The following is a 57,671-nucleotide window of genomic DNA, read 5'->3' as shown; positions in this document are numbered from 1 at the left end:
GCCTGCGCAGTCGAGAAACTGGCTCTCACTTTCGGTTTCAATGCCTTCGGCAATGACCCGAAATTGCAATGTTTTGGCGATAGTCACGATAACCTGTACCAAGGCTTGTGTTTTGGGTTGCTGAACCACGCCGTGTACAAAGCTCTTATCCAGCTTGATGGCATCTAGAGGGAGTCGTATCAATTGGGAGAGAGACGAGTAACCTGTACCGAAGTCGTCCAGATGTATCCGTGCACCAAGTGCTCGCAGTTGTGTAATCACTTCGCAAGCGTGCTCTTCATTTTCGAGCATATAGCTTTCTGTCAGTTCAAAATCCAGTGGGCAATGTGTGAGCTGATTTTCTTCCAGTACTTCGAGAAGGTCGCTAATAACGCAATTATCCACCAACTGCTGGCCAGAGAGATTCACCGCGACACGCAGGTCAATTCCACGGCGTTGCCAGTGAGCTACCTGTCTGGCAACCGTTTGTAGTACCCAACGTCCTAACGGGATAATCAGTCCAGACTCTTCAGCATAAGGAATAAATTGCAATGGCGAGATCAGGCCACGCTCAGGTGAGTTCCAACGTACCAGTGATTCTACGCTGTATACATTGCCAGTTTGACTACAGACCTTAGGTTGGTAGTAAATCACCAGTTGATTCTGGGCCAGCCCTTTGCGCAGGTTGGTGTCCAGCCACATATCTTCAGCAACACTTTGGTTCATTGTCGGTGAAAAAATGCTGAATCTGTGTTTCCCGTGCTTTTTAGCGCTATACATGGCGGTATCTGCATGACGCATCAGGCTGTCGAGATCACCGCTTTGTTCTGAACACAGGGAAATACCGATAGAACAACTGATGTAAATTTCAATCTGGTTGATCTTAAAGGGGGAGGCCAAGCGGTTAATAATCCTCTGTGCGATTTTTTGCAACAGGGGGGGCGTAGCTTGGTAGACCAAAATCAGAAATTCATCGCCTCCGGGGCGAGCCAGCATTTCACCATTGTTGAGGCAATTGCGGAGAGTGTGTGAGACCTCCGCCAATAGGCGATCGCCGAATAGGTGCCCGTAGGCACAGTTCACTTTTTTGAAGTTATCAAGGTTGATATACAAGAGTCCAATATCGCTGTCATGGTACTTCAAGATAGCCTCACTAATCGACTTCTGAATCGTGTGGCGATTTGGTTGGTCTGTGATGAGATCCTGATTAATCAGTGTGGATGGGGTTTCCTGAGCAAGCCTGTCTTTAATAATGAGAGATCCGACAGCAGTCATTGGCTTCTTGTTGCTCCATTCTTTGCCGTTGGGCACGATTTTATGATTCTTAACCTGTTGAAAAACATATTTATCCGCCACGTTCAATTCCCTCAACCTTGAGTGTTTTTCGCTAAGGTGATTAAAATTCGGTGTACCTACATGCTTAGTAGATGTCGTAATCAAGCATTATTTGGATACAACATTTTCAGTTAGTGATCTGCTCTAGAATGGCTTGTGTATTACTATTCGAGTATACAAATTATCTAAGGCATTGTTACTGGCTACTATTATTCAATAAGTGTCTCGGATACCCGTGTGAGCGTTATATGAAACAACTCACAACATGATATCTTTCCCCTATTCAGGGTTTTATAAAGTAATGTACGAAATGGAGTGTAGCAGTCTTTTTTTTATGTGCCAGTAAACCTGTGCAGGATTTTTAATATCTTTCCTCCATTTTTTTCTCATCGCACCCTTTCTTTTTCGTATTTTTCACCTGGTGATTAGTACTGGTCCTAGCGAAATTTCCAATTGAGAGGTGCTATATTCCTGCATCGTTGCTCTTTATTGTCTTAAAGGTGCTTACTACGGCATGAATCACCTATTTTACTTAATGCTTCACTTCCAGATGCTCATGATTTTTAGATTTTCTAATGAATCTTGCTTCTGCGCGCCTTGCATTTTGTTGCGAAAGTTTTAAAAAAAAGATCGAAATATTTTTTTTACAGGGATTTTTCTTATGATTCGAAACCTTACACATACACTTTGTAAGGCTTTTATTTATTCTTATTTTTCAATCAATTAATTTAAATTAATTGATTTTTTTGTTTTTTTGTTTAAATAAAAAAATTTGTCAATACAGATTATTGGAAATGTTGATCGTTATTAGTGATCAAAAAATTAATTGTGATAGATAAAAGCTATCAAATAGTTATAAATCGATCGAAATAAACGTTTTAACTTTTTTTTGTCATTAGTCTATTATTGTGAAAGTAAGTTAATGCTTCTGTGGTTGTATAACAGCAAAAACACTAATCATTCACTATGGCAAATGAGGTGCTTTTGGTGTGCTTTTAATTTGCCTAATATTACTATCCTTACGGTTGTAATATGCGACTTATTACTGCGTTAACTAATGTTGGTTAAATTAACCTGCATAGCTACAGTTGTGGATAAAACATTATGTAATAAAGTAAATAGACCTCAATTTTTGAGGTCGGTTTACCTGTGTGGCTTATTTAGTCATGCCTCTGCTCCGGAAATCCGGAAATATCATACTATGTAACTTTATAAGGATGTACAATGCGCAAGTCTCTATTAACTCTGACCCCAGCAGCTCTGTTACTTTTGACAGCAGTAAATGGCGCCCAGGCGGCTTCCAACGCCCAGATCACCATTACCGGTACTGTCGTTGCTGCCACCTGTGATGTCAGTCTGTCCACCAACAATCTGGATCTGGGTAACTATACGCCGAGCCAGTTTACCGGTGTGGCCACGCCCGTTCCGGCTAGTCAGCATCCATTCACCGTGGGCCTGAGCAACTGTGAGTCTCCGGTAGCAGCGGGCGACACCGCCAGCCTGGTGGTGACCGGCCAGACCCTGGGTGGTAACCCGAACATGTTCAACAACACCGGCACCAACACCGGCGTGATGTTGCGTGAGGCTTCTGCACCTGCGGGGACCTATATCTCCAGCGGCGAAAAACTGACGGTAGCGACGGCAGGAGCCACGCCGTCAGCCGCTGATTTCAATGGTCGGACGCTGAGCCTGACGGCCGGCCTGGCATCTACAGCCTCTTCGGGGGCCGATATCGGCGCGGTCAATGCCCCGATCCTGTTCAGCTTTGCCTACAACTGATTGTCTGCTTTGTCAGGTGGGCTTCGGCCTACCTTTTTCCAAGAGTCATCCGATGTTCAGGAGCTGTGACATGCCCCGCATTCTCGTGCTGTTATCGATGTTGTCTTCCCTGGTCACGTTTTCTGTCGTTGCCCAGCCTGGTGGCTTTGGCATCAACGCCACCAGGCTGATTTACCTGCAGGGAGCCGACAGCATCAGCGTGACCGTGCGCAATACCCTCGCCAGTCAGCCCTATCTGGTACAGGCCCGTGTGAGTGCGTCGCAGGAGGGCTACAGCCCGGCGCCGTTCATGGTTCGTCCGTCTCTGTTTCGTCTGGAGCCGAACAGCGTCAACCAGGTGCGTATTGTCGCCCAGGGCGCGAGCCTGCCAGCCGACCGTGAGTCGGTCTTCTATTTTCATGCCAGTGCCATCCCGGCTAGTGCGACACCGCAGTCCGGCAGTCAGCGGGCGGGGGTGCATGGCACTGCTCAGTTTGGCGTCGGCAATATTATCAAGCTGTTTTATCGTCCGGCCTCGTTGCCTTCGTCGTCACGAGCGGCACAGCAGGGCCTACAGTTTACCCGTGTCAGTGGCGGGCTTCAGGTCAGCAACCCGTCGCCGTATTTTGTCAGCTTTGCCCGTGTTCAGGTCGGTGGGCAGGTGCTGAAGCTGGATACGCCGGCCGCCTTGATGCTGGCGCCTTTTGGTAGCCATACTTTCCCTATGTCGACAGTGGCTGGCCAGTTACGCTGGCAGACCATCAACGATGAAGGGGGCGTGAATGCGTTTACTCAATCCCTGCCGTAATACCGTTCTGTTGCTGGGCGCTCTGGTCCTAGGATGCAGTGTCACCCTGCCGGTATGGGCAGTGACGCTCAACTTCTCTGCCCTGTTAATGCCGGGTACCTGCACCTTTAGTCTCGACAGAAGTACGCTGGTGCTTGGGGCCATCATTCAACAGCAGCTTAAACCCGCGACGCTGGTCGCCGCCCAGCCCTTTACGCTGCGAGTACAGGACTGCAGTGGCACGAATGCGGCCTTGACGCCGGTGGTCAGCATCACCGGAGATGGGGTGACACAGGACGGCCGCTGGCTGTTCCGTACCGCGGACTCTGAGGCGACCGGTGTCGGGGTGATGCTGGTTAAAACGGACACCCAACCGTCCTACAGTGCGACTGAAATTAAGAATAATGATTATATCACCCTGGCGGCGCAGGGCGTCAATCCGGTTGACCAGAGCTTGGCATTTTATGCCGGAATGACCTGTGGTAGCACGGGGTGTGGCAGTGTGCAGGTCGGGGGGGTGACTGCCCGCGTCACGTTCAGTCTGGCCTATCGCTGAGGCAAAACCATGTGTACGTTTCTTTTCAGCCCGTGCGGTGTGTTCGCGGTGGTGGTCGGTGGCCTGCTGCTTGCTACCGAGGTCACACTGGCCGCACCGTTGCCCGGCAGTCCAGGTGGCATCAGCCTGAGCCAGACCCGGGTGGTGTTTGTGTCCACCGACAAGGCGCAGACCTTGGCGGTAAAAAATACCGACAGCCGGGCTTACCTTATACAGAGCCGGGTACAGGTGGCACCGGGCGAGACGACGGCGGCATCGTTTGTGGTGACGCCGCCACTGTTTACCCTGCAGCCGGACAGCCGTCAGTTGTTGCGTATCGTGGCACAGGGCGATGAACGTCCCGAAGACCGTGAGTCGGTGTATTACCTGTCGGTGCTGGCCATTCCTGCACGGGAAGGGAAAGACACCTCGCCCGTGCAGGTGTCGATGGGCATGCGGTTTGTCATCAAGCTGTTTTATCGCCCGGCAGGGTTGCAGGAGGGCGTGGAAACGACGGCCTGCCGGTTGCGGTTCATGCTGGCACCCGGTTGGCTCCGGGTGGAGAATCCGACGCCCTATTTTCAGACGCTGGGCCACCTGACGTTCAACGGCACGCCGGTCAATCTGGATGCGTTTCCGTCGATGCTGGCCCCTTTCGGGAGTGGGCACTATCCGATCAGGGGCGCGTCAGGGCAGGTCGACTGGCAGATTGTCACCGACTACGGCGGATTGTCTGCCAGTTGCCGACAGGCCGTTCCATCTACACAGGAAACATCATGACTCTGTTACCTCGTTTGTTCTCCCCCTTGCGCGCCTGTCTCCGGGGCGCGGTTCCGTTGCTGACCATGTTCCTGTTGACAGGTGTACAGGCCGCTCCTGTGGCAACCGAAAAGGCGACCACGTCCGGCAATACCCAACCGAAGGGGATTTCCTTTTATGTCCTGCGGGTGATTTATCCCGAAGGCGAGAAGAAGGGTGTCACCCTGACCGCCTATAACAAGACCGACCGGCCTTACCTGATGCAGTCGCGTATACGTCCTGTGGACTCGGTGACCGGCAACGTAGACATGAGCGATAAAGGAGAGGCTGCGCAGTCAATGCCTTTCATCGTCACGCCACCGCTGGCCCGTCTTGAAGCCAATGGGGAACTGACCCTGCGCATCCGGCGCAGTAGTGAAGCACTGCCCTTGGACCGGGAGTCGGTGTTCTTTGTTTCCATGAAGGCCATTCCACCACAGGCCCCGGAAGCGCACGGTGGGGATACGCAGCAGATGGTGCTGACGGTGGTCAGTAACCTCAAGGTGTTCTATCGCCCGGAAGGGCTGAACAAGCGCGCTCTGGTCGACACCGATGTAGCGTCGAAGCTGCGTTTTCGTCGCGAGGGAAACCGCCTTATTGCCGACAACCCGACACCCTACTGGCTGACGTTCTCCCGGCTGACGGTAGGGAGGACATCCCTGGACAAGGCGCAACTGCGCCTGATGGTACCCCCCTTCGGGAAGCAGACTTATTCCCTTCCGGCGGCAGCAACAGGGAGTGTGACGTGGCAACTGATTGATGAGGATGGCTGGGATACCCCCATCCAACAGCGTTCACTGTAGTTTTTCCCAGTGTGACAAACATATGTCGCAAGGGGAAGAAGAGGTGCTGCATTAAGACTTTCGTTAGGGATGCGATAACAATAATGAGAATGATGAAGACGGCAAAAACACGACAGCCGGAGAAGGTGCTGCTGCCTACGCTGACGGCCACGGCCCTGCTGGTCAGCGGTAGCCCAGTTCTGGCGCGGGACTACTTTGACCCGGGTTTGCTGTCACTGGGCGGAGTCCAGGAGACGGCGGTGGATCTGGGCAGTTTTGAAACGTCTGGGCAAATCCCGCCGGGAACCTATACCGTCAGCCTGTTTGTCAACCAGGTGGACCGCGGTCAGCATACGCTGGTGTTCAAGGCGGATGCGAACGGGAAGATACAGCCGGAACTGACGCCAGCATTCCTGCATGAACAGGGTGTTAATACTGAAGTCCTGCCCACCTTTGTTGGGCTGCCGAAGGGCGAACCGGTGAAGGACCTGTCGGTGCTTATTCCTGAGTCGCAGGTGAAGTTCGATTTTGCTCAGTTGCGCTTGGACCTCAGCATTCCACAGGTGGCGATGCAGTCCAATGCTCAGGGTTCGGTCGCCCCCGCGCTGTGGGACGAGGGGGTGCCTGCCCTGCTGTTCAACTACAACGTCAACGGTGGGCGTAACTGGCAAAGTGCCCAGTCAGGCATGGGGGGGAGCACCCAGACCAACCTGTTCGGCACGGTGCAGGGCGGGGCCAACCTGCAGGCATGGCGTCTGCGCAGCACCCTGACTACCACGCGCAATACCAGTGATTTGGAAGGCATGATGTCGCAGACCACCCGGCATACGAACTTCAGCAATACCTACCTGCAACGCGACATCCCTGCCTGGCGTTCGGAGGTGTTGGCGGGTGAGAACAGCACCGACAACGACGTGTTTGATAGCGTAATGTTTCGTGGGGTGCGGCTCAACTCCAGTGACGAGATGCTGCCCAACAGCCTGAGGGGTTTTGCGCCGGTCATCAGCGGTATCGCCCAGAGCAACGCCAGGGTGACGGTAAGTCAGAACGGCAACGTGGTTTACCAGACCTATGTGGCGCCCGGTCCGTTCCGTATCGAGGATTTGTTCCAGACAGGCGGTGGTGGCGACCTCACGGTGACCATCACCGAGAGCGACGGCACGGTGCTTACGCAGAGCGTGGCGTTCTCCTCACTACCAGTGATGCGTCGTCCTGGCAGCCTCAAGTATGAACTGACTGCAGGACGTTACAATGGGGGTATTACCGAAGGCTCTCGGGAGGCGACCTTTGTGCAGGGGACCGCAATTTATGGTCTGCCGCGCAACGTTACGCTCTATGGCGGCACCCTGATGGCGAAAGATTATGTCTCCGTGGCGGCGGGGAGTGGGATTTCGCTGGGGCACTTTGGTGCCCTGTCGGCGGACGTGACCACGTCGAGTGCCAAACTGCAGGGGCAGGATGAGCGGCAGTCGGGTACCTCTTACCGGGTACGTTATGCTAAGAGCCTGCTGGAAACCGGCACGTCGGTGGACCTGACGGCGTACCGGTATTCAACACGTCACTACTACAGTTTTGCGGATTTCAACAACCTGGGCTTTGCACTGCGTGATGGCCAGGTACCGTGGGCACTGGAGCGTCAGCGTTCTGCATTCCAGATGCGGGTCAGCCAGCAACTCGATAAATGGGGCTCCCTGTACCTGTCGGCGTCACGCAATGACTACTGGGGGAATGACAAGGTGATGAATATGGTGTCGGCGGGGTACAACAGCAGCTATCGCGGGGTGACCTATGGGCTGGCCTACAGCATTGACCGGCTGAAGGGCGATAACGGCGACTGGCCGGAGAACCGTCAGGTGTCGCTGAACGTGCAGGTGCCGTTCAGCCTGTTCAGTTCTGTGCCAACGCTGAGCCGGGCCTATGCCAGCTACCAGATGACCCATGATAATCACGGGCAGGTACAACAACAGACCGGTATCACTGGAAACGCTTTGGATGACCGGATGTCCTACAGCGTGATGCAAGGGTGGTCGAACGGCCAGAACAGCAGCAACAGCACCTTGAACGCTGGTTACCAGGGTAGCAAGGGGATGGTCGACGGGGGGTACAGCTACAGCAGCAGTAACCGGTCGCTCAACCTGGGGGGGAGTGGTGCCATTCTTGTGCATCCAGGCGGGGTGACGTTGAGCCAGATGTTGGGGAGTTCGGTGGCGGTGGTGAGTGCGCCGGGGGCTGCAGGTACCCAGGTGATGAACGGTGGTAACGTGCAGACGGATGGTCGGGGGTATGCGGTGGTGCCGTACCTCTCGAACTATCAAGCCAACAGCATCAGCCTGAATCCGGCGACGCTGCCAGATGATGTGGACCTGACGCAGTCGAGCGTGAACGTGTACCCGACGAAGGGAGCGGTAGTACTGGCAAACTTTGCGACGCGGGTTGGTTATCAGGCGCTGGTGACCTTGTTGCAGGGTAAAACGCCGGTACCGTTCGGTGCACTGGTGACGGTGGAAGGGGCACCGGGGAGTGAGGCGAATACCGGGATCGTGGGAGACGATGGTCAGGTTTACCTGAGCGGGTTGCCGGAGCAGGGAAGGCTGTGGGTGAACTGGGGCAAGGATGTGGGGCAGCAGTGTCGTGCGGCCTACAGTCTGGAAGGGGCGACGGTGGCGTCAAAGAACAACCCAATACGCACGTTGGTGGTGCGCTGTGAAGGAGGACGGGGATGAGAGCGATGGCAAAGGCAGCGACAAGCGTGGCAGCCCTGATGCTGCTGGTGATGGGCGGGAAACCTGTTGGTGCGGAGACCATCACGATAGGGAAGGGAACAGGGATTGTCTGGGAGGGGATGCCGTTTGACGTCACAATGAGCGGAGCTTTGGGGGACAGTCTGTTGAATAATGTTGCCGGGTTACTTGTTATATCTCCATTATCAAATGCATGTTTAAATAATATAGTAGGTGGGGGACTCACCTCTATTGCTGGCTTTAACGCTTATAAAATTGCTCCCGGTGTAGGGCTAATCCCGAGGGCGGTAGGCTACGCATTTTATACTTTATACAATAACACCCAGGAGACTTTGACGGGAACAATTGGATTACCTCAGACTGGAGGAAGAACTAATTCAGGGTATAACATTACCAATCCAATCACTGGCACACCATTGGGTTCTTTATATTGGTGCCTGCCTCCAAGAATGAATTCAACCAACAATTTCTATAGTGCAACAGGTTCTCGAAATGCTCGTATCTATGGAACTTGGGTGATGGTGGCAGACGGTACGCAGACTTCCCAAAGTATTGATGTCAAGCCTATGTACGCAGGCAGTTATTCTAATAGTCCTTCGGCTGGCAGTAAGTATGTGCAGATTTTTCCGAGTAATATCGCGCTACGTATCTCCACGCTCATCTGCACGGTTATGACCACGACGCAAATCAACTTTGGTAGCGTCCAACGCAATACTCAAAACGGTACCGAATTGGCAAAGCTAACCTACCCGCTGAGTACGTCCTGTACACAGGATGCAGCGAGTGGTGTCAATGCCAATATCAATGTGCAGTTCCGCGCCCTCAGCGGTAATTACAATGCTACCCCCTCCTGGTTATCGTTGACACAGGGGGGCGGTTATATCACGGGTGAAATTGATAACGGTGTTACTGGTAGCGGGGCCTGTACAGGAACTAGTGGAATACCCTTTGATAATACCCAGCTCAAGGTGGGTAATATGACCAGCGCAGAAACCAGCAAGACAACCAGTAATAATGTGACCTGGCGATTGTGCTCCGGGGGGAGCAACCTTCCGACCGGTGCTGTAAATGCATCGGCAGAGGTGTTGGTGACATTTAACTAATAGGTAATCGTGCCACAGTCATAACAACGGCATGCGTGCTACAGTGGTTTGTAGCATCAACGGCTAGCCCTGGTGGTTGCCGTTGGTGTATCAGCAGAAATGCTGGTGATATTTAATTGAGACAGGCTTGCTTAATGGAAGATATATAGGTTTGTTTTTTAAATGCAAGCAAATTTTATCAAATTCCATCTTTTATATCTGGGAGAGTATATATGAAAAAATGGAAAATTATGTTGAGTAGTAATTGCCAGTTCACCCTCGCAGGGTTGGAGCATGTTATCAGTTCTCATGCCGAACTGCTTGAGATGACGGAAGTTGTGAGTTTACCTGTAAGTTGGCTCAGTCATGAAGATTGTATACAGCTTGGCATTGATATTCTTATCGTTCTGCTTGATTCAACTACTGGCGAAATGGTTTTCAAGTTGATTGATAATATCAATAGATGGAATAAAGTTAGCGTGATTTTGTTGACTCCGAGTAATTGTCATGCCGGAGTGAATAATTACCTAATGCAAATGATTAATGCTCGAGCTGTATATAGTGCTACAGTATCAGTATCAACGTTGCAGAACCAACTGCTCGATATAGTCGAAAATCGTTTTTCTACTGATAAAGAAAATATGTTGAAACTTTCTACACGGGAGCAGGTTGTGATTAAATCTTTATTAAAAGGAAAAACTCTGAAGCAGATTGCATCAGAATTAAGGTTGAGTTACAAGACGGTAAGCCACTATAAACGTGCTGCATTAGTAAAGTTAGGAGTGAGTTCATTGTATGGAGTAATGATCCTTGGCTTGTAAAGTAATATGGCAAGCAGTAAATAGGTAGTTGAACGTCTTCCTCATTACGCCGTTGACAAGTAGTTGTCAAAACTCCATGTAAAGCATAAATACGTCCAGATATACTATTGTTTAGTATCACACTTATGTCTATATAAGGCTTCTTAGAAAGGGTGGTTACAATATGCAAACCTTCATACTCGTATTTATTTTTACTGTAATAGTTTTTGTGGTTTATAAGATACTTAACTATATGTCTATGCTACGTAGAAAAAATTTTGTATGTATGATTTTGTTTGTATATGTAGGTATGTTTCTTGTGGTTTTTGGCAGTCTATCCTTTCATGCATGGAGTATTGAGGAAGCAACGAGTGCATCATGTAATTCTAGTCCTGAATGTTATGCAAAAAATCATCATAATCCAGTTGTAAAATGTCAGCTAGAGCTTGAACATAAAGCAACCTTTAGCTATATTTGGATAAGCCGTTCGCCAAGCGAGATATTTACAACTTACTTATGGTTTAAGGAGGGCAAAAAAGAAATACAAGTATTTGGGGGGAATGCTAGATTTATAAATGGCTTTGGGATGCAAATGCCATTGAAATATTTTTGCATTTTCAATGCTGATACAGGAGATATTATTGCATCATCTTTTGAATGACTTTGAATGACTTTGAATGACTTTGGAGGACTTTTCTATTCCATTGCTACTATTCATTTTATTTTTCTGGATAATAATTTACAAGGTGTATGTATAACGTAAGGGCTGACCTCAATGGCAAACAATGCAATTAATGCTAAGTCAAAAAAAGTACAGGCGCGGACGCCTCATGACGTTATTGATGCAATGGAAAAAGCAAAAAAAACGGGTGAAAGTACGGGGCAGTTTATCGTTGCTGCTCTTCGGTCAGAGATTGAACGAAGGTTTCGTAAAAAAGAGCGGCAAAATTCTATAGATTAATTTTATATAACATGTGTATCCAGAGTTAACTTTTGGATATATATGTTAATTTTCTCTAAAGTTACAATTCTCATAATTTTCTATCCTTGAATTTGAAATACTGTCCACTATAACTTTTTTATCATTAGTGAGGGTGTATGGGGTTTTTGATAACTTTGTTGATTTTGTTTTTTATCAGTATTGTCGCATTCTATCTACATTACAGAAGACTATGCCGCTATCGGTTGCCGAAATCACGGCGAAATCACTGTTGCTGCAAGAAAATAAAGTCGAAAGATTAAATAAAAATGTAGGGAAAATAGCTGAGATTTTTTAGCTGAAGGGTTGCTATGCTAATAAACATCACATTGATAGTCAACTCCAGAGTTTCTGGTCCTATGGCCATGGATATAACTCGGCAAGTATTAATAATACATTCTCTTCTTTACGTTGAGCGAATCACTTTGCCTTTATGTATACACTATTTTTTAGCTTCTAAGCCGTATCAGGCTTGAATGGTTGCGTCGCTAAGATAAATCAAGAGAACCGACATTGACAAATGCTGGTGTATCTTCGCCAGATGTTGCCTTTTTAAAGTATCCTAAAATTCCGCTAATAATGCTATTGATTTATCCTTGCAATAGCTGAAATTATAGTGTGCAAGAGGGGGGTTGGCTGGTTCTGTGACCTGGATGTTTTTCATTATGACTATATTATTACCCTGATTTCCTGGCTGCCTCGAGTTTTTGGACTATACTCAAATTTCACAAAATCTGTATGACTAGGTTCTATATCCAAAATAATTCGAGTTGCTTGTAGGTGACAGCTGAATGACAAATCGGTCTTTGACCGATTTGTACGCTGCTTGCAGTGGCCCCGAAGGGCGAGGCCCTAGATGGGCCGAGTAACGCAGCCAACACTCAAGCAACTTGAAGTATAAAGAGTATAGTGAATAAAGATATAACTGTTCCAATTGTACGGAATGAATAAACCATACAATCTCACCCACTATAATTTCGCGAGGTAGTACATGCTGTATGTTGATATTCCTAGCAGTGAAGAGTTTTCTCGTTTATCCGATGTTCGCTCTGATGCCTGCATATCTATCTATCTTGAAACATCTCCTCTGCGTCAACAATTGGAGGCCAGTAAAATTCAGTTGGGCAATTTTATTACAAAGGCTTTGCTACAGGTAGCGGAAAAAGGTTTGGATAAACGCCGCTTGGTGTTATTGGAAGAAGAGCTTCTCTCAGTTTTGGAGGATCCGGACTTTTGGGATCTGCATGCCCGTAGCCTGGTTATTTTGGCAACACCGGATAGTATTTTGACTTATCGCTTAGCGAATGAATTGCCTAACCAGCTTGAGGTGGGGGAACGTTTCTATCTTAAGCCGTTACTGCGGGCGCTTACATTCCCTCATTCAGCCTACATATTGGCGCTGTCGGAAAATCAGGCGCGTCTGATCGAGTTTTTCGCTGATGTGCCAGCGTTAGAGGTTACGGTTCCAAATATGCCGTCGCGTAAACGTGACGCAATGGGGGATGCTGCGTTAAACGATCATCATCACGGTGCGGTTCACCATAAAGTTCGCTTGGCACAATATACGCGGCAAATAGATCAAGCATTACGGCCAATTTTTGCCAATCATGATTATCCGCTTATTTTAGTCAGTACGGAACCATTAGCATCAATTTATCGTTCGACCAACTCGTTACCAAATCTTACCAATGAAACGCTTTCAAGTAATGTTGAACATCTTGGGGTGTCTGAATTAGTAACTCAGGTTCGGCCATTGTTAGAAAATTACTACCAAGCTCAGTTAAATGCTTTGAAAGCACGTTTTGAAACTCGAGCAGGAGAACGGCGGGTAACACAGGAACTATCTGATGCAGCGCGTGCCGCGACCTTTGGTGCTATTGATACGCTATTAATTAATATCGATAGCAGTGTGAACGGTAGCATTGATGATGAGGGGTTAATTACCTTCAGTGGTAGTGATGATGAGATCAGTTACGGTGTGATCGATGAGATCGCGAAACGTGCTCTTGCGACTGGAGCCAAAGTATTAGCAGTTAGAAGCAAAGATCTACCACATGGTGCCGATCTGAATGCAATATTACGCTATCCACTGTAAAAATTGTATTAATTACAAAATCTCAGGCTCGGTTTGAGGGACTTGATATTGGTTTGAGCCCGTAGAGGTTAAAGATTATCACCCTGCTAACAATAGGTTAGCTGGGTGTTTCTTTATGATTTTTTTGAATTAATGATTTTTTGGATGAATATCTGCTGAGTATGCCATTTATCAGGCAACGGGTAAAATTTCAAAATATACCTGCGTACACCATGTTGGCTTTCTTTGAACTAAATTTATTTAAAGTGTAGCAGTTCAACATTCTTAAAATTTCGGCAATCTTATTGTCGCATTTATCTATGGAGTGATTATGGCTATTGATCTCAAACCCCCTCGTACGGTGAGGGAACCCAGTTATCTTGATGCAATGATTCCGGTATTTTCCCTGATCATTTTGGTCGGTTCTTCTGTTACCCTGTTTGGCCTTGATGCTGTCAGCGGTCCCTTACAAGTGGCTATCATTCTTAGCACTATGATTACTGCTGTAGTCATTTTAAAGAATGGCCATACTTGGGATGAGATCTCCGAATCAGGGCGTAAAGGTATTTCAACCGTTGTGGGGGCAATTTTTATTCTGTTTGCCGTAGGGGCGCTGATCGGAACTTGGAATATGTCCGGAACCATCCCCACCATGGTGTATTATGGTATCCAAATGATCACGCCGAACTGGTTCTTCCCTATCGCTTTCCTAGTGTGTGTGGCTGTGTCTATGAGTATCGGCAGTTCTTGGACAACGGCAGGTACATTGGGCGTTGGATTGGTAGGGTTGGCTAACATGCTGGGGCTATCGCCGGAGATCACTGCTGGAGCGATTATCTCTGGTGCTTACGTGGGTGATAAAATCTCGCCGCTGTCGGAAAGCACCGTGTTGGCGGCTCAGTTGAATGATGTACCTCTGTATACACATATTCGCGCACAGCTTTGGACTACCATTCCTGCCGGTGCCATCGCGTTGGCTGCTTTCATTGTTTTTGGTATCAATCAGCACAGCAGTTTTGATAGTACTGTCACCAACAATGAACTTTCCCGATTCAGTGAGCTTTTCCACATAACACCGTGGAATTTGTTACCGCTAATTTTTCTGTTGGGGTTATCGGTATGCAAAGTACCGGCCTCACTGGCGATTATGTGTTCGGCGTTGCTGGCCGGTGTAATGGCTGTTTTTATGCAACCACAGGTAATCGTGCGGTTTGTCGCAGAACCTGATTTAGCCGCGCCATTGCTTGCGGTTAAAGCCATTTGGCTGGCGATGGCAAGTGGTTTTCAAGAGAATTCAGGGATGGTGCAGATCGATGCTTTGCTTTCTCGTGGTGGTATGGACAGTATGTTGCTGACTATTTGGTTGATCATCGGGGCAGTTACCTTTGGGATCATGGTAGATGACTTTGGTTTGCTCAATAAACTGGTTACTCCGTTGCTATTGCGAGCCAAAGGTATTGGTAGCCTGTTTGCTTCTGTTGTGGCAACTGCCTTTGGGCTAAATATTGCCGCTGGCGACCAGTATATTGCTCTGCTGCTGCCGACGCGCCTATTTCGCGGTGAGTTCGCTAAACGTGGGCTTGCACCTGAAAATCTGTCACGTATTGTTTCCGATGCCGGTATTGTCACTTCCCCTCTGATTCCATGGAACTCGTGCGGAGCCTACATGGCGGCTGTATTGGGGGTTTCAACTATGGGGTATATGCCGTTTGCCGTATTTAATGTCGTTGCACCTTTAATGACGCTGGTATTAGGCATTATCGGTATAAATATCCGCCGAATACCTATTGTAGTATTGGAAAACGACTCAAAAGGAAAGGTGCCTGGTTGTAAGCCTACTCAGTGGTAATGAACGTAATTGATAGAATAAATTGCTGATATCCTTTTGGTAAAATGATGTGGAGAGTTATTTACATCTCTACATCAACTTGGCTGATAAGTTACAATGTATTTCTTATCGGCCAAGTTAATACAAATGTTATCAATTAAAATCACATGGCTAGTAAATGGTAAAGGTTTTTATTCCACGATCTACGGAGTTACGTTCAATGAAAAACAATTGCGACTGATTGTTATTCTCCTTGTGACCGTGGTGATGTATAGTGAATTTAGAAAATAAAAATAGGCTAAAATTCGACTGGTTAGTAAGATAATTGATTAAGAAAAACCTTTGTGAAAATTAATTTTTTATTCATCAATGGTGAGTTCATTGAATTTATAATTAAGATTAGTCTCGCTGAGTGATGATATTTAAACATGTTGTTTATTTAATTGCCAATTTTACTGGTCTTTTCAGGGTTTTCTGATGATTTATAGCATGATTAAATTTTACTCGCTTACTGGGATTGTGCCCAATTGACACAATGCCGTTGAAAACTTATATTCATCTCTCTTTTTAGGATGCAATAACCCATAAAGTAAACAAGGTCACCACGATTTTTCTATAAGCTCATTATAATGGGTGTGATGACTGCTATTGAGTTTTTGCAATATTTATTTCTATTAATTTAGACTATATGGATATGTGTGATATGAAAATCAAATCAGTATTAATGTTGTTAGTTGCTGCAGGTTTTGTGACCAATGCTTCTGCCAGAGGTCCAGTAGGCGGTTATGAGTGGGCTGATAATAACCTCACTAACTGTGGAAGAATGTTGACATCAGCGACCGTGCCGCAGAAGGATAAAAATATAATGGTGGTACCGGGTGGCACCTGTACTCTTTCTGTTAATGCAGCAGAAAAGGCCATGGCTATCGATGCGGCATCGATGAAAATGAACGAGAAAGAGATGGCTCCACTGGCGAAGAAAGCTCAGGCTTACATCAATAATAATAACGATTTTGATCGTGAAGGCATGATTGCTTGGAGCACCTACTCTATGCTAGATGATGAGAATAAAAATATCATCCGGATTACTCAACTTCGCGCCAGCAAAGTTGCTATTGTTAAGCCTTATATAAAATAATGTTTTAATATACATCTTAAATCATTTGAGTGTCTGTTAGACAGCAACTGTCTTTTCGTCATAGTGAAACTCTGATTTTATAGGGGAGACTATTAACGGCTCTGTCGCTTAGATGGCTTTGGGTATAATTTAATAATAGATGAACGAAGTGTATATATTCACTTCGTTCTTTTTTATTTGTCATATGTCTAGTGAAGAGAAATGATTGGATTTAGAGTGAAAAGGAAATTCATAGTATTAAAAAAGGGAGGCTTGTTTATTACACTCATACTCACTAGTCTTACGGCATTTGCAACCCCTTCACAACGCATTAACCTCATGTTCGAGTTAAAGCCCTTGGGTAAAACGTTTCTTACCACGGTTGATGATGATGGCTGCATTGACAATACGGCACTGTTAAAAATAGCCACACTGAAAAACCTGCTTGCCAAGGGCCGAAACTGTACTACGTTTACTGAGTTGAACGATGCAGGATTTAGTACTAACCAATTTGAGCAGTTCAATTTGGTTGTGATCAGAAAAATTCAGGAAGAGAAGCAAAGTGATGAAATTGATGAGGGTATGGATGCTGCATTTATCAACTATGAAATAGAACATACAGACGAGCATAATAATAACCAAAATAGCACCAGAGAGAATTACCAGCTTGATTCCGGGGCCAACTTAAGCGGTTGGATGCTAAGGCATAGCGGTCATTACGATAAGCGAAAAGAGCAGAAAGGCTGGCTTAATGACTCTCTCTCTGTCAGCCGTAATCTACTGTCTGCCAGGTCTGTCTTAAAACTGGGTGATGGCAGTGGCGGTAATGATATTTTTAGTAATAATCCACGTACAGGCGTTGCTTTTTATAGTGATGACCGGCTGTTACCTAAAGGTAAACGCCCGGTGATGGGCCATATTCAAGGCGTTGCGCGCACCTCTGCTGAAGTCACCCTCCAGCAAGGTAACCGCATTTTACTTATAAAGCGTGTTAAACCAGGCAGTTTTAGTTTTAAAAATGTCGAAGTTGCCGATTCTGAAAACTCATTGATGATGATGGTACGGGAATCTGACGGCACGGTAACGGTAACCACAATCCCGCTGTTAGTTTTACCGACAATCACAGCAGAAGGTAACGTGAAGTATGATATTTTTGTCGGGAAAACTCATCCTGAGGTTTGGGATACCGCAGCAGGGAAACCTTACTCGCAGCTGACAGCCGTTTATGGCCTTACCAAGGCAGTATCAGCTTATGGCGGTTATCTCTATGGTAATAATTATTTTTCCAGCGCATTTGGGCTTGGGTTTAATTTGCACAAGGCTGGTTTGTTCTCTGTTGATTATAAAAGCGTACGCTACCGAAATAACAGTAATGAAGGTAAGTATGGTGATGTAATTAAAACGCGCTATGCTGTAGGAATGCTGAGTGGGCAATTAACTACGAATATTCAGGGGTCTTTTTACCCGAATAGTCAATATCTTTCGCTCACAGAGTATGTGGATACGCGAGCAGAAGATCAAGATTACCCATTTCTATCAAAGATATATGCAAATCGTCAATACCAGTTGGAAGCCAGTTTACAATATAATTTGCAGCAAGGAGCACTATTCAGTTCTCTTTCAAATAATTGGGATCGCGATCGGAACAGAATGACGGTGCTTAATGCTGGTGTTACCCTATTGCATAAAGGCATCACTTATTCAGCGTTTGCTATGTATATCAAAGGCAGTACATATAGTGAAAATCGCAGCATAAATATAACTGTAGGCATTCCATTAAATATTTTTGAAGATAGCAGTATAAGATTGCAGCCTGGGATGAATAGCTACAATGGCAAGATGACAAAATCAATTATGGTTTCAGGATCTGCGTTGCGTGATTCAAGCTTTACCTATAACAGTAGTTATGATGAGCGATATCATGAGACAGCGGCTTTCGCTAACTATCAATACAGCGCGGGCGATACTACGTTGCGATATATGAAAAATCCTGACCGTGAGAGAATAGCCTACAACCAAAGCGGCAGCGTAGTCTTGCATCCCAAAGGCATTACTCTGGGGCAGCGTGTCGGTGATACTTTTGGTATTGCCTGTATTGAGCAAGAGCCAGGAATTGGCATCATCAACCAGATCGGTTTAGCCACGAATAGTCAGGGATGTGCGATTGTAAGTAATCTTGCGGCCTACAGTGATAATCGAATTGCGATTGATCAAATGACACTGCCTGCAGGAAAAATGATCGCAAACGATGAGAATATCTATCCTGCAGAGGGGGCAATCGTGCTGAGAAAATATCAATTAAAGGATGTTCCATAGATGGTCAATGATTTTTGAAGTAGGGGTGTACAGTTTTTAACTGATTGAATCACTTTGGGGGTCTTGGAGGTTATACTCTTAGCGGAAAAGAGATTTTCATGTTATTTAATTGTTATATTCTCTCATATGCCGGTGTTACTCTCATTACTGCACGCTAAGCTATTGTTATGTAGGCTGGTAAAATGAATACACAATACCCGTCATACTTCAAGTTGCTTGGGTGTTGGCTGCCTTCGTTCACCCTGGTCACATAATTTATCTATGCTCCCAGGGCTTCACTCAGTTGCCGCCTACAAGCAACTCGAATTATTTGGGTATATACTGAAGACCAGAGCACTAGAAAAAATAAGACGTAAACGATGACGAGACAATAATGCGTGTAATATTTAATAGCATAGCGTTGAGCATTCTCTTGAGTTGATTTTACTTTATCAAATATTAAACTAATATTAAATAGTGACTCCTGTAGTGGCCTTGCTCAACTGTGGTTACTTATACACTGACTACTTCTCACTTCAATAGGCATATGTAAATGAATGTAGTTAAAAAAAACCTTCCATGTACCCTGATGGTGTTCCCTATTAAACGGATAAGCCATGCGGTCTACCAAATTTTACGTTGCTCCTCCAGGCTATCGAAGACGACTCGGCGTGTTCATGTCGGGATCGCGATACTGTCCTTAATGGCTTTCCCTAACATTATTTTCGCTGCTTGCTTACCGAGCCCTGTGAGCAACGGCACCACGATTTGTGATACCAGCAACGTACAAAGTACCCCCGTTGGCACTGGGCCAGGGCTCGACAATGTTACCCTCAACATTACCCCGTCTGCACAGATCGATATCACCGATACCATCGGAAGTGCGATCTCGCTTGGTAATGGTGCTGTTATCACTATTGGTAACAACGCTTTTGTACAGAATAATGGGGATGGTGCAGGCACGCTTGGGCCATGGGGAACAGGGTACAATACTATTGAATTCGGCAGTTTGAGCACGCTGCTTATTCAGAGTGGTGCCCAAGTACGCTCAGTGGGCGCGTCGGGACAAGTTGAAGCCATTAATCCGGCTGGTTTTGCTAATACCATAACCAATTATGGCCTTATTTATGCCAAAAATAGCTCAGCTATATGGTTGCAGAATAAGACCAATGGTGCTTCGAACGTTATTAATAACTATGGAACGATTCAAACAGATGCAAGCTCAGGTATTGCTATTGGAGAAAGCGGTTCTAATGGGCTGAATTTCACTAACTACACTGGCTCTTCAGTTATTGGTCACTTTTCTCTGGGAGGGGGGGCTGATAACCTGGTTTTTCATAACGGCTCCACGGTGACTGGTAGGGTTGATGGGGGGGGGGCGGAACAAACTCATTAACATTTCTGGGTATTGAAGGCTCCAACGATACCTTGGCCGGGAGTATTAACCACTTTCAAACGCTTACTAAAGATGGTGCAGGGCAATGGATACTGAACGGCACGCTGAATGACGTGGGTCTACATGTTATTCAGGGAACTTTAGCCATTGCTAATACTGTTACCAATCTCACTGCTCTACCGCTTATTGATCTTGGTGGAACGCTGCAAATCGGTTCAGGTGGTACCACAGGGAGTCTCACCAGCGACATCATCAATAATGGCACTTTGGCATTCAACCGCTCAAACACGCTTACCTTTGCCAACTTAATTTCGGGGACCGGGGGGATCACACAAGCGGGTTCAGGTACCACTAACGTCAGTACAGCCCAATCTTATACAGGAAAAACCGTTGTTAATGCGGGCACGTTGCAAACGGGGGTAACAGATGTCTTTGCCAGCAGTTCAGACGTTATCGTTAATGGCGGCACCCTCAACTTGGCCGGTAACAATCAACGGGCCAACCGTCTGGCCGGGGCTGGCGGTACTGTTTTACTCAGTGGGGCAACATTAACGGCGAATAACGCTACCACTGCAGACAATACCACCTTTGCTGGCACCATCACTGACGGCGGCTTAGCCAGTAGTCGCCTGGTTAAAATCGGGCAAGGCAAATTAACGCTGACTGCCAACAATGCGTTTGGCAGCGTTGATGTGCAGGAGGGCACGCTGCAATTCGAACAAGCAAACGCCTCTACCACGTTGGGGAATTACACTACACAGGCGGATGCAACGACGACGATAGGAATGAACAATTCGACCCTTAATGTGGCGGGAGTGTTCACTCAGGCTGACGGAGCGACGCTGAATGTGACATTGGGAGCATCGCCGGACATCGTAGCCCAAAGTGCCAATCTTGGCGGTACGCTGATAGTCAATGGCTTCTCCGACACGCAAGATCCAGCCAAAGCGAGCAGCGTGACCAGCATGGGTTATATTCTGCTGCATACCCAGGACGGCATCACAGGGAACTTTGTTAACCAACCCCTGGAGCAAACCGGCCTGGATTACCTGCTGCATGATGGGCATGTCGATATTGCCAATGGCGGATTCGACTATGAATTGGGCTTCCGCCTGGCCTGGACAGAGGGTGGGCAAGAGGCGGCCACCGGCAGCTTTACCCTCAATGAGGGAACAGGATTTGATGTCGATATCGCGTTGAATAACCAACCGGTGCCGGATGGTGGTTTTGCCAGCGGCTGGGACGGGCAGAGTCTGGTGAAAGACGGCGCAGGGCGTTTGGTGCTGTCGGCACAAAATGGTTATACCGGCTCCACGACCGTTAAGGATGGGGTACTGGAATTTAATACTGCCAACAGTATTGCCACCAGCAGCGACGTCATCGTCAATGGTGGCATCGTCAACCTCAAGGGGAATGACCAGCAGTTTAACCGCCTGGCCGGTAGCGGTGGTGAGATCCAGTTAAACGGTGCGGCGCTGACGGTGATGAATACGACCGCGGCGGATAACAGCCTGTATACGGGCGCTATCACCGGTAACGGTACCTTTATCAAGAAGGGGGCTGGCAACCTGACCCTGAGCGGCGATACCGCCTGGGTGGGGGATACTGAACTGCAGGCGGGTAGCTTGATTTTGGATGGCACTACGGGAGGAGCCCGGCTAACCAGCAATGTGGTGGGGCAGAGCGGCAGCCAGTTGAGCCTGGTTAACGGTGCCAGCCTGACGGGGTGGATTGACCCGACGGATGTGGTTATCGACAGTGCCAGCCAGTGGAATATGACGGCCAACTCTCAGGTCGCCACTCTGGCTCACGGCGGCACGTTGAACTTTGTCGCCCCTGGCGCAGGTGGCTTCAAGATCCTGGATGTTGCGGGTAACTATGTGGGTAACAACGGCCTGTTGGTGATGAATACCCGCTTGGGAGATGACAGTTCGTTGACGGATAAGCTGGTGGTGAAAGGTGACACTGCGGGCACCACCCGGGTGCAGATCGTCAATGCTGGCGGTAGCGGGGCCCAGACGCTCAACGGTATCGAAGTCATTACGGTCGGCGGCCAGTCAGATGGGGAGTTTGTTCAGGCCGGGCGCATTGTGGCGGGAGCCTACGATTACACCCTGGCGCGCGGCACGGCGGCTGATACGGCGGTTAACTGGTATCTTACCAGCCAATCGCGCGATGGCGGTTTAGATATCCGTCCTGAAGCCGGGGCCTACAATACTAACCTGGCGGCAGCCAACACCCTGTTTGTGACCCGCTTGCATGATCGGTTGGGTGAGACACAGTACATTGACGTGCTGACGGGCGAACACAAGGTCACCAGTATGTGGCTGCGTAATGAAGGCGGACATAATCGCTCCCGTGATGAAAGCGGTCAGTTGAACACCCAGGCCAACCGTTATGTGCTGCAGCTGGGCGGGGATATTGCCCAATGGAGCCATGATGGACTGGACCGTTACCATCTGGGGCTGATGGCGGGTTACGGCAATAGCAAGAGCAACACAGCTTCACATCAGTCCAATTACGATGCGAAAGGGTCGGTAGACGGTTACAGCGTGGGAGTTTATGGCACCTGGTATGCTAATGCGGCTGATAAATCAGGCTGGTATGTCGATAGCTGGGCGCAGTACGGTTGGTTCGACAACAGCGTTACCAGCCAGGGCATGTCGAGCGAGGAGTACAAATCGAAAGGGGTGACGGCGTCGGTTGAAAGTGGTTATACCTTTAAGCTTGGGGAGAATACGGCGCAAAATATGCGCTATTTCATCCAGCCGAAAGCACAGCTAACCTGGATGGGAGTGAAGGCCGATGACCATCGCGAAGCGAATGGTACCTGGGTTAAGGGGGAAGGGGATGGCAATATCCAGACTCGCCTGGGTGTGAAAGCCTTTATCAATGGTTATAGCGATCAGGATAAGGGCAAAGAGCGGGTGTTCCAGCCATTTGTAGAGGCCAACTGGGTACACAACAGCAAGGACTTTGGCAGCAATATGGATGGGGTCAGCGTCAAGCAAGCGGGCGCTGCGAACATTGGTGAATTGAAACTGGGTGTGGAAGGGCAACTCAGCAAGCAGGTGAATCTGTGGGGCAATGTTGGCCAGCAGGTAGGCAACAAAGGTTACAGTGATACAACTGCAATGTTGGGGGTGAAATATAACTTCTAACTCGGTATACAAGCCCCGTGCTGCAGCGGCCTGAGCCTACCCGCTGTGGATGTTGCAACACCTTCGGCCCCATCGATACCACTGCGGTTTGGTACTTGCTGGGGCCGAGCCAAGAAAGCCGGTCATGCCTGAGGCTCGGGGCCATAACGGGTTGAATTTCCTCGCAGATTTAGCCGTCAGGAAGGGTAATAAACTAAAATAATGACTGCTGTATTCATTAAAATGGGGGTATATAAAAAGCTATACCACAAACTGCGCAATTCCTTTATCCAGATCGTCAAGCAGTTGCCTGATCTGCTGCAGTTCAGTGGCAATATCAGTGGCATCAAAGGCAGATAAAAGCTGATTTTCCAGTTTATCTACCTGCATATGGAGTTTATGCGCCCCCAGTAGCTGCGCCGTTCCATTGATGCGGTGTAAATGGTGTTTGAGCACTGCAACGTCGGCGCTTTCAACCGCCTTAAACGCCATCATAAGGTCGCGCCGGTTCTCTTTTTGTGCATCTTCAAGGGCGGCTTTCATCAGCGGCCTATTTCCCATGGCTAACAAGGCTAGCTTTTCAAGATCATAGCCAATATCAGCCTTGTTTTGGTGTAGTGAACTCAGTAACGACTCTAACTGTTGCAGGTTTAGCGGTTTGAACAGGCAGGCATTCATCCCGGCAGCCATACAGCGCTGGTGCTCTTCAGACTGCGCCGAGGCTGTCAGCCCCCAAATGGTTATCTTATTACCGGTTTGCCGAATCGCCTTGGTCAACGCAATTCCATCCATTTCCGGCATGTTAAGGTCGGTAATGATCACGTCGTAGCGCTTGTTGTTAATAGCGTTTAGGGCTTGAAGACCATTTTCCGCTTCATCAGCTTGTGCGCCAAGAGCCTGCAGTTGCCGTTGTAACAACAGCCGGTTAGAGGAGTGATCGTCCACAATCAGAATAGAGATCGGGCTTAATGAGGCAGCAATTTCGCTGGCGTGTAATGGCTCACTTTGCCGTTGTTCGGTGCGATCAAGGGTTACTGCCGCCGTTAGCGTTAACGTGAATTTTGTCCCTTTCCCCAATTGGCTTTGTAGATCGATACGCCCCCCCAGCAGGGAAAACAGCTCCTTACTGATAGCAAGCCCCAAACCAGAGCCGGTGTGTTGGCGCCCCGAATCAGCCTGGATAAAGGGTTGGAACAGCTGCTCCTGCTGCTCCGGCGCAATGCCCGGCCCGGTATCTTCAATGGTGATGACGACCTCGCTTTGCCCATCTCCAACAGTGCGTGAGGTGGCAGAAACCAGCACGCTTCCCGCCGAGGTAAATTTGACAGCATTGCCGATAAGGTTGGTTAACACTTGCCCAAGCGGCTGAGGATCCAGCCAAAAGCGCGCCCCTGCGTCCAACAGACTGGTCCAACCCAGTCTCAACTCTTTTTGCACGGCGATGCCGTCAAACAGGCTCACCTTTTCACGAATTAACGCGTTGATATCCACCCATTGTGGTACGAGTTCATATTTACCCGACTCGATCTTTTCCAGATCAAGGATTTCGCCAATCAGCGCAAGCAGAGAGCGGGAGGCGCTCCAGGCCTGCTGGACAGAGGTTTTATCCTGCGCTGAAACAATCTCCGACGAACGTTGTAAAAGCTCGAGAAAACCGACGATCGCGTTCACCGGCGTACGAATTTCATGGCTCATGCGGGCCAGAAAGATCCTCTTCTCGCCGTTAGCCTTCAGGGCTTTGTCTTTCTCATCTTCCAAAGCGGCCATCAGCACTTTTGTTTCTGTGACATCTTGCCAGCCGCAGATCACCACCGAGGATTCGTCACCGGGCATAGGGCATAACGTCATCCAGTGCCGAATTTGCCGCTCTTCACTGCCGTTATTCAGAATGAAGTCGTGAACAACCACCTGAGCCGGCTCCAGCCCTTGCCGGATCGCCTGATTCACCGTTAAAAATAATGCACTAAAGGGGTACCGGCTATCGTAGAGCGAATGGAGAATTTTCTCCTGATCCTGCTCGGGGAAGAAGGCGAGAAACGCTTTATTGTAGTTAAGTAACTCCCCTGTCAAAGTGACGGTGTAAACCGGCATCGGAATGGCATTCGACAGGCTGTTGATAAACTGCAGTTGCGCTTTTAGCTGTTGTTGCGAGCGCTTTCTTTTGCGCATTTCGACAGAAAGATAGGCTCCCCAGATCAGGCTGCTGGCCACCAGCAGCGCGGCAAATATCGCCACCTGATAAAACTGTTTATCATAAAGATCCCAGGTATCAATGGTGATCTTTGGCATTTTGAGCCATTTCCCTGTCAGCTGGAGGATCTCTTTTTGCGGGATATTATCCAACGCTTTGTCCAAGATCTGGCGTAATTCCGGTACTGCACGCGACACGGCGAAAACAATTGCGGCGTAGTCACCGCCCTTTATCGGCGCGTATTTCAGTTGTTCAGGGTAGTAATGTTCGCTCAGATAGCGTGCCGTTAGCTGATTAGCAATACCGGCGTCAACCCGTCCATTCGCCACCAGGTTCACGGCAACGCTGGAGTTTTCTACGAGGGTCCAATTGATATCCGGGTATTTTGTTTTGAGCTGTGTTAGCAGCGGATGATTTAAGGCAATAGCCACCTGCATACCCGATGCCAATTCAGCGGCCTTACCAACGCTGTTTTTAACCACCACCACAAACGGCGTTGTTATTAATGGATGGGTAAAAGCCAGTTGCTTGCTGCGGCTTAAATCATAGGTCTCCGCCTGTATCAAATGCCATGCGCCTTTATCCATCTCTTTGAGCATTTCATCATTCGACTTAACGATAATCGGCTCAAACTCCAGGCCAGTCTGCAGGCTGACCAAATTGAGGATATCCCCAATCATTCCACGAACGTCAAGATTACTGTCGGTCATGGTAAAGGGGACAAAGTAAGGGTTAATCAGGATCCTCAATTTTTTGTTCTGACTTAACCAACGCTTTTCATCTGACGTTAGATTAAGCTTTTCAGTCATAAACGCCAGATTACCTTGATCAAGCCAGCCTTGAGTAATTTGATTATGCGTTTTCTCATCCACTGCGGAGATAAAGTGGTCGATGATGGTTTTTAACCTCTCCTGGTGAGCCGGCAGCAGAAATACGCTTTCCTTACGTTCCCGCCCCCAAAATTTCACCATACTCAACGCCATATTAAAATCTTGGGCAATAGTCGCGCTACTGGTTAAGTTATCCCCCATGTAATAGTCATTGTAGCCGTTCGCGACGGCAGACAGTGCCTCGTAAACGCTGGGGAAGTGGGTGACCTGCGCATTAGGAAAAGATTGCTTGATAAATGACTCGGGTGGGTAGTTATTCGCAATCGCTACCGATGTGAACTGCTCACTATGCAACGGCTCCATCACATTCGATAAGCGGGTAATCAACGTCGGCCAAGAGTAGAAGACCGGCAGTGTAGGCAGTAGGCCATCGTGAGCTTGCGGCTTATAGAGCAGGTTCGTCAGCAGCAGATCGGCATTTCCCGCTTTCAGCGCGGCGATCGCTTCTGCCTCGCTGGTAAAACGGAATACCTCAATGGGCACATTAAGCGAGCGTTGCATCAGGACAAGATAATCAGCATTGATACCACGATACCGACCTGTCACCGAATTTAACGTCAGCGGAGGATTATCTGGTGGGATCACCGCCACGCGGATCGCTTTCTTCTGTTTTAACCATTGCGTGTCATCTTGGCTGAGATAAACAGATACCGCAGGAATATGGTTATATCCCGACAAATCGAGCGTTATCGGCGCCACCGAGGTGGCTGCCATGCTAGTGATACTGAAGAATAGAAGAAGGAACGCGACGAATCTCATACTATCTTGTTACGATTGGCAAAGGAGATCAGCTCGATTAAGGAGTTACAGCCCAATTTTTCCATTAATCGTGTCTTATAGGTACTGACGGTTTTGCTGCTGATATGCATTGCGTCACCAATGCGACTGTTGTCATAACCAGCCAGGATATACCGCAAAACTTTTGTTTCCTGCGAGGACAGCGTTTCCAATTTTTCATGCTCAGAGGTATCAGAACCAACAAAGCTGTTGAGGATAAAGGGGAAATAGCTGTAACCGTTTTGTGCAGCGTTAATCGCCGCAATAATATTCTCCATCCCTTCTTTTTTGCTGACAAAGGCATTAGCTCCGGCATCGGCACTACGCTTGCCATAAAAGCGATCGTTTTTTGCTGATACTACGACGATGATACCGCTGAACTGGCGACTTCTCAGCTTTTCGACCAGATCAACGCCGTTGATCCCCGGTATATCCACATCAATAATGGCAATCTCTGGCGTATTCTCCATCAGGATTTTTAATGCTTTAAGCCCCTCTTCAGCTTCTGCAATAATGGCAAAACCGTGCGTTTCGAGCAGACCACGAATTGCCATTCTGGCTAGGGGATGATCGTCAACAATGATTGCTCTTTTAGCTACATTCATCATGCTTCCCCATCATTACTGAAGCGTGGTTTTCAGATAGAACAATATGTTATTCAGCATAGTGCAAGACAGTGAAAAGTGTATAACGCCCCTACTATGCTTCTTTATCGGACACGTGTTGATGTAGCCCATCATTTCTGCAATGACATGATTCACGCATTTGCGTCTTCGACGCGTAATCTGTATTGCATCTCAGATGTTTTGAACTATAAACAGTTATCGCCTTAAGAAAATTCCGTTTAATAACGCCGCTACTTTGGGGGCGCAAACAAGCCAAATAGCTTATATTTCAGCCATTGCCGCCATTTATATCAAGAAGTTACAAAGCTTATGCTTGCCGCTATATAACCATGATTATTTCTCAATAGTAAACAAATACTTTCAATTTAAGCAACAATTTTCTTCGAGATGTTATTCTGCTTTTCTGATTTTAAATTTCGAATAAATCAAAATTATTAGATTAATATTTCTTTAAAATTAAAATAACCCGTGTTAAAGTCCTTTTAGTTACAATTAGCAGGCTATTGAATTTTTCATTTACCACTCATAATTTATCGCTATATACTCCAATCAAGCTCAACCAATCAGGATGATTGCTACTTTGAATTATCCTATTTTTGGCAAACGGTGACTCTATTAGCACAGTCAGTGGCAATTAAATACGCATGATTAATAAATAATGACGTCTTATTGTGAGTAGAGTTTGCGCCACCAGTACGTTGAGTGAGTTATGTTGCCCAGCAAAAGGGAGGCAGAGCCTGGCGTGAGAGACGTTATTGTTTTACATTATTGAATATATTCCCAACGGGAATCTTCTAATACGATACGGATATCGTTATCGGTCTGTCATTATCTCAATGCGGTATGGCTTATATTTGGTTTCACTATTTCATCGGCAATAAACGTCGATGCAATTGCCCGATCCCGACGGTTGACGGCAATATAACAGAGTTACCTCAAGTTGCTGGGCCACTACACGCTTACCGATTACGCCATTGGCTATGTCGTGCACGGCTATGCAGCCCTAATGTGGGACTTGAAGTATCAGTGGGTTATTTTTTAATAATTCACATATAGGCAGTGTTGTTTTTAACCCATTAAATAAAAAGGTAAAATCATGAAAAAATTCCTTTTCCCTATGATGTTATGTTCTACCTTCTCTCTGTCAACTTACGCAGCAACGGATAATGTCGGTGGGGGTAATATTAACTTCTATGGCAAAGTAACCGATGTTTCCTGTGAGGTTTCAGTTAATGGTCAAGGCAGTGATGCCAATGTTTATTTACCGCCGATCAGTTTGACAGAAGCGAAAGGTGCGGCAGCTAATACCTTTTTGAAAGCACAACCTTTCACCATTGACGTCACTAATTGCCAATCTGTTAATGGTGCTCTGGGGGATTACATGGATGGCGATCAACTCGCGGTAAATTGGACCGGGGGAAATCTGCTCACCGGTGCGGTTGGCGTTGAGCAGGGATACCTGGCGAATACCGAAAGTACGGGGGCTAAAGATATCCAACTGGTGTTGGCGACAAGAGCGGATAGCTCTCTTGCTGCAACAAAAATTATTCCAGGCTCATTAACGCCACCTTCAACTTCAGTGGACGTAGATAATAATGTGCTTGGCAATAAAGGCGCGCGCTTTACCTACTATGTTGGTTATGCCACTAACAGCCCAAATACGGTCAAGCCAGGTGTATTAAACAGTTATGCGACTTATGAAATCATCTATCAGTAATTAATTTATATTCAAAGCGGCCGTAACAGGCTGCTTTGAGAGCCCGTCGAGGTATCTATGCTATTACGCATTCTATCACTGTTATTTATTATCAGCTTTCAAGTGAACGCTAATAATATTATTGTTAACGGTACTCGCTTCATATTCCCCAGTAATGAGAAAGAGATCACTATTCAATTAAATAATACTGCCGACCGCCCGGCGGTAGCACAAGTGTGGTTAGATAGAGGGGACGCCCGAGAAACGCCAGACAATATCTCGGTACCTTTTATTATTATCCCGCCGATTTCACGGGTAGATGGCAAAAGTGGGCAAACATTGCGGGTCCGTCTTCCCAATCGTAACGGCATGCTTAGCGACCGGGAGCAGCTCTGGTGGCTGAATCTGCTGGAGATACCCCCCACGCCAACCAGCGCACAGATGCATGGAAATAACACTCTGCAGTTAGCTATTCGCTCGCGTTTTAAATTCATTTACCGGCCAACAGGGCTTGGGGATCGTGATGCAGCGCCGGAGCTTTTGGTGTTGTCCAAGCAGGGCGAGGATCTGGCCATTAATAATCCTACGCCTTTCTATATCACTATTACTCGTATTCTTCAGGCGGGCAATAAACTCCTGTTGGGTAAAACAGTCATCGTTTCACCGCTCTCAACCACGAGAGTCACCCCTATTGCCGCATTCAAGAGCGGAGATCATATTTTAATTAATAACGTGAATGACTATGGAGCCACCGTTTCTGTCAACAGCCGGATAAAGTAGAGGATAATGCCATGGAAAAACTGACATTTTCGCCTGAGGGCATGTGCCCGCTGTACGCGATAGTGATGATGTCGGGGCTGATCTATCCCTTCTGCTCTGCCGTGGCTGCGCCAGAGAAAACTTATCAATTTAACGATGACTTTATTGTCGGCAATAAAGATAAAATAGACCTCTCAAAATTCAGTACCAGTGCTATCAATGCAGGGCACTATTCCATTGACGTCTATACAAACGGTAATTGGAAAGGCCGCTATGAAATGAAGGTTGAGCAACGCTCGGATAACAGCGAGCTGGGTATCTGTTATTCCTCCGCGATGCTTGAGAAATTCGGTATTTCTGCAAGCAAACTTAATGCCTCCTTGGCACAACAGGCAGATTTTTGCGGCTACCTGTCACAATGGCGGCAAGATGAAACGATTAATGACACGTTTACTATTTCTGAACTGCGGGTAGATATTTCAGTGCCCCAGATCTATGAGGATAGAATGTTCGTTGGCTATGTCGCGCCCGAACAGTGGGAACAGGGAATACCGGCCTTGAACCTCTCCTATATGGCTAACTACTACAACCGTAATAGCTCACACGCCAATAGTAATAGCGGCAGCGGTTATTTAGGCATCAATTCCAGGTTTAGCTACAATGGCTGGCTGATCAGGTATGTGGGGAATCTGAATGCTCAACAAGGCCAGGGAACCTATTGGCACAATAACCAGACTTATCTGCAACGCGCCCTACCACAGATAATGTCCACGGCGACCGGTGGCCAATTCTTTACCAGCGGCGAGTTCTTTGACAGCGTCGGCCTGCGCGGTCTGCGCCTGAACAGCGACGATAATATGTTGCCAGACGGTATGCGCTCTTTCGCGCCGGAGATCCGCGGTGTTGCCATGAGTAACGCGTTAGTGACCGTACGGCAGAATAATTCGGTGATTTACCAGGCTCAGGTATCTCCAGGCCCTTTTACCCTTGATGATATTTACCCTTCAGGTTACGGCAATGATCTGGAAGTGAGCATCAAAGAGGCGGACGGCTCGCTTCGTCAATTCAGCGTACCTTTCTCTTCGGTACCTCAATTGCTACGCCCTGGCATGAGTCGCTATAGCGTGGTTGTCGGAAAGGTGGATGACGAGATTTTACGTAACAGGACAGTGCTGCTGCAATTACACTACCAGTATGGCGTTAATAACCTGCTGACTGGATATACCGGGTTGACCGCATTTAATGGCTACCAGGCATACTTATTGGGCAGCGCTTTTAATACTTCCTTCGGGGCTTTATCGCTGGATGCTATCCAGTCATATACCACGTTGAAAAGCAGTGACATTCTCTCCGATAAATCATCCTATTCAGGGCAAAGTTATCGGGTTACTTTCAACCGGATGTTTCCCAGCACCAAAACCAGCGTAGTGCTGGCGGCTTATCGCTATGCCACAGAGAATTACTTTTCGCTTAACGATGCCCTGCAGATTATTGATAACCCTAAGTGGGGAAAAGATCCCAGCACCTTTGCGCGTGAGAAGTATGGGTTTAGCTATACCCTGAGCCAGGATTTGCCCGACGGTTGGGGCGGGCTCTATTTCAATGGCCGCATCTCAAACTACTGGAACAGAAGCGCGACGGATAAACAGTACCAACTGAGCTACAACAATGGGTGGAGGCGTCTCTCTTATTCGGTTGCGCTGCAGCGCAACTACACCTCTTATCTTGGCAACCGTGGTCAGGAAACGCGTGTGTCACTCAACTTCAGCTATCCGTTATCATTCCGGGAACGCAACAGCGCCAGCCTGACGTCGGGCAGCATGTTTTCCAACTCCCGCTTTAATAATGCCCAGATCGGGATCAACGGTGCCTTTGGCGATGAGAATAACTTCAGCTATGGCGTTAATCAGTCCGCCAGCCGTTCTGGCAACCATAGCTTTGCCCTGAACGGCACTTACCGAAATCCTAATACCACGCTGTCTGCTAACTATGGGCAAGGCAACGATTACCGACAGGCTGGCGTCAGCGCCAGCGGCTCTTTACTGCTACACCAGGGCGGGATCACTTTGTCGCCGGAAACGGGAAACACCGTGGCGCTGATCGAGGCTAAAGGGGCACAAGGTGCCACGCTACCCAACGTACCGGGCACGCGTATTGATAGCCGAGGTTACGCCATCTTGCCTTATTTGCGCCCTTATCGGGTTAATGCGGTGGAGATTGACCCTAAAGGAACCGACGATGACATTGTCTTCGATAAGACCGTGGCTAACGTCGTGCCTTATGAAAACAGCGTAGTGCGGGTCAATTTCACAACCCGAGTAGAGAAAAACCGAACGTTACACGCCGTTCTGCCTGATGGAAAAAACCTGCCATTCGGTGCCAATGTGGTTAACGAACAGGGAAACCCCATCGGCATTGTCGGCCAAGGCAGCATGTTAGTGATCAATGATGAGCAGGCTGGGCAGGCATGGGTTAAATGGGCTCGCGGCCAGTGCAGCGTTAGCCTGAAAAACACCGAGAGTCAGGAGGCAATATGTCGGTAGATAAGCTGTTTTCTCTGGCCACGATACTGTCGGCATTCGTTTGTACTTTGGCTTATGCAGACTGCGTACGCGATGAGAGTGTACCAACGATTGATCTGGATATGCATATTGGCCGGGTAATAGTGCAACCCAATGCTCCGGTTGGCAGTGTTCTGGCCTATCGTGAATGGAGTCTGAGCAGAAGTGCGACAATGTATAATTGTACGGGGCCGAATCTTTTTGCTTCAAAAGTAATTGGCCATGGTATGCAGGAACTTAGCGACCATGTTCATTCTACCAATGTTCCGGGCATAGGCTTGCGTTTTAAGCGTAGGACGGAAACCGGATACGTACTGACTTATCCAGGCGTTCGGATGGTCACAAATCAGCGATACAGTTACCCAGTCTTTCTTGAAGCGACTACGTTTATACTCGAAGTAATAAAAACGGAGCCCATCACCGGCAGTGGCCGCGTTGCAAGCGGCCCTTATACCAGCTATGGCTACATTGGGAGTGACAACCCACAGTTAACCACATCTCTCAGTGCTGATGCCTTGACGATTGTCTCACCCTCGTGTCTTGTGAGCGGTGGCAATAACCAAAGCGTTGATATTGGTACTATCCATCGGAACCAGCTCAGTGGAAAGGGGAGCTTTGCTGGAGGACGTAATTTTGAGCTCAAGTTAAAGTGCAGCGGCGGGGTCAGCTTGTCAGGGTTTGCAGATATCAAGATGACTTTCGATGGCACGCTTGCCACCGGAACCGCTGCTGCGGAGGGGGTGCTGATTAACGAGAATACGGGTAGTCAGTCGGCTCAGGGAGTAGGGGTTCAGGTATTAAACGAAGATCAGACCCCTTTGGAAATGGGGAAACCTCAATTGATAGGAACATTAAATGACAATGAAATACACCACATCACCTTGAAATACTTTGCCCGTTTTTACCAATACCTGGATAGCATAAGCACCGGAGAGGTTCGATCACATCTTATTTTTAATATTGATTATGAATGAAACTTCAAACGCCGTTATCTCTATGCTGGATAGAGTTAACAGAAAATTTAAGATGCTCGACATACCGAAAATCGAATTGTTTAGAGTGTAGGCTAAAATATTTTAATAATGGTTATTATAAAAAAGAGATAATATGACCTACTTTAACCAAGAGCAAAATCATCAGCTTAATACTGTACGGGTTGCGCTACGTGCATTATGCCTTCGCGAATGTGAGCAAGGAGTATTACCTCCACAAATACGCTGGCCCAGCACCCGTGATGTTGCCAAATGTTGCGATATCTCAATCTACATTGCGCGTTATTATTTAATAAAGTTGGTAGAAAGAAAAAAGGCTTATGTGGCCCCGTGCTCGGTTAAAAACAGTTTGCGCTGGTGTAGCACCGAATTCATCGTCTCGGTAGAAGAACACAGTCTTCCACCGCAAGAATAATAGGCAAATACGCTTATTGATTATGAAGTACGTAAAAGATATTGAGTTAACAGTTTAGTAGTATTAATAAAAGGGTCTAATACGACTAATAGAGGCAGTGGTTAGATCAACAGCCTTGCGAACTCAGATCGCCCCAAAAATCGTCCTCAGTGTTACCGGGTTTGATGACAATTTCCTGGGGCCGCTGCGCCCGTTGTTATTAACACCATTCCCCTATCATTGGTAAGAAAACGTGATGGTCGTTCTCGCCTTCACAACGCCTGCAACCATGTTTGTGTCTGTCTGAACATATCTTGCCCTTAAAGGGAGGGTAAAAGCATCGTTACCCGTGTTGTTGGCAGTGCCGATATACCATTGGTTCAGATTTCCTGCGGCAGAAGAGTCAGGGCCAAAGGAGATAGGTAAATTATTTCTGAGTATCTGGATCCCCACGCCAGACGCGGTGGTGTTCTCTCCCAAGGTGAGGACATTCCCTGTATTGGCCGGGTTGTTGGCATCCGTCACGGTGGCATACAGATTGACCCCAGCTTCACAGTTGGTCGTCACGGTAAAATTCTGCCCAACGCTTGGCGATGTTCCTACCCCTGAGAACTGGTTCTTACTGACCGGTGGCAATATGACATCTTGCACCGAAGCGCTGCTCAACTGGCAAGTTCTGGCCCTAATGGTCAGTGTTGTAGGGTTTAGCGTCAGCAAACTGCTCCCAATCCCCATCCCGTCTGAGCCGTTTATTCTCGCTAAAGAACCATAAGCAATATTGTAAACCCCCGCCCTTAGCTGCCCGACAACAATCAGCTTAGCCCGAGCATCAATCCCCACCCCAAAAGAGTCACCATTGAAGACCTCAGTTATCGGCTGCCGTAGCGGCTTGTAGATCGAGGTGTTTGTTGGCTTCAAGCCAATAATGATACCAATGCCGGGGACGCTAGTGCTAAATATCGGATAAGTCACGCCATTCTCAGTATAGGTAATACCTGGAACAACATTTGAGAGTGACGGCGTCGTAATGATCCTGAGTACGCGGCAGCCTGAGAAATAGTTTGGGGTGCTTATTTCCGCCCCCCAGTTACTTCCTATAGGCTGACCGATGGTGGGGCCGTCTGCCGGGCCGTCAAAGGTCAGGGGGGGCATAGTAATAGAGATATCCGGTACGGGGGCGCAGGCCGCTTTTGCCTCAGATACCGCAACTGCAGCTAACGTCAATGAACCTAGTAATAACGCTGCGAGTTTGGTGATTGGTTTATTATTTATCATCGTTTGAGTGTCCATTTAACGTCTTACACTTTACTTGCTTATAACTTTAATGAAGCCTTCTGCTCAACGGCGGCACCGTAATCGTTAACCCAACTGTAGGTGAGGTCGGCTTGTCCCACTGGCAGCGTACCCGGCCCTTTTAACGTAACGTCCTGCGTGCTGAACGGGGCAAGGGTGTATCCCCCGTCGGTTTTGATGCTGGTATTGCCACTCTTCAGGCTCACCGATGCCAGCGAAACATAAAATGGGCTGTTATTACGCACCTGCAAGACGGTGCCGTCCTTGCTTGACGTACCTCGTGACCAAGTGAGCGACTCAGCCGCTTTCACCGGGTTATCTGCCAGCCCCTCTGGGCGATAAAACAGTTTGATGCGCGAGCGGTAAGCCACCTGCATCACGTTGGCATCGGCATCCTTAGGTAACGGTGGCACGTCGAGCAGGTTAAACCAGAACAGGGACTCGCGATCTTTAGGCAGCGATTCGCCGGTAAACACCACGCGAAATGCCTGTCCTTTGCCTGGCTCGATACGCACCAGCGGTGGCGTCACCAGGAACGGCGCATTGGCATTGTCTGCTCTGGTGTTAGGATCTCCGCGATCGACCCACACCTGAGCCAGCGAAGGATCTTTACCCATATTGGTGGTTTTGACCGTAATCTCCCGCTCTTTGGCAGGATAGACCAATCGGGTGCCAGAAATAACAATATTGGCTTGCACTTGAGAGACCCAACTGCACAACACAAGAGAGAGAAGGGCAATAATCCGCGTTTTGTTCATGATTGATATCGTCCAAAAAAGGTGATGTTAAGTAGACTGCTACCTGTTTATGGCCTATGCCGTCGGGCTATTTCACTTTTGATGGGCCAGGGCAGTACACAAAATCTTCATGTATTGCCCCGGCTGTTATTCAAATAATAGCTGCGATTGGTCAACAAACGGGTCCAGATAGGTTTCAATCGTTCGAATGCCTGGATGGGCAGACTTACTGCAACACACACTGCGTGGCAACTTTCTGGTAGTTCTGCGAGTCTGCGGGCTCAGCAGGCAGGCGATACTGCACTGAACAGCTTTGCCCAGTCCCTTGGCCCCATTTCACCACTAACCGCCCCTGCGGGGCCAAGCCACGAGCAAATATCAGGTCACCCTGGCCAACCATAGCCAGGTACTGCCCTTTGTCATCCAGCACCTCGGCACCCACTGGGATCGGTTTACCATCTGTGCGGCTGGCCTGAAGCATGACTGCTGCACCGGTATCCGTTTCATATTTCAGCATGGTGATGGCACCATAGCTGGGGGCGACCTGCTGCGAACTGCCGAGGATCTCAACGTTCTGCGCCGTGCCCTTAGGGTCGAGGGCAATTTCATTCTGGCGGTAAGGCATCAGCCCAGAGACCACCCCATAGCCATTCTTTTGAATGGCTGCGCCAACGTTGTTACTGATGGTCGCACCTTCCGCTCCCTTGGCTTCAACAACCGCCATGGTTTCCCCCTGATATTGTGTCAGATTGACGCCACCTGGATGTGCCACCACGCTGCCGCTCAGCCCCAGGTTCAACTGCCGGTTACTGTTACCACTGCTGGCACCGGCGCTCATCACCGTATAAGGTGAGCTGAATTGTACGTTGCCCCCAACGGTATTAGCGCCGTGGCTATCAGCGCGTGAAGTACTGCCATAGACGTTGTAACTCAACTGGTTATGCTCGCCGGCGGTGCCGCTCAACGTGGTCTGCGCAGTCGTACTGTTTTTGTCACTGCGGTTCAGCGACGTGGTTAGCATCGGTGCCCGTGACTGGCTGCCAAGCGGAATACTGACGCTGGCCAGATATTGCGTATCTGACTGGCCTTTCGAACCCAGCGTGCGGCTGACGCCGACGTTAAAGCTGCCCCAACGGTAATTGTTGCCGTAGCCTGCCTGGAATGTGGTGCTGGTACCACCGCCATTGTGCCAGTAGTTTTGTGCCGACCCGTTGAAGAACAGGTTGCCATAACCCTTGCCTAACGGCTGGTTAACGTTCAACTGGTAGCGGTTGCGTGGACGAGCAGATTCGACACGTTCACCGCTGATACCAAACGCACTCCCATCGTCGCTGAACGTCGGAGTTTTGGTACTGTGCGCCTGGGCGAAGTCGCCAAAGCTCAGGTAACCGTCACTGGAGAAACGGTAAGCCGCCAGGGTCAAGTTGGTGTTTGTCTCCGGCAGTAATTTGCTATAGGTAGCGCGATAGCTATGCCCAATCATATATTCATCTATCCCGCTGGCATTAGCTTTCAGGTCAGTAGCGCGTGATTGAGTCACGTCCATTGCCAATGCCCCCAACGGGGTATTAAATGCCAACCCGCCCTGAAAAGCCTGATACTGCTCGGCAATAATCGCGCCTGTGTAGACACTCGCCAGATTGTTCAACCCTTGTTGCCAGGTACCCAACAGGAAGTTGGGGGCATTATCAAGAGTGCTGTCGCGATAGCGCCCCGCAGAAACATTGAAGCGAGAAACGCCGGGCCGCAGCAACTGCGGAACAGAGGCATAGCTTTCCGTAAAGCTGCGCGTTTGGCCGTCGGCTTCGGTTATGGTCACCATCAGATCGCCCGAAAAACCGGTGCTATGGAGATCGTCGATAGCAAACGGGCCTGGGGGCACGCTGGTTTCATATATCACGTTATTACCCTGACGCACGGTGACCTTGGCATTAGAGTTAGCTATGCCGCGGATCACCGGTGCAAAACCGTTTTCTGTATCTGGGTTCATGCCTGCATCGCTGGTCAACTGCACCCCGGTGAACGGCACGCTGTCAAACTGATTGCCGGGGGTAAAATATTGCCCCACGGAAAGGTTTGCTCTGAGCGGTGCGATCGAGCGTTGTGCATAGGTACTGATGGAGTGATAGTTGCTGCCACCGTTGCTGCTGCCGGTATAGCTGCTGTTGTGGCGCAGGCGCCATGCTCCCAGGTTCACGCCGCTGTTAAAACCACCAAAGTACTGAGTTATATTGTTGTTATCCCGAGTATTGGTGTGAAAAGCGTTAAGGTTATAACCGACAAAGCCAGCGGTAACGCCGTGATTCCAGAGTTCGGGCGCAACCACGCCACGGCGTGAACCGATAAATGCCTGAGGCAGGGTAATGTCCAGAACCAGTTCACCAGTATTAGCGCTGAGCTGAAAACCGGGAATGAACTTTTCAACGTCGAAGCACGCCTCAGTTTTCAATGCTTTTTGCGCCTGTGCGGCTTCTGGAAGTTTGCCAGCATCAAGCCCCCATTCCAGCACCTGCTCTGGAGTGAAGCAATAAGAGGCGTTCACCGCAGGAACGGTATGAGCCACGGCGATCTCCTGACGTCCCACCCACAGTTCGTTGATGTACACATCGAAACGATAGTTGCCGGGCGGTAGAGAGTTGCCGTTGCTGAAACGTGAGAGATCGGCGGCCTGGCCGCTAAGGCCGCGGATAAAACCAGCGTCGAACTGTGCAACCTGCGGAGAAGCCGAGCTTGTGGCATATGCAGCGCTACTCACCGCCATCGCCAACAGGCTCGTCATAAAAGTGCGACGTGTCTGACGAGGAGTGAGTACATTTTTGAAGCCTGCAAACATAGGTGATTCTCCGAATGAAACATAGATAACGTGGTAACAGAAAATGGGAGGGGGGTACCGGAGACCGGCCCCCCTCAAGGGGGATTAGTTGTAGCTCATAGAGAATTCAACGTGTGAACTGACCTGGCCTGCAGAGGCGTTACCGTCCTTAGAGAAGTACTGCACGTAGAACTGCAAATCACCCGCTGAGTTGGTGATTGGAGTACTGACGGTGTCAACTGCCAGGTTGATAGGTGTGGCAGTTTTGTCCAGCAACTGCACTTCTACGTTGCTTGCTGCGTTGGTTGTTGCCAGGTTTTTCATGTTGCCATCAGCACTGATATTCGGGCCGTTTTCGAATGTGGCCGTTGCGCCAGAGGTGCCGACAGAACAGTTTGACAGCTCGAAGTTGACTGGAACGCGGCCAGACCAGGCACCTGGATTGGTCAGTGATGACTTGGACAGGGTAGGCAGAGTCACGTTCTGAACCGCTGGGCTGCTCCCGCCGTTGATCAGGCAGGTGCTTTCGGTCAGTTCACCAGTGATATTGATCTGGGCATCGTAGGCAAAGGCGCTGGTGGAGAGAGCTGCCAGGATCACGGTGGCCAGAGTAGTTTTAATAGATAATGCTTTCATGTTGATATTTCCTATTTATTGACTTGATATAAATGAATGCAGCAATTTATTTACTGCATGTTTTGTTAAAAAATATTTAATTTCCGCTAGGTTCCAAATAGCTCGAAATTGTTCGTGCTTTATTACCCTTAGCTACGCAAAGCCTACTTCGGAGTAATAAGAGCCACTAAAATCAGTTAAATACCGATTTCTTATTACCTTTTAAAGCCATTCGGATACTGTCTCCGATAAGTAGGGGCAGTAAATAAACTATTTCTTGTTGTCATTACGAGAACGACTCTTCATTCCTCCCGTTCAACATGGGAATATTCTTGCATTAAGAGACAGAAGACGAAATCAGCAATACCTTATTCTACTGTCGCTCTGTTCCCACAGCTGTAGGAATCATAGCCAGTAAGATAAGCGGTACAGTGCTGATAGCGTTATACAGTACCGACCGGGTACGGTAGGCAATGGAAACGGAATCTGCTCCAGTAGGTTTGCCACTCTTATTGGCATCTATAGAAAAATAATTCGAGTTGTTTATAGGCGGCAAGCGAGTGAGTTCCTATTAACATAGCCTACTACATGACCGGGTGAGCGAATACGGCAAGCCTCCTAACAACTTGAAACATGAAAGGGATATTGTATCCTTCGCCTGGGGATAGGTTCAGATATAAAATACTGTTGCCAATACACAAACTGTCGACTCCATGTCTACGTTGCTATTTGAAGATAGTTAATTAAACGATGTGAGCTTTTGTTGGCTCAAAAAAACGCCACTATATGATAGTGATAGATTTATCCATGTTTATTAAACTTATAAGGAGGTTAAAAGCATAGCTTTATTCATTGGTAGTCCATTACATTATCCTCATTTGAATGAAGGTGATTGTTGCAAAGAAAATTGTTGTTGAAAAGTTATTTTAATGAGAAATTGAATTTCACCATAAAAATCTCAATTGCTAATGAGGGATTAATTTATTTTCTGTAACTTCGTCATTTAATTCATTTTTTAGTGTTTTATGCTAACAAATAACTTTATTTTTTGTTTTTAACACTTGGAATGGGATTTTTATAATATATTTATCCACAGGGGAAGGTAAAACCATCATGGAAAGTTGCTCTCGGTAGCGTCTCATTCTGTTATGCCTGAACTCCTATTATTCCTTGTATTACAATACCGTAGCGTGATGTTTGACTTACTTATAGTATTATAGGTGATTTTGTAAATTCTATCATTCGATTGAGTAATGATCATAGATTAAAAGTCCTACTAAAAAATCCTATTAATGAGTCTAATCAATAGGATATTGTTCTTGTTATTATTTAAAATTAAATTGCAAATTTCCTTAAGAATAATCTATCACGTAAAGAAGTCGAAAGATTTTCTCTTCGATAGCTGAGAGGGAAAAATAGAATTGGTTGCAAGATAGGCAGCAATAGCCGCAGCGTGGTTAAAAACCCCAGCGAAAGGCGGCTGAACTTTGGATTTGACCGGGGTTGTTTAGCATGCAGTTGAGCAGCTTGATATAAAAATTGTATTCCGTAGATGGGCCACCGTAGCCACCGTGGCCCGCGTCACAAAGATTACTTGCTTTTGCTCTCTTCCTGCTCGTTGCTGAAGAAGGTATCAAGATTAAGGTCACGATTTATCGTCTCACCATTTAAAGAACGTACCAACAATTCACTGCCTAGTAACTGGAGTGAAAGCACTGCATCAGGTTTTACCCGTTTTATCTTGCTCATATTCTGGCTTTCATTAACCAAAGTGATGGTTTTTGTTTCTGTCCCACCCACCTCTTTGGCAGCCAAGATAATAAATGCGTTGACTGCATCGCTTTCGGTCAAGGCAACGATATATTTTGCCTTTTCAGCGCCAGCCGAAGTTAACGTTGTAACGGAAGAGGGGTCTCCTTCAACCACATCGGCGTGTTCTGGGAAAAGTTGTTTATTCCCCGGTTCGCAAACTATGGTGACTTTGCCCCCGCTTTCAGTCAGCCCTTTATAAACGTTTTGCGCCAGTGAAGAGATACCGATAATAATGTAGTGATTTCTGCGTATCATGTGTGAAAATCGCCCTTTCATAATGTGCTGAAGATTTTGACTGATTAGCGAGCCAGCAATAGATGCTACTGAGGCAGCAAAGATCGTAATACCAAAGATAATCACCGTCAGCGTAAACATTCGCGCTAACGTGGTATGTGGAGTAATATCGCCGAAGCCGACGGTAGACATGCAGACAATGGCGAAATAAAACGCCGTGGGCAGATCGGTTATCTTGGGGGTGAACTGCTCACCAAGATACAATGTTCCCAGCATGCTATAGACGATCAACGAAGCCATACTGGCAAGAGCAAAAAAGCTGGTGCTACCCAGGCTGTGGTGATTGAAACGGCGCCAGAAGATCACCAGGCCGACGATAGTGAGCAGCGAATACCACACCAATGCCGTGACTTGTTTGAAGATAAAGATCTCGACGATGACGATACAACCAAACAAGATCAACGAGAAAAACCAAGCAAGACGTGCCTTCAAAAGCAGGATGATCGCCATAAAGATCAGCACTACGCCAATCATAAGGCGGGGAATATCCATGGTATCGAGGAATCCCATGGTGTCATGCCAAGAGTGGGTGCTATTCAACAACTCATGAGAATGCTGCAACAGCTGCCAGAAAATCGGGCTAAGTATCAAATACCCGTTATGTGCAACCATTAACGCCAAAACGAACGTTACAGGTATGAAGCGTTTTATCTTTTTCAGGACGCTAATTAAACTCACCTACTTCCCCCACTATACCGAAAATAAAAGACGCGATGCTTTTTTGAACAGCCTTCGTGTTGGCTGCGAGAGATGATGCCCTGACTTGGGCCGAGTAGCAGAGCCAACATCCAAGCAACTTTAAGTATGGCGCATATACCTAATCAAAAAAACGCCACTGTGGATAACAAGCACACCTCTGCTTCATTGTAGATTCAACCTGTCTTAAACGCATGAGTTTATTATACAGGTAAACCAAGATAGCAAATGTGAAATAAATTTATAAGCGAGAGGCTTCTTTGATTAGTTTTAGCGCTATATTTCCCACTTTATTAACATTAAGCATTAAATGTTCATATTACCTTTCCTACTCAATGTCGTTATAAAACCAGGTACGATGAGAGGTGATGAGAAGCGAGATGAGGGCAATAGAAACCAAGCGCTGGTTAAAAATGATTCGAGTGACAGGGGAAAAGCACAATGGTTTTTTGAACGCAACCGGTGCTTGCCCCAAAATGGTAAGGCCCAGACTTGGGCCAAGTCACGAAGTAAGGGAGTGAAAAACTCGCCGCAGAACGATTCGAACTACGCATACGCTGGGCCCAAGGCTAAGCCCCTGCTAGGTTAGTAAGTGAGAGTTTTGTGACTTTAAAAACAGCAGAAATTAGATTGCTTAGCCGTAGAGCGAACTGCTTAGCGCGATTTACCAGCGTGTTTTCATGCTTATAGTATAGATTCATACATAAAAGCATCATCCTCTTTTCTACTTCTCTCGTTCGAAAACATCTTGCTATAGAGTGAAATACGATTATCGATCTTCAGTTTGAGCATGATATTTCTACGATGGGCATAAAATGTTTTCATTTTCACCCCTAACTTTTCAAGGATATCAGGAACAGCCATCCCTTCCTGCATACAGCTCAAAATCTCGCACTCCCGACTTGAAAGATGGTGCTTAACGCGATATTTATATCTAGAATCATTCACAATGATGAGTGATAGAATCTCACTTGGCTTACTCCCTTTGTCTATAAAAGAGATATCCCCCATATCTTTCAAGTAGTAATAGTCAAAGTCATTGGAGATAAACGCAATGACACGCTTATTCTCATCAGGGTTGAAGTTGATCTCGTTATAGTTACTATAATCTATATCAACAATATAGTAATACTCATCAATCAACTCAGGCGTTAATAGTGCACAGACACCTACAATAAAAAAGTAGTTGTCCGAGAAAACAGATTTTGACAAGTGCATAAGATTCCCTATATCGGCACCTCTTCTTGGTCAATAGATTTCATTACCGTCCATATTTTCTTAATTCAAATCTACATCAAATAAAAAATCATGGCATCACAAAATTTAAGCTATTTATTTAACATTTTAAAAATAAACTTTTATCCTGAATAATTTCTTCTTTGTAATAAGAAAGATTAATTTACTGACAAATTAAAAAATATAAATTCAAAAAATCACATAAAAACAGCATAAAAATCAAATTGAATAATGAGTTTCAACTCAAATTAATGCACAGTTTTAATGGTCTCTATTTGCCAAATAATCATAATTAAGACCTTTCTTAGTAAAAATTCCAATTGCAAAATCAGCTTTCGCTGTCATTCAATTGATTCACATTCTTTCATTAATGGCAATAAGAGGAAATCGGCTATGCCTGATATTTGTGTCGTCTGCATCCTACAGGTATGGGAATATTGGCAACATGCATATCGCCTTTCAAGATAAAGCAAAATTGGCAATGTTATTCAGCATGTTCGGGCTCGATAACTGTGCATAAAATAGATATGCCCAGCGCACAGTTTTGCTGGTATGTGAGTGTAGTTATTTAATGTAGAGCGATGTTTCAGGGAAGGGGATAAGTGACACGGCCTCCCCTGCAGTGCGTGTTTCGGCTGCAGGCTTTGTCTCAACTCCTGTCAACTTCCTTGATGCAGCGAATAGATTAAGCCTTTTCAAGGCCCAGACTGCTACAAGGATCCAGCGTAATCATTGAGTGTGTTCAGCCCCAATAATCTGGCTGACGTTGTGATCAGTTGAACGCGGGTGTTTTACCCTTCAGACGCCAAAGGGGCAGCATCAAAGTCAGCCATGGCGCCGGGCCGTAGTGCTGCGTAGGATTGATAGTGGCGCCAGCAGTGTTAAACCTGCGGCGATGAGCATGTGTGGGGGGATGAAAAAGTGAAATCCCGTTTAATCTCTGTAACGGCGTTAACCCGCATTAATATCCCACGTTGGCCAGCACTTATCTCATGGAAAGTCATGCAGTTAAGCGCCTTAATGAACACTCATGAGTGTGTTTCCCCGAGAGTTTTTCCTTAGGAAAAATCCTTAATCTCAGCTTTATCTGAAGGAAATGTTTCTGGCAATCATGCTTAAACCATTACCAATTAAGATTATAATTCCTTAAATTTCGAATTAATATATTAATTTAAGAATTAAAATTCAAAAAAACGCAAATTTGTAGTTAATGATTACTTTGCGTTGGGGTTTGATTAAGATTTTTCCCGCTAGAAAGACCGGTACCGATTTTATGGAACAGGCAAATCGATATTGGCCCTTTGCACTATCCCGCTAGCAGCTGGCTTTCCAGAGTAAGTCGGGGTGACAAAGCACACCATATTTAAATGGATTCAGACAAATCTACATATTAAGGACGTTTTATCATGAAAAAAATGACACTTGCTCTGGCGATCGTTTCCGCATTCGCCGTCGTGGGTACCGCTCAGGCGGCAGATGTGACTGCACAGGCGCTGGCTACCTGGTCTGCAACCGCCAAAAAAGACACTACGAGCAAGCTGGTCGTTACGCCACTGGGCAGCCTGTCTTTCCAATACGCTGAAGGCATTAAAGGTTTCAACAGCCAAAAAGGCCTGTTTGACGTAACTATCGAAGGCGACACCAGTGCCACTGAGTTCAAATTGACCTCTAAACTGGTTTCTAACACCCTGACTCAATTGGATACTTCTGGTTCTACTCTGGATGTGGGTGTTAGCTTCAACGGCGATGCTGTAGTGAAAACTGGCGAAACTACCATGATTGACACTTCTGCCGGCATCTTGGGTGGTAACCTGAGCGCACTGCAAAACGCTTACAACCAAGCTGGCCGTGCTAGCGCACAAGACCAGTTCACTTTCAACATCATTGGTGCCACTTCTGATGGTACGACTCAAGTGACTGATTTCTCTTCACTGCCAGAAGGTATCTGGAGCGGTGATGTGAGCGTTGAGTTCAACGCAACCTGGACCATCTAATCGCCTCGTTGAGTCACATGTATTAAGCAGGGGGGCAACCTCCTGTTTTTTTGCTCGTTTAAGATTTTTGGAAAATCGTTATGAATCGGTTCTATTTTTCTATTCCGCTGCTGATCTCTTTATGCCATAGCGCATGGGCACTGGACGTCGGGGCTATTAGCGCATTTATGCACAGTGACAGTGCGATCTTAAGTAAAGAAATTAAAAATACGACGGATAATGGCCGCCTGGTGAATATAAAAATAGAACGGATTTCTAATCCGTCGGAGTCAGGCGCCATTATTCCGATGGAAACAAAAGATGAAATGTTACTTTCGCCAGCCAGCTTAATGATGCCAGCCAATGCCAGCGATGTGATCCGTTTTTATTATAAAGGGCCTGAAGATAATAAAGAACGTTTCTACCGGATCACCTGGCTTGATCAGGCTTTATCTGATGTAGGGCAGAATACGGCTAAACGTAATGCCGTGGCCACAACTTCGGCACGTATTGGCACTATTTTGGTTGTGACACCACGCAAAGCCCAATTTAACCATCAGTTTGCTAATGGCACCATCACCAATACCGGTAATGCCACATTCAAAATGGTGGCTTACGGTGCCTGTAAAGACAAGAAAAATAGCAGTAGCTGTAAAGAAAATTATTTTGTTATGCCTGGAAGAGAACGGGCTCTTGCCAAAGTTGATATTAACGATAAGAAAAGCCACGTTGCACTTTGGTATGGCGAGCAATTTGTTCAAGTGAAATAAAGCCACCGGGTTGGACGTTCGCCCTGTGAACCCTGCCAGCTGCTAAAGCTACTTGGGGATAGACACAGTTCAAGGAGTTTTAAGTGAAGCCAAGCCAGGATGGTTTGTTATTAAGAACATTGATTACCGCCGGAGTATTTGTCACCCCCATCGCCATTCTTCCCGGACAATCCGCGTTTGCAGCCGGGTTGAACCAAATTGATGGCGTTCTGATCCCTCAGGCTTTTCGGGCAGCATTGAGTGAAGGGATGAATATCCCGATCCTGTTGCATTTTGAGAAAAACAATACGGCAAAAGATGACCAGCGCATTGGGCATGCGGTGTTAGTACTGGACGATAACCAACTGAAGATCCGCCAGATTATTTTAGAGGATAATGAAGGTGGCGCACAGTTGACGGAAGCGACGATCAAGAAGCTCAATGCGTTGGATAATGTCGCATTTGACGACAAGCAACGCGTTGTGTTGGCAGACGATGCCTGGCTGGCATTGAGTTTCCGTCAGTTGCACCTGCAACTGGTGGTCAACGAATCTGCCATCGGTACGGTATTTCGTGAGCGCGCCAGCGATATTGGCGCATCAAGCGTGGACGCACTCAGCAGCTCGTTAAACTACAATCTGGGAATTTACGATAATCGTAGCAAGACCCGTGAAGGTTTTACTTCCAGCTATCTCTCGCTTAACAGCGTGACAGCCCTGCGTGAGCACCATGTTGATGTGAACGGCTCCGTTTATGGTATCGGCACCAGCAATCAGAGCAGCACGCTCTATAAAGTGATGTATGAACGTGACTTTGCGGGCCGACGCTTTGCCGCAGGTATGCTGGACAGTTGGAATTTACAATCGCTTGGCCCTGTCACCACCATCAACTCAAGCAAAATCTATGGTATGTCCTATGGCAACCGTGCCAGCTCAACCGTAATGGATAATACCCAATCGCTGACCCCGATCGTTGCCTTTTTCCCTGCGGCGGGTGAGGTTCACCTGTCACGAGACGGGCGTTTGCTGAGTGTGCAGAACTTTGCCATGGGCAATCATGAAGTGGATACCGGTACGCTCCCTTATGGTATTTACGACGTGCAGGTAGAAGTGGTGGTTAATGGTCAGGTGATCAACAGGCGTAATCAACGGGTTAACAAGCTCTATAGTCCATTACATGCCGCTGGAGCCCCCGTATCCTGGCAATATTGGGGGGGGCTGGTGCGGATGAATGAGTGGCGTGGCGACAATGAGCGTACCCGTGCTGCGAAAGAGGCTTATCTTGCCGGGGCCTCTGCTGCGGGTAATTTGCAGATGTTGAACTGGGCGCTCTCCGGTTATTCACTGGAGAGCAATCAGGTTGGGGAAGGGCGCGTCAGTCTACCGGTCACCGAAAAGGTTCAACTTGGCGCGCAAGCCATGGTGGCGTCTGATAATTCATGGAGCATCATCAATACCGTTAGCGCCACTCTACCTGGCGGCTTCAGTACGCTATGGGCAAACGAAGAAAAGACCATGATTGGCAACAAACTGCGCCAGAATGATGCCCATAACCGGGCGATTGGCGGTTCGTTGAATTTGGGAGCCTTCACCCCGCGGCTTGGTACGCTGAGCGTGAGTTACAACGATGACAGGAAAAACAACAGCCATTACTACAATGTCGACTATACGCAAAACCTGTTTACCGGCCGCTATGGCACATTGAGCCTGCGTGTTGGGGTTCAGCATTATAACTACAACAGTGACAGCTCCGGGGGAAATACCGGCAAGTATGTCGCACTCGATTTCTCATTGCCGCTGGGTAACTGGTTTAGCACCGGGATATCTAACCAGAATGGTTATACCACTGCCAATTTTGCCGCCCGCAAAGAGCTTGCTAAAGGGCCGATCCGCACCGTGGGGGCCAACGTTTCGCGCGCTATCTCAGGGGATACCAACGGCGATAATCGCTTCAACGGTGGGGCTTATGCGCGCTTTGATACCAAATATTCTGTGGGTACGCTCAACGTCAGCAGTTCTGCCGACGGCTTTGTCAACACCAGCCTGACGGCCAATGGCAGCATGGGCTGGCAAGGCCGTAACATTGCGGCGAGCGGGCAAAACGAGGGCAACGCCGGGGTTATCATCAATACCGGCCTGGAGAACGAAGGGATGCTGACCGCGCGCGTGGATGGGCGGCTCGTCAAGCTGACCGGCAAGAAAAACTATCTGCCGTTATCACCTTATGGTCGGTATGTTGTTGAATTAATGAATAATAAAAACTCAGTAGAAAGTTTCGATATTGTCACTAAACGCAAAACCAACGTGACGCTGTATCCCGGCAACGTGGCGGTGATTGAGCCGCAAATCAAACAAATGGTGACGGTATTTGGCCGCATCAAGGCGGAAGATGGAACGCTACTGGCTAACGCTGATATTAAAAACCACATCGGCCGCACTCGCACGGATGAAAAAGGTGAGTTTGTGATGGATGTGGATAAAAAATTCCCGGTGATCGACTTTACCCACAGTCAGGGCCAAACCTGCGAGGTGGAGCTGGATCTGCTCAAGGCACAAGGTGCCGTTTGGGTTGGCGACGTGGTTTGCCGCGGGCTGAGAACCTATGCCGGCAATGGGCAAGCAGGAGAGCGCAATGAAGGTTAAAAAAATAGCATGCTTGGTGTTATCACTTAGCGTACTGATGGCTGCTGTGCCAGCGCTGGCCGTCACCCCAACCAATCTCGCGGATGCGGCAGCGGTAAAGTTTGTCTTTGTTGAGAACAACGCCGACGATAACTTCTTCGTGACGCCTGCCGGAGGGCTTGACCCGCGTATCACAGGGGCGAATAAATGGACTGGTCTGAAATATGGCGGTTCGGGTACGATTTACCAGCAAAGCCTGGGCTACGTCGACAACGGTTACAACACGGGGTTGGTGGCCAACTACCGTTTTGATATGTGGCTGGAAAATGCCCCGGTCAAAAACCCGTTCCTGGGCCTGCGCTGTATTAACTGGTATGCCGGTTGCAACATGGATACCAGCCTGATCCTGCCAGAAACCACCGATGAGAAAGGGTTTTACGGGGTTGTTGTCACCAGCGGTGGGCAGAAATGGATGCATGGCATGATGTCGCCAAGTTTCTACCAATACCTCAAGCAGATGGGGACTGGGGACACATTCAGCATGCAGATTAATGGCTGCCAAACCGCCGCTGCCTACAGTGCCAGCAGCGGAGGACGTTGCCAAAACCAGACGTCGGGAACCTGGTATCGGCGCACTGTCACCCACAATAAGGCGGCTCACCTGCGTTTTATCAACACCAACGCGGTCTCTGAGGTATTCGTTAACAGTGATGGTATACCGATCATTGGGGAAGGGAATGCGGATTGTAAGATGCAAACCATTGGTGCCCGCAGCGGCATCATGTGCAAGATGGTGAGCTATGATCTGCAAACGGATGGCAGTGTCAGCAATACTTCGATTCACGTCTTCCCTTCAATCAACCATGCGGGGCTGGCCGCCGCCGCCAACGCGGCCGATTTGCAGTTCAGCTTGAACGGCAATACCTGGAAAACCACCTCGGGTACGGCCAACTATTATACTTTTAATGAATTGAAGAGCAGTAACGCGATTTACGTCTTCTTTTCCAGTAACTTATTCAAACAAATGGTGAATTTGGGGATCACGGATGGTGGAACCTATGATCTGGTTAACTTCCGTTTTCAAAATACCACTTCACCGGAGTCCGGTTGGTATGAGTTTTCGACATCCAACCAGTTGATCATTAAACCGCGTGACTTCAGCATCAGTATTATTTCTGAAGATTTCAGTAACAATCCCCATCGCGAAGGCTATGTGGGGGCGTCGGCGGCGCCGTTGGAGTTTGGCTATATCGTGACAACCAGTGGCAAGACCAGTGCCGACACGGTCAAGGTCAGGGTAACAGGCCCAACGCAGTCACTGTTGGGGCGCAGTTACTGTATTTTCTCCTCGGAAGATACGGCGACACGAGTCCCTTTCCCGGCGAACCTCAGCATTACGACCAGTACGGGCACGGAACAGTCGTTTGATGCCGGGTGTGACGGCCAGGCGCACGATATTACCCATGCTTTATGGAGTAGCACACCGTGGAATGATATCTCTGGCAATGTTGGGGTAATGAATAAAACCAAGGTTAAATTTACTATCCCGATGAATAACCCGATCTCGCAAAAAACCGTTGAGGGTAACGGCTGGTATGGGGATGTCAGTGCCGCAGGTGAGATCCACGTTGAGGCGACCTGGCGCAATATCAATTAAGGGGATAACGTGAAAACTCTGCTGCTTTGGCTCCTGTTCCTCCCGGTCAGCGTTGGCGCGATCAATGTAGGCCCGATGACCTTTGCCATGAATCAGGATGAGGCATTTGTGGCAAAACGGGTGCTGAACAATAACAGCAGCGCCCGCATTTATCAGGTATCCATTCGTGCCATTGATAAGCCAGGGCCGCAGGAAACACCTAGCCGGCCGGCGGATGGGGAACTGCTGTTTGCCCCCAAACAACTGACCCTGCAAGCCGGGCAAGGGGAGTATTACAAGTTTTATTATCATGGGCCGAAAGATAATAAAGAACGTTATTACCGCGTGGCATTTCGTGAAGTGCCCACCAACACCCTAGATGCCGCCAAACAAGACAAAACCGGTGTCAATTTGGAGCCGATCGTGGTGATGGATACCATCTTGGTCGTTAGGCCGCGCGACACCCAGTTTGCTTATCAACTCGACAAACAACGCGGCACGATTAAAAACACGGGTAATACCTTCTTCAAATTTCTGTTGAAGCCGGGCTGCAACAGTAGTGATGAAGATGGAACCACCGAATATTTGCGCCCAGGTGATACCTTGACTCATCCAGGTATCAAGCTGAAAGGGCAGAAGTTCATCATCTATAAAGACACCTTTATTAACCTGGATAAGAGCTGCAACGAATAAATGACAACCAAAGGGGGCTCATCATAAAGTAAGCGTCTTCCACTAAAACCCGGATCCTGCGGGTACTGAAAGCAGTTGACGGGGGCGGTATGTGAAGGACCGCACCTTCACACGGCCTAGCTATAAACATCGAAGCGCCGATGTAACTGCGCCGCATATTGCCCAGGCGATTGCCCCAGCGCTTTCTTGAACATGACAATGAAGGCAGTGGCCGAATCGTAGCCAAGCTCATCGGCAACCTGTTGTACTGGTAACCCTATCGATAGCTTTTGCACAGCCACCACCAGATGCAATTGTCGCCGCCACTGACCAAAACTCATCCCGGTGCTATGGTAGATCCTGCGAGCCAAGGATCGCTCACTCATTGCCACGTGCTCTGCCCATTGCACAATGGTTCTACGGTCAGCTGGGTTGCTACGTAAAGCATCGGCAATCCGGCGCAGTCTAGGATCGTTGGGTAATGGGAAGTAGATAGACTCTATCGGCAAATCAACCAGTTCGTCCAACAGCACTTGCACCAGTCGGCCAGTACGATCTGTGCTCTCATAATGCTGTGGTAACCCACTTAGATGTAAAATAATTTCCCTGACCAATGGTGACAGTGTCAAGCTGCAGCACTGAGTTGGCATGCGGGCTGCGCTGGGATCGATGAACAAGAAATGAAAGCGTGCTTTGGCTGTAGCATGGCTGTGATGAGGGATGCCTGGTGGAATCCAGATAGCCGACTGCGGCGGCACCATCCAAAGTGCATCCGGTACTTGGCAAGCAGTACTACCATTCAAAGAGATGACCAACTGCCCCTTGCTATGATGATGTGGCAATTGCTCGGGTAGCGTACCGTCTACGTCTATCTGCATGGCGACTACAGGCAGGGGAGATGTCTCTGGATCGGTCAACATAGTGGTAGCATAAATAATAATGGCATGTTTTAGATATAAACTGTCATATTCTGCGTATCTGGTCAATTCGTTTCAGGCCTATACTCCATGTAAACCTAAACCACCACGAGGGAAAAATGCAGGGAAGCGGCATCATTGCCCTTGTTATACGGCACGAGGAAGGGACCCACGTCACTCACCCGCCCGGAGCAAAATGCACGACAGGATCATTGGCATGTTCATTGTATACAGTGTCCATTTAAGGATATATTTATCCTATGAGGTTTTATGAGTTTTCTATTTCCATTATTTGCCGTGCTGATCTGGTCGATTAATGTTGTTGTTAATAAAGTATCAGCTAATGTGATAGATCCGGCTGCAATCTCTTTTTATCGTTGGCTGCTAGCATTTATTGTATTAACGCCTTTTGTATTAGTAGGGGTGATCCGCAATCGGGTGATTGTTATCGCTAACTGGTGGAAGCTATTAATTCTCGCTCTTTTGGGGATGGTCTTATACCAAAGCTTAGTCTATTATGCTGCACATAGCGTCAGTGCCCTATTTATGGGTATACTCAATTCATTGATCCCGCTTTTGACAGTATTGCTTAGTATTCGATTACTACGCTCTGTCCCTACAGTCGGGATAGCTTTGGGGAGTATAATCTCTTTTTGCGGTTTAATCTGGTTGGTAAGTGCCGGGCAGCCTCAATTGCTACTACAACACGGTATTGGTAAAGGCGAATTAATGATGCTGAGTGCATCGGCATCCTATGCTTTATATGGGGTGTTGACAAAGCGTTGGGCAATACCTCTTCCTAATTGGCAATTTCTTTACATACAGATCCTGTTTAGCGTCATCTTGTTATTACCTAATTTCTTCATGGCAAAAAACGTACAGCTTAATAGCCAAAATATTCCGTTAGTGTTGTTTGCCGGGATCCCAGCTTCTTTGTTTGCATCATTTTTGTGGATCCAGGGGGTAGTGCGTCTTGGTGCGAACACAGCTTCGATTTTTATGAACTTATTACCACTGTTTACCGCTATTATAGCGATACTTTTTTTACATGAACATTTACAAAACTATCATCTTGTTGGCGGAGGGGTAATTTTAATCGGTGTTATTCTAGCCCAGCGTCTACAGACTCCGTTAATAAGAAAAGTCTATATGGAAAAATAGTGTTTTTGCCAGTGAGAAAGATTTAATAAAAACAGCCTATATCAACGATGTGAAAATATAAGGAAATCTCTATATGTCATACAGTGAAAAACATAAAAACGAGTTTCTTGACGTGGTCTATCAAGTATGTGACGCAATTCGTGGAATGCCACTTGATAATGAGCTAACGAAATATTTGAACATACATTACGGACCCAGTACGGATACTTATCAGACATTATCACGCTTGTTGCGACTCGGGGTTGAAGAAGGGTGGGTTGCTTATGTTGAGGTCGCGGGGCCGAGTTATCGCCGCGGGCGCATTGCGGAGGTTGGTTTTAATACAGCAGGCATGAGCATTGAAAGTGGTCTTTTATGCAATGTAAAAGGTCAATACCACTGCCATACTAAAGGAGAGATCAATATGATCATTCCACTTGAGCCTGGTGCTAACTTCTGTGGCACTACAGAGGGATGGCGTGTATTTGAACCAATGAGTGAACATTTCCCAACAGTGGAAGGAAAAGCGTTAATAATGTTTTTCCTTCCAGATGGCGCGATTGAATACAAAGCGCCACCGTCTCAGCTGTAGCAAATCTTAACCCATTTATTTTGCAGAGTGTCATTAATAACTAAACGCATCCTGGCATTTTGTGGCAGCAATCGACGTGAATCCCTCAATCAACAACTGCTTAAGGGGGGCAGGCGCTACGGTTAGCTGAATTTGAGTTACCTATCTATGATGGCGATGAAGAACTACTGTCATCTAAATCAAAGATTCTATACTGCAATTAACAGATTGAATTTTTAATCGATAACTCATCATGTGATGGTTTAATTAAGCCGTAAAAATCAGCATGAAAGAAAATCATTAGCATTGTGCATCAATACATAGGCCATAAAGCAGTGTTATTATTGCTTTATTGCCTATTTTTTAATGTCATAACTTGTAAGGTAAGGATTACACATGACAAGATTGTCTGCTGGGAATGTTACAAATATTGGTAGCGTTAATCATACGGTACGTATAGCAGGGATTATGCTTTCAATCCTATTTATCGTTGCTGGTTTTATCAAAATAGCCAATTTCGAATTATTTTTGGTTATGCTAAGCAAGGTGGGGGTGCCAACGATTCTTTTAAAACCGGGGGTTTTGTTGGCTATCGCAATTGAACTTGGCTGTGGTTTTTCTCTAGCTTTAGGATGGAAAGCACGATGGGCAGCTTTGATTTTGGCCGTGTTTTTGATACCGTCAACATTGATGTTTCATCCATTTTGGACTGCTAGCCCTGATCATTTTTACAATGAGCTATACCATTTTCTGAAGAACGTAGCATTATTGGGTGGGTTATTGCTTGCATTTAATGCTTACACCTGTAAAGAGTAAAATACCCAAAATAATCTGAGTTGCTTGTATGCCCGTCATACTTCAAGCAACTCGAATTATTTTGGGTATAAGCAGCAACCGAACGAATCCCCAGACATTTACGCAAGCGATTGGCTGGGGGGATAGGAGGTATTAGATGTCCGTTTAGTACGTTAGCTGAATGTTATTGATGGTTTTAACCGTGAGGTATTGGCCATTGAAATTGCAGAATTATGCCACAGGGTGGCAATGGTTTTATAATCACAAACACCTCATAGGGCGTTGAATGGCCGCACACCGATGCCGCATAGATAACGCATGGTCTGCTTTGGTAACGGGGTTTCGGCACAGATTTACCTGAATGGTACGGCGGTGATGGCCAATGATGCATCGGGTATCAGACTGAACGGCCTGACGAATAGAACCGTCTCTGTGAGGGGGGCTCTGGTGGGAACCGCCTCAGGGGCAAGAACTACCAATGCGTTTGGCGTGCTGATCCTTGATGCGCTATAGCTATAAATGCCCCGTACTTTACATTGCATATGCGGAGGGTGTAACCGTAAATAATAAGAGATACGGGCCGTGTCTGTTCATTTCTTTGGCTTATATTTTACCGGATATGATAACCACAACTATTAACCAAAAAACACAGGTTCATCAAGAACCCCCTATGCGCTATGATCCCGTCTGCGTTCGCATAAGTCATTTCAAATAAAGGTTGAGCACTGCTTTGGTGCTCAACCCTTCCAGGCTTAATTACTCATCTTCGAGATAGGTGTACCCATAAAGCCCGGCTTCAAACTCTTCCACAAATTGTGCCTGTAACACGCTGTCCAGATCGGTTTGTTTTACCTGATCGCGGAAGCGGGTCAGCAACACTTTCGGATCGAGCTGCACGTATTCCAGCATATCAGCGACGGTATCCCCCTCGTCAGACAGCTCGGTTTCCACGCTGCCGTCCGGGAAGACGTACACATCCACCGAGGCCGTATCCCCAAACAGGTTATGCATATTGCCAAGGATCTCCTGGTAAGCCCCCACCATAAAGAAGCCTAATGCAGGTGGATTCTCAGGATCGTACGGCGGCATTGGCATGGTTGTCGCCACCCCATCGCCATCGACATAGTGATCGATAGTGCCGTCAGAATCACAGGTAATATCCAGCAACACGGCGCGGCCTTCCGGCGGCTTATCTAACCCTTCCAACGGCAACACCGGGAACAACTGATCGATGCCCCAGGCATCCGGCATGGATTGGAACAACGAGAAGTTGACGTAAAACTTATCCGCCATCCGCTCCTGCAGCTCATCAATAATCGGCCGGTGAGCGCGATTGCTGGGATCAAGCTGCTGCTGGATCTTGTTGCAGATGTTCAGATACAGCTGCTCAGCCCAGGCGCGCTTGGTCAGATCCAGCATGCCGTGAGCATATTGGGTATGCACATCGTGCAGGTCCATCTGGCTGTCGTGCAACCATTCACGCAGTGAGCGGCGGTTTTCCGGTTCATTCAGCTCCTGCCAGGTTTCCCACATGCTTTCCAACGCGCGCGGCGCATCGTCAGCCGGTGGAAGCGGATCGCAGAACTCATTACGCTCAACGCCAATCACATTAGAGACCAACACCGTGTGATGAGCCGTAACGGCACGGCCAGATTCGGTGATCACCGTGGGGTGCGGCAGGCCATGCTCATTACAGGCATCACCTATCCCCCAGATCACGTTGTTGGCATATTCGTTCAAGCCGTAGTTCACCGAGCAATCAGACTGCGAACGTGTGCCTTCGTAATCGACTCCCAGGCCGCCACCCACGTCGAAGCATTGAATGTTGACGCCCAGCTTGTGCAGTTCCACATAGAAACGCGCTGATTCACGCACGCCGGTGGCAATATCACGAATATTGGCCAACTGAGAACCCAAGTGGAAGTGCAGCAGTTGCAGGCTTTCGAGGCGGCCCGCTGCACGCAGGGTTTCCACCAGCTTCAGCACCTGAACCGCCGCCAGACCGAACTTGGATTTCTCACCACCGCTCGACTGCCACTTGCCCGAGCCCTGTGAGGCTAAACGTGCGCGCACACCGAGACGCGGCACCACGTTCAAACGCTCGGCTTCTTCCAAGACCAGTTGGATCTCCGACATCTTCTCGATCACCAGGTACACTTTATGCCCCAGCTTTTCACCGATCAGCGCCAGACGAATATATTCACGATCTTTATAGCCGTTGCAGACGATCACCGAACGAGTCATGCCGGCATGGGCCAGCACGGCCATCAGTTCCGCCTTCGAGCCAGCCTCTAATCCTAGCGGTTCGCCAGAGTTAACCAGGGATTCAATCACCCGGCGGTGCTGGTTGACTTTGATCGGGTAAACCAGGAAGTAGCCACCTTCATAACCGAAAGATTCACGCGCCCGCTTGAATGCGGCGTTAATCGAACGCAAACGGTGCTGCAGAATCTGCGGGAAGCAGAACAAGGCTGGCAGACGCTGGCCGTCTTTGCGCCGTTCTTTCACCAGTTCGGCGAGATCGACACGCGCATGCGGGACGTCCGGATCCGGGCACACGCTGATGTGGCCCAGTTCGTTGACGTCATAATAATTGTTGCCCCAGTAGGCGACGTTATAAGTACGCAGCATCTTGCTGGCATTAAGATCATTCATGGCAACCTCCTGCATGGAGCGCAAAGATAAATTTTCATCCGCTACTGACGGATGGTGAATCAACAGATCATCAGACATTACTCGCCTCATATCGCACACCGGCGATACAGTCAGCCACTATCGCAGCTAAAATCT

General features: G+C 47.7%; 41 protein-coding genes and 1 pseudogene (1 of these 42 running past the window's edge). 30 read left to right on the top strand and 12 right to left on the bottom strand.

What is annotated here, in order from left to right; all coding sequences use genetic code 11:
- Nucleotides 1–1,335 carry the 5' portion of an EAL domain-containing protein gene (locus tag WG891_RS07675; protein ID WP_337262278.1) on the bottom strand. It extends 117 nt beyond the left edge of the window, so the window shows 1,335 of its 1,452 coding nt (coding positions 1–1,335); the start codon lies at nt 1,333–1,335; the stop codon falls past the left edge of the window.
- Between the two features lie 1,203 nt (nt 1,336–2,538).
- Here WG891_RS07675 and WG891_RS07670 point away from each other — a divergent pair.
- From WG891_RS07670 to WG891_RS07595, 16 genes are all read left to right on the top strand, one after another.
- Complete coding sequence (locus WG891_RS07670) at nt 2,539–3,093, top strand: fimbrial protein (protein ID WP_337262277.1); 555 nt, start codon at nt 2,539–2,541, stop codon at nt 3,091–3,093.
- 70 nt (nt 3,094–3,163) lie between these two features.
- Nucleotides 3,164–3,880: a fimbrial biogenesis chaperone gene (locus WG891_RS07665; RefSeq protein WP_337262276.1), complete on the top strand. Its 717-nt coding sequence runs from the start codon at nt 3,164–3,166 to the stop codon at nt 3,878–3,880.
- Nucleotides 3,855–4,415, top strand: a complete 561-nt coding sequence (locus tag WG891_RS07660) for a fimbrial protein (protein ID WP_337262275.1) — start codon at nt 3,855–3,857, stop codon at nt 4,413–4,415. The genes WG891_RS07665 and WG891_RS07660 overlap by 26 nt, the downstream gene beginning before the upstream one ends.
- A 9-nt stretch (nt 4,416–4,424) precedes the next feature.
- On the top strand, nt 4,425–5,174 hold the full coding sequence (locus tag WG891_RS07655) for a fimbrial biogenesis chaperone (protein ID WP_337262274.1): 750 nt from the start codon (nt 4,425–4,427) through the stop codon (nt 5,172–5,174).
- Nucleotides 5,171–5,995: a fimbrial biogenesis chaperone gene (locus WG891_RS07650; protein ID WP_337262273.1), complete on the top strand. Its 825-nt coding sequence runs from the start codon at nt 5,171–5,173 to the stop codon at nt 5,993–5,995. Before WG891_RS07655 ends, WG891_RS07650 begins: the two co-directional genes overlap by 4 nt.
- Nucleotides 5,996–6,078: 83 nt before the next feature.
- Nucleotides 6,079–8,697, top strand: coding sequence for a fimbria/pilus outer membrane usher protein (locus tag WG891_RS07645; RefSeq protein ID WP_337265198.1), 2,619 nt, complete (start codon nt 6,079–6,081; stop codon nt 8,695–8,697).
- Complete coding sequence (locus tag WG891_RS07640) at nt 8,694–9,818, top strand: hypothetical protein (protein WP_337262271.1); 1,125 nt, start codon at nt 8,694–8,696, stop codon at nt 9,816–9,818. The genes WG891_RS07645 and WG891_RS07640 overlap by 4 nt, the downstream gene beginning before the upstream one ends.
- Nucleotides 9,819–10,030: 212 nt before the next feature.
- Nucleotides 10,031–10,618, top strand: coding sequence for a helix-turn-helix transcriptional regulator (locus WG891_RS07635; RefSeq protein WP_337262270.1), 588 nt, complete (start codon nt 10,031–10,033; stop codon nt 10,616–10,618).
- Nucleotides 10,619–10,781: 163 nt separating this feature from the next.
- Nucleotides 10,782–11,258: a hypothetical protein gene (locus WG891_RS07630; RefSeq protein ID WP_337262269.1), complete on the top strand. Its 477-nt coding sequence runs from the start codon at nt 10,782–10,784 to the stop codon at nt 11,256–11,258.
- Nucleotides 11,259–11,372: 114 nt separating this feature from the next.
- Nucleotides 11,373–11,558 (top strand): YlcI/YnfO family protein, encoded by a 186-nt coding sequence (locus WG891_RS07625; RefSeq protein ID WP_337262268.1) that lies wholly within the window; start codon nt 11,373–11,375, stop codon nt 11,556–11,558.
- 1,009 nt (nt 11,559–12,567) lie between these two features.
- Nucleotides 12,568–13,671, top strand: coding sequence for a baeRF11 domain-containing protein (locus WG891_RS07620; protein WP_337262267.1), 1,104 nt, complete (start codon nt 12,568–12,570; stop codon nt 13,669–13,671).
- Between the two features lie 310 nt (nt 13,672–13,981).
- The gene (locus WG891_RS07615; RefSeq protein WP_337262266.1) at nt 13,982–15,499 is read left to right on the top strand and encodes a Na+/H+ antiporter NhaC family protein; all 1,518 of its coding nucleotides are present in this window, start codon (nt 13,982–13,984) and stop codon (nt 15,497–15,499) included.
- Between the two features lie 682 nt (nt 15,500–16,181).
- The gene (locus WG891_RS07610) at nt 16,182–16,616 is read left to right on the top strand and encodes a hypothetical protein (RefSeq protein WP_337262265.1); all 435 of its coding nucleotides are present in this window, start codon (nt 16,182–16,184) and stop codon (nt 16,614–16,616) included.
- Between the two features lie 216 nt (nt 16,617–16,832).
- On the top strand, nt 16,833–18,911 hold the full coding sequence (locus tag WG891_RS07605; protein ID WP_337262264.1) for a fimbria/pilus outer membrane usher protein: 2,079 nt from the start codon (nt 16,833–16,835) through the stop codon (nt 18,909–18,911).
- Nucleotides 18,912–19,443: 532 nt separating this feature from the next.
- Nucleotides 19,444–20,286 (top strand): hypothetical protein, encoded by an 843-nt coding sequence (locus WG891_RS07600; RefSeq protein WP_337262263.1) that lies wholly within the window; start codon nt 19,444–19,446, stop codon nt 20,284–20,286.
- 32 nt (nt 20,287–20,318) lie between these two features.
- Nucleotides 20,319–23,447: an autotransporter outer membrane beta-barrel domain-containing protein gene (locus tag WG891_RS07595; RefSeq protein WP_337262262.1), complete on the top strand. Its 3,129-nt coding sequence runs from the start codon at nt 20,319–20,321 to the stop codon at nt 23,445–23,447.
- Between the two features lie 240 nt (nt 23,448–23,687).
- Here WG891_RS07595 and WG891_RS07590 read toward each other — a convergent pair whose 3' ends face one another.
- Nucleotides 23,688–27,221, bottom strand: coding sequence for a response regulator (locus WG891_RS07590; RefSeq protein WP_337262261.1), 3,534 nt, complete (start codon nt 27,219–27,221; stop codon nt 23,688–23,690).
- A gap of 41 nt (nt 27,222–27,262) precedes the next feature.
- Nucleotides 27,263–27,889: an acid-sensing system DNA-binding response regulator EvgA gene (gene evgA / locus WG891_RS07585; protein WP_337262290.1), complete on the bottom strand. Its 627-nt coding sequence runs from the start codon at nt 27,887–27,889 to the stop codon at nt 27,263–27,265.
- A 1,117-nt stretch (nt 27,890–29,006) separates the two neighbouring features.
- On the opposite strand from evgA, the gene WG891_RS07580 reads away from it, so the two are divergent.
- The 5 genes from WG891_RS07580 (at nt 29,007) to WG891_RS27025 (ending at nt 34,333) form a co-directional block, all read left to right on the top strand.
- Complete coding sequence (locus WG891_RS07580) at nt 29,007–29,627, top strand: fimbrial protein (protein ID WP_443006066.1); 621 nt, start codon at nt 29,007–29,009, stop codon at nt 29,625–29,627.
- A gap of 57 nt (nt 29,628–29,684) precedes the next feature.
- The gene (locus WG891_RS07575) at nt 29,685–30,386 is read left to right on the top strand and encodes a fimbrial biogenesis chaperone (protein ID WP_337262260.1); all 702 of its coding nucleotides are present in this window, start codon (nt 29,685–29,687) and stop codon (nt 30,384–30,386) included.
- Between the two features lie 11 nt (nt 30,387–30,397).
- On the top strand, nt 30,398–32,908 hold the full coding sequence (locus WG891_RS07570) for a fimbria/pilus outer membrane usher protein (RefSeq protein WP_337262259.1): 2,511 nt from the start codon (nt 30,398–30,400) through the stop codon (nt 32,906–32,908).
- Nucleotides 32,899–33,900, top strand: a complete 1,002-nt coding sequence (locus WG891_RS07565; protein ID WP_337262258.1) for a fimbrial protein — start codon at nt 32,899–32,901, stop codon at nt 33,898–33,900. The genes WG891_RS07570 and WG891_RS07565 overlap by 10 nt, the downstream gene beginning before the upstream one ends.
- 133 nt (nt 33,901–34,033) lie before the next feature.
- On the top strand, nt 34,034–34,333 hold the full coding sequence (locus WG891_RS27025) for a FaeA/PapI family transcriptional regulator (protein ID WP_443006067.1): 300 nt from the start codon (nt 34,034–34,036) through the stop codon (nt 34,331–34,333).
- A 216-nt stretch (nt 34,334–34,549) separates the two neighbouring features.
- Here WG891_RS27025 and WG891_RS07560 read toward each other — a convergent pair whose 3' ends face one another.
- From WG891_RS07560 to WG891_RS07535, 6 genes are all read right to left on the bottom strand, one after another.
- The gene (locus tag WG891_RS07560) at nt 34,550–35,602 is read right to left on the bottom strand and encodes a fimbrial protein (protein WP_337262257.1); all 1,053 of its coding nucleotides are present in this window, start codon (nt 35,600–35,602) and stop codon (nt 34,550–34,552) included.
- A gap of 23 nt (nt 35,603–35,625) precedes the next feature.
- The gene (locus WG891_RS07555) at nt 35,626–36,363 is read right to left on the bottom strand and encodes a fimbrial biogenesis chaperone (RefSeq protein WP_337265200.1); all 738 of its coding nucleotides are present in this window, start codon (nt 36,361–36,363) and stop codon (nt 35,626–35,628) included.
- Nucleotides 36,364–36,568: 205 nt separating this feature from the next.
- On the bottom strand, nt 36,569–39,121 hold the full coding sequence (locus WG891_RS07550; RefSeq protein WP_337262255.1) for a fimbria/pilus outer membrane usher protein: 2,553 nt from the start codon (nt 39,119–39,121) through the stop codon (nt 36,569–36,571).
- A gap of 138 nt (nt 39,122–39,259) precedes the next feature.
- Nucleotides 39,260–39,790 (bottom strand): fimbrial protein, encoded by a 531-nt coding sequence (locus WG891_RS07545; protein WP_337262254.1) that lies wholly within the window; start codon nt 39,788–39,790, stop codon nt 39,260–39,262.
- 1,569 nt (nt 39,791–41,359) lie between these two features.
- Nucleotides 41,360–42,544, bottom strand: coding sequence for a voltage-gated potassium channel protein (gene kch / locus WG891_RS07540; RefSeq protein ID WP_337262288.1), 1,185 nt, complete (start codon nt 42,542–42,544; stop codon nt 41,360–41,362).
- 711 nt (nt 42,545–43,255) lie between these two features.
- Nucleotides 43,256–43,789, bottom strand: a complete 534-nt coding sequence (locus tag WG891_RS07535; RefSeq protein WP_337262253.1) for a helix-turn-helix transcriptional regulator — start codon at nt 43,787–43,789, stop codon at nt 43,256–43,258.
- 1,424 nt (nt 43,790–45,213) lie between these two features.
- Here WG891_RS07535 and ecpA point away from each other — a divergent pair.
- The 5 genes from ecpA (at nt 45,214) to WG891_RS07510 (ending at nt 51,479) form a co-directional block, all read left to right on the top strand.
- A complete protein-coding gene (gene ecpA / locus WG891_RS07530) occupies nt 45,214–45,801 on the top strand; it encodes a common pilus major fimbrillin subunit EcpA (protein ID WP_337262252.1) in 588 nt (195 codons plus the stop codon).
- An 80-nt stretch (nt 45,802–45,881) separates the two neighbouring features.
- Nucleotides 45,882–46,550, top strand: coding sequence for a hypothetical protein (locus WG891_RS07525; RefSeq protein WP_337262251.1), 669 nt, complete (start codon nt 45,882–45,884; stop codon nt 46,548–46,550).
- A gap of 83 nt (nt 46,551–46,633) precedes the next feature.
- Nucleotides 46,634–49,171 (top strand): CS1-pili formation C-terminal domain-containing protein, encoded by a 2,538-nt coding sequence (locus tag WG891_RS07520; RefSeq protein ID WP_443006068.1) that lies wholly within the window; start codon nt 46,634–46,636, stop codon nt 49,169–49,171.
- Nucleotides 49,161–50,807, top strand: coding sequence for a fimbrial adhesin EcpD (gene ecpD / locus WG891_RS07515; RefSeq protein WP_443006069.1), 1,647 nt, complete (start codon nt 49,161–49,163; stop codon nt 50,805–50,807). The genes WG891_RS07520 and ecpD overlap by 11 nt, the downstream gene beginning before the upstream one ends.
- Before the next feature lie 18 nt (nt 50,808–50,825).
- Entirely contained in the window at nt 50,826–51,479 is a 654-nt protein-coding gene (locus tag WG891_RS07510; protein WP_443006081.1) for a fimbria/pilus periplasmic chaperone, read from the top strand.
- A 116-nt stretch (nt 51,480–51,595) separates the two neighbouring features.
- Here the strand turns inward: WG891_RS07510 and WG891_RS07505 are convergent, their stop codons facing one another.
- Both WG891_RS07505 and WG891_RS27020 read right to left on the bottom strand, forming a co-directional pair.
- Nucleotides 51,596–51,997 (bottom strand): helix-turn-helix domain-containing protein, encoded by a 402-nt coding sequence (locus WG891_RS07505; protein ID WP_337262249.1) that lies wholly within the window; start codon nt 51,995–51,997, stop codon nt 51,596–51,598.
- Between the two features lie 126 nt (nt 51,998–52,123).
- A pseudogene (locus WG891_RS27020) lies at nt 52,124–52,336 on the bottom strand (AraC family ligand binding domain-containing protein); the annotation flags it as partial.
- A gap of 309 nt (nt 52,337–52,645) precedes the next feature.
- Between WG891_RS27020 and WG891_RS07500 the strand changes: the two are divergent.
- From WG891_RS07500 to WG891_RS07485, 4 genes are all read left to right on the top strand, one after another.
- The gene (locus tag WG891_RS07500) at nt 52,646–53,536 is read left to right on the top strand and encodes a DMT family transporter (RefSeq protein ID WP_337262248.1); all 891 of its coding nucleotides are present in this window, start codon (nt 52,646–52,648) and stop codon (nt 53,534–53,536) included.
- A gap of 73 nt (nt 53,537–53,609) precedes the next feature.
- Entirely contained in the window at nt 53,610–54,107 is a 498-nt protein-coding gene (locus WG891_RS07495) for a 4-hydroxylaminobenzoate lyase (RefSeq protein ID WP_337262247.1), read from the top strand.
- Between the two features lie 375 nt (nt 54,108–54,482).
- On the top strand, nt 54,483–54,902 hold the full coding sequence (locus tag WG891_RS07490) for a DoxX family protein (protein WP_337262246.1): 420 nt from the start codon (nt 54,483–54,485) through the stop codon (nt 54,900–54,902).
- Nucleotides 54,903–55,199: 297 nt separating this feature from the next.
- Complete coding sequence (locus WG891_RS07485) at nt 55,200–55,394, top strand: hypothetical protein (RefSeq protein WP_337262245.1); 195 nt, start codon at nt 55,200–55,202, stop codon at nt 55,392–55,394.
- Between the two features lie 243 nt (nt 55,395–55,637).
- Here the strand turns inward: WG891_RS07485 and speA are convergent, their stop codons facing one another.
- The gene (gene speA / locus WG891_RS07480) at nt 55,638–57,626 is read right to left on the bottom strand and encodes a biosynthetic arginine decarboxylase (protein ID WP_443006072.1); all 1,989 of its coding nucleotides are present in this window, start codon (nt 57,624–57,626) and stop codon (nt 55,638–55,640) included.
- Between the last annotated feature and the right edge of the window lie 45 nt (nt 57,627–57,671).

This window comes from Serratia sp. MMO-28, assembly GCF_037199905.1.
GTDB lineage: Bacteria > Pseudomonadota > Gammaproteobacteria > Enterobacterales > Enterobacteriaceae > Chania > Chania oryzae.
This window is presented reverse-complemented; position numbering and strand designations above follow the sequence as displayed.

Coding starts and splice junctions, on each gene's coding strand:
- WG891_RS07670 (WP_337262277.1), top strand. CDS start 2,539: ATGCGCAAGTCTCTATTAACTCTGACCCCAGCAGCTCTGTTACTTTTG.
- WG891_RS07665 (WP_337262276.1), top strand. CDS start 3,164: ATGCCCCGCATTCTCGTGCTGTTATCGATGTTGTCTTCCCTGGTCACG.
- WG891_RS07660 (WP_337262275.1), top strand. CDS start 3,855: ATGCGTTTACTCAATCCCTGCCGTAATACCGTTCTGTTGCTGGGCGCT.
- WG891_RS07655 (WP_337262274.1), top strand. CDS start 4,425: ATGTGTACGTTTCTTTTCAGCCCGTGCGGTGTGTTCGCGGTGGTGGTC.
- WG891_RS07650 (WP_337262273.1), top strand. CDS start 5,171: ATGACTCTGTTACCTCGTTTGTTCTCCCCCTTGCGCGCCTGTCTCCGG.
- WG891_RS07645 (WP_337265198.1), top strand. CDS start 6,079: ATGAGAATGATGAAGACGGCAAAAACACGACAGCCGGAGAAGGTGCTG.
- WG891_RS07640 (WP_337262271.1), top strand. CDS start 8,694: ATGAGAGCGATGGCAAAGGCAGCGACAAGCGTGGCAGCCCTGATGCTG.
- WG891_RS07635 (WP_337262270.1), top strand. CDS start 10,031: ATGAAAAAATGGAAAATTATGTTGAGTAGTAATTGCCAGTTCACCCTC.
- WG891_RS07630 (WP_337262269.1), top strand. CDS start 10,782: ATGCAAACCTTCATACTCGTATTTATTTTTACTGTAATAGTTTTTGTG.
- WG891_RS07625 (WP_337262268.1), top strand. CDS start 11,373: ATGGCAAACAATGCAATTAATGCTAAGTCAAAAAAAGTACAGGCGCGG.
- WG891_RS07620 (WP_337262267.1), top strand. CDS start 12,568: ATGCTGTATGTTGATATTCCTAGCAGTGAAGAGTTTTCTCGTTTATCC.
- WG891_RS07615 (WP_337262266.1), top strand. CDS start 13,982: ATGGCTATTGATCTCAAACCCCCTCGTACGGTGAGGGAACCCAGTTAT.
- WG891_RS07610 (WP_337262265.1), top strand. CDS start 16,182: ATGAAAATCAAATCAGTATTAATGTTGTTAGTTGCTGCAGGTTTTGTG.
- WG891_RS07600 (WP_337262263.1), top strand. CDS start 19,444: ATGAATGTAGTTAAAAAAAACCTTCCATGTACCCTGATGGTGTTCCCT.
- WG891_RS07590 (WP_337262261.1), bottom strand. CDS start 27,221: ATGGCAGCCACCTCGGTGGCGCCGATAACGCTCGATTTGTCGGGATAT.
- evgA (WP_337262290.1), bottom strand. CDS start 27,889: ATGAATGTAGCTAAAAGAGCAATCATTGTTGACGATCATCCCCTAGCC.
- WG891_RS07580 (WP_443006066.1), top strand. CDS start 29,007: ATGAAAAAATTCCTTTTCCCTATGATGTTATGTTCTACCTTCTCTCTG.
- WG891_RS07575 (WP_337262260.1), top strand. CDS start 29,685: ATGCTATTACGCATTCTATCACTGTTATTTATTATCAGCTTTCAAGTG.
- WG891_RS07570 (WP_337262259.1), top strand. CDS start 30,398: ATGGAAAAACTGACATTTTCGCCTGAGGGCATGTGCCCGCTGTACGCG.
- WG891_RS07565 (WP_337262258.1), top strand. CDS start 32,899: ATGTCGGTAGATAAGCTGTTTTCTCTGGCCACGATACTGTCGGCATTC.
- WG891_RS27025 (WP_443006067.1), top strand. CDS start 34,034: ATGACCTACTTTAACCAAGAGCAAAATCATCAGCTTAATACTGTACGG.
- WG891_RS07560 (WP_337262257.1), bottom strand. CDS start 35,602: ATGGACACTCAAACGATGATAAATAATAAACCAATCACCAAACTCGCA.
- WG891_RS07555 (WP_337265200.1), bottom strand. CDS start 36,363: ATGAACAAAACGCGGATTATTGCCCTTCTCTCTCTTGTGTTGTGCAGT.
- WG891_RS07550 (WP_337262255.1), bottom strand. CDS start 39,121: ATGACGAGCCTGTTGGCGATGGCGGTGAGTAGCGCTGCATATGCCACA.
- WG891_RS07545 (WP_337262254.1), bottom strand. CDS start 39,790: ATGAAAGCATTATCTATTAAAACTACTCTGGCCACCGTGATCCTGGCA.
- WG891_RS07535 (WP_337262253.1), bottom strand. CDS start 43,789: ATGCACTTGTCAAAATCTGTTTTCTCGGACAACTACTTTTTTATTGTA.
- ecpA (WP_337262252.1), top strand. CDS start 45,214: ATGAAAAAAATGACACTTGCTCTGGCGATCGTTTCCGCATTCGCCGTC.
- WG891_RS07525 (WP_337262251.1), top strand. CDS start 45,882: ATGAATCGGTTCTATTTTTCTATTCCGCTGCTGATCTCTTTATGCCAT.
- ecpD (WP_443006069.1), top strand. CDS start 49,161: ATGAAGGTTAAAAAAATAGCATGCTTGGTGTTATCACTTAGCGTACTG.
- WG891_RS07500 (WP_337262248.1), top strand. CDS start 52,646: ATGAGTTTTCTATTTCCATTATTTGCCGTGCTGATCTGGTCGATTAAT.
- WG891_RS07495 (WP_337262247.1), top strand. CDS start 53,610: ATGTCATACAGTGAAAAACATAAAAACGAGTTTCTTGACGTGGTCTAT.
- WG891_RS07490 (WP_337262246.1), top strand. CDS start 54,483: ATGACAAGATTGTCTGCTGGGAATGTTACAAATATTGGTAGCGTTAAT.
- WG891_RS07485 (WP_337262245.1), top strand. CDS start 55,200: ATGGTCTGCTTTGGTAACGGGGTTTCGGCACAGATTTACCTGAATGGT.
- speA (WP_443006072.1), bottom strand. CDS start 57,626: ATGAGGCGAGTAATGTCTGATGATCTGTTGATTCACCATCCGTCAGTA.